Origin of the sequence: Paenibacillus azoreducens (genome assembly GCF_021654775.1) — a bacterium.
Classification (GTDB): domain Bacteria; phylum Bacillota; class Bacilli; order Paenibacillales; family Paenibacillaceae; genus Paenibacillus_AQ; species Paenibacillus_AQ azoreducens.
Map to the genome: position 1 here is coordinate 1,803,271 of NZ_AP025343.1, position 57,671 is coordinate 1,860,941.

Below are 57,671 nucleotides of genomic sequence, written 5' to 3' on the forward strand. Positions count from 1 at the left end.
TTGGCCTTGGCCCAATCCTTGCTCTCCATGGCCGCCAGACTTTCCTTGGCAAATGGAATCAGCTTTCCGGCCGATTCTGTGCCGCCGCCAGACTTGGCGCCGCCGTTTTGCTGCGCCGCAGCTGCATCCACGTAGGCGTTGACTGCTTTCGCAAGTTCAGAGAGTGCTTGCTTCGCGTTAGCATCTTCTGCCTTCAGTTTCGCCTCCGCGTCAGCCAGGGCGGCATCGACTTTGGCTTCCGGGTCGGTCAGGTTACTGTCCCCGGATTTCTTAACGGATGACCACAACTCCTTAAACTGCTGAAGATCGCCCGCAGCTTCCTGCCACTGCTGCTGACCTGCTTCCACAAGGGCGCTGCCTACGGCCGGCAGGAGTTGATCTAGGGAAGAGGCAGGATTTGCTTTCACTATTGCCGGAGAAACAGTCAGCTGGAGAACAACCAGAAAGGCGAGGATCAGGAAAACGAGTGCGCCAGTTTTTTTGCTGCTGTCGGTTCTGGTCTGTAAATGATGTCGGATTATCAGCATAGGTTGTAATCTCCTTATCACACAAATAATGAAGGAATCGGGAAGCAGGATCAGAACAATACTTCTCCGATGTATCCGTTTTTGGATGTCCCTGGAAAGCAGGCGAAAACGGCGCTGCCTACATGCAGAATATATTCATTCAAGCGGTCATTTTTAGCCAGCTTCTGCTGCAAAGGCACGAATTGTTTGAACAAATCGCGTTGGAAGCTGATAAACAGCAGTCCTGCATCAAGCTGGCCCGTCTTGAGGTCCATGCCACCGGAGTACGAATAGGATCGGCGCAGGATTTGAACCGAGCCGTCGCCACGTGCCAATGCAACATGGGAATCGGCGGGGATCATCAGATTTCCGCTTTTATCTTTGGCAGTCAGATCTACGGGATCAAATTCGTTTACTGCACCAAGAGGAGCTCCGCTGCCGCGGTAACGTCCAAAGGTGTCTTCCTGGTCTTTCAGGGTAGAACGGTCCCAAATCTCTATACGCATCCGGATACGGCGGACGGCCATATAGCTTCCTCCCGCCATCCAGGAGGGGCCGTCGCTGCTTTGGGCCCATACCACCTTGTTCATTTCCTGGTCATTTGTAACCGCTGGATTGGCTGTTCCATCCTTGAAACCAAGCAGGTTGCGGGGAGTGCCGCTTTTCGGATCGGCTGCGGCCGTACGCTGGAAGCCTTCCTGTACCCAGCGCAGAACTGCCGTTCCACGCGCCAAACGGGCGAGGTTGCGCACGGCATGGAAGGCAACCTGCATATCGTCAGCGCATACCTGCACGCCGATGTCGCCTCCGCACCACTGCGGCTCCAACTGATCGCCGTTAAAGGCCGGCAGGTCTGTAAAGGAAGGGGGCCGCTTCGCTCCCAGGCCGAAACGGTCGTCAAATAGCGAAGGACCGGCGCCAAAAGTAATCGTGAGCCGGGATGGGCTCAGGCCCGCCGATTCGCCCGTATCGACCGGAGGCAGGTTATAATTGCCGCTCTCATCGCCGACAGGTTGGCCTTCCGACATGGCTGCCGCAGCCGCAGTCCAGGCGCGAAACAGTTTCTGCAGCGCCTTGCTGCCGGTCGCGGTCATATCGAAGGCTGCAAAGTAAATAAAATTTTGCGCAGGCGTAATAATGCCCGCCTGGTGCGTTCCGTAAAAAGGAATGCGTTCTTCGGCATTGGATGCGGAAACGCGGGCGCCTTCCTTCCGTTTATTTTCGGCTGTGAGCAAACCGCCAATGGCGCCACCGCCCAAAATAAGACCAAGACCGCCGGTACCCGCCAAACGAAGAACGTCACGACGGGTCAATGATTTGTTTAATATGGAGTCGTTGCTAGGTTGCTGTTTATGATCTGACATGAATTACACTCCCAAGATTTTGCCCATATTGGACAAAGGTTCGGCTAATGCGTCGAGGTTTTGACTGAGCTTGCGGATTTGATCTTGGTTCAGTTCGGTATAATCCACATACCCGTCGCCTTTTTTGAATGCGCCCAGCTCTTGCTTGAGGGCGGCGAATCGCTCGCCGATTTCCTTTTCTAGTCCGGCATCCTTTTTCGCCAGTTCCGGTCTCAAAATCTCGAAAATTTTCTCTGCTCCCTCAACATTGGCGGCAAAATCATAAAGATCCGTATGTGAATAAAGCTCTTCTTCGCCGGTGACTTTGGAGGAAGATACCTCATTCAAAAGCTCTACAGCTCCGGTAACCATCAGGCTCGCATCCAGATCAATCGTTTCGATTTTGGCCCGGAGCAGCTGGGCGTCCTTCAAAAGCTGGTCGGCATAACCTTCCTGCCCGGCCGTCGTTTTGTCTTCCCAAAGCGCTTTCTCAATGCGGTGGAATCCGCGCCATTCGGCAGCGTCCACGTCATTTATCCGCGCATCGATATTGGGATCGAGATCGCCAAGTGATTCGGCAACCGGTTCGATCCGTTCGTAATAAGCACGTGCAGGGGCATAAAGCTGCTTCGCTTCTTCGAGTTTTCCGGCTTTAACCGCATTTGTGAATTTTTCCGTTTCCTTGACGAAAAGGTCGCATTGTTCAATCGCAAAGGAACGGTACTGCTTGGTTGCTGCGGAAAAGTCGGGTGCAGATGCCGGAGCCGTCCCGGCATTATCGGCTGCGGCAGGTGGGGTAGGCTTGGCATCGGCAGCCGTGTCTTCTTTTTGCCCGCATCCGCTGAATAACAGGGAAGCAACAAGCAGGCCAGTAGGCAGAACAACTTTATATCTCAAGAAAAGCAGCTCCTTTGATTAAAAAATATGTATTTCAACTTTTTATGATAATGATTATCAGTATCACGCCAAAGCTAATAATAATGAGATGGATGATTGCTGTCAATCTATTTTTTTAAGTCTTAACCAAAGGGAAGCCTGTCTGATAACGCAAGGGGAACTACTGCTAAACGGGGGCTGTCTTCTATGGAAATAAGGTTTACATAAACACGAACAAAGCGAGAAGCTGGTTTGTCGGTCGACACCGTACACAGCACGATTGAGAATTAAAAGGAATGATTTCATAAGGAAAAGAGGGGGACATCGCCATCGCTGAGATGCCTTTTTTTTCGTTCCATGACTCAACAAGACAGCATGAAATGAAAGAGAGACTAATATAAATGGCGAGAGGGCCGAGAATTAGGCTTTATATTTGCGGTTTCTTCCGGAGCAAGACGTAAGCCTAATGCTGTATAAATTGAAAGTGTTTAACGGATGCATTTCCAGTCTGGCCGTTACCCTAGAAGAATGTGACGGATTGGTTGGTACAGTGGTTTCCTTTTCGTATAATAGAATTGCAAGTCCAAGTCCGGCATGCAGCCACGCCCGAAGAAAACATCGGTACTGAGGATAGAATCGGGGATTATTGTTGGAATTTTTGGGCAGCAAGCGTGCTTGCGCGATAGAAGAGTTTTTGTTTGCTATCAAAATAACAACATTATATCTCTAATTTCCTACAAAGCAAAAAACCTTCTCGCCATGCCCTCCTTAATAACTAAGGAAGAGCACAGTTCAGAAGGCCAATGACGTTTGAGGGCTCGATCAGATCTTTAATTCCCCGAGCTTGATCAGCTCGACGACGGCCTGTGAGCGGCCTTTCACATTGAGTTTCTGCATCACGTTTGAGATATGGTTCCGCACCGTCTTCTCACTGATAAACAACTGTCCGGCGATATCACGAGTCGTTTTATCCTGAACAAGCAGTTCGAACACTTCACGTTCACGGTGAGTCAATAAAAATTTGCTCTTATGATCGTTCCCCTTCAATGGTGTCACCCCTCCTTGCTCGGGTTTTGTATGGTATAACAAGGTAAAGGGATACAGTCAACTCATATTATGTAAGGTCCGGGGCAATGGTGTCGCCAAGTGTAAAAAATGGGCTTGAGCCTTGGGAAAAAAGGGCCTCTAAAAATCTGCACGAGAACTTTTTGCGAACCCCGGTTTAAACAAGCATACGGATGCTCACAATGAACAGTGGGAGGTGCCCGCATTGCTTTATTTGCTCATCGGCGGTTTTATCTTTGTCCCGTTTGTGATGACTGTCCTCGCGGTCTGGAGCCGCATTGCCAGATATACGCTGCACTGGCTTGCGCTGCTTTCTTTTTATATGGCGGGATCGATTATCACCGCAGCGGTTTACAGAAACATCATGCTTGACACCGTACTTACCACAAATATTCACAATATACTTATGAATCCTTGGTTCCTAGCAGCCGGCTCCTATATCGGATTGTACATTCCTTTCCGACTGCTAACCGGATTCTGGAACAGCCGTCACCCATAATCAAAATCGGCAACACCCTGCTGCACAGATGAAGTGTGCCCCTTAGAATAGACATTGGAAAAGCCCCCTGGTTAATCCGATGAAATGGGACTGCCCAATACCTAGTAAGGGATCAAATCAATCACGCAAATCCGGTGGCTGAGACGGTCGATAACGCGCGAAAGCAGCAAGAACTGACCAAAAGCGTCTGATACGGCAGTTCTCACCGGCGGGGTATCAGCGGCGACATAGAGGGAAAGAGGATGATGCGCTGGATAATGAACGATTTTGTTGGTATGATTCTAAGGGGATCGCTTGGAGAGGAGGAACAGGAGTTGGCAACAATTAAGGATGTGGCGGAGAGGGCCGGCGTTACAGTGACAACGGTATCCCGGGTACTGAATAACCGCGGCTACATTAGCGAAGAAACCAGGGAAAAGGTACATCGGGTCATGCGGGAGATGCAGTACCAGCCGAATGAGATTGCACGCTCCCTGTCTCGTAAAAAAACGATGATATTGGGCGTGATTATCCCGACGATTGCGCATCCGTTCTTTGCGGAGCTGACGAACTATATCGAGAAGTATGCGTCGCAACGGGGTTACAAGATCCTGTTGTGCAATTCCCGGATGAATCAGGGCAAGGAAAAGGAGTATATTGACATGCTCACAAGCAATCGGGTGGATGGCATGTTCATGAGCAGCCATACGCTTGAAGTGGATGAGTATAAAAAATTGAAGCAGCCGATCATCACGTTTGACAGGAGAATCGCGGATATCCCTTACGTATCGTCGGATAATGAACAGGGGGGCATCTATGCCGCGGAACTGTTGCTAAAAAAAGAATGCAGGAAAATCGCGCATATCACCGGTAATCTGGGGCTGGATCTCTTAAGCAATCAACGCACGGACGGGTTTGTAAGAACGCTTCGGGCTCAGGGGGTTGAGCCGATCGTTATCGAGCTGGGACCGGACGTGTTTGAGAGCGAAGGCTATGAGCAAGTGATTACAAGCCTTCTGGAACAGAACCCTGACATTGACGGAATCTTTACCAGCAGCGATATTTTGGCGATGAATGTGATCAAGGTATGCATGGGCAAAGGAATCGATATTCCCGGGCGCATCAAATTGATCGGCTACGATGATATTGAAATGGCGTCTCTGGTCACCCCTGCCCTGACAACCATTAAACAACCGATTGAGGAGATGGCGGAAAGAGCGGTTCATCTGTTGGACGGGCTCATCCGCGGGGAAGAGATTAAAAATGAAAATGTATTGCCGGTAACTTTAGTTGAGAGAGGCTCGACGTAAAATAAGGCAGGAAATTTTTATGAACTATATGTTAAGCGGTTGACATGTCAAACGCTTAACATATATACTTCAAGTGAGTTTTAAAGTTTCCTACAAAAGAGAGGGAGAATGAATATGAGAGTGTCTCGTTTTGGCAGCGCTTTATTTTTGCTTCTTGCCTTTGCATTGCCTCTATCGGCATGCGGCGGAAACAATGCGGACAAAACCATAAGTGGGTCAAACGGGGATGCGTCCCCCAAAGCAGTCAAAGTCACTTTCCTTAATTCGAAATCCGAAATTCAACAGCAGATGACAGAGGCGGCAAAAGAATTTACAAAGGCGAATCCGGGGATTGAAGTCGATGTGATTTCAGCGAGTGAGGGCCAGTCTCCCGTCGAGAGGGCTTCTTCCCTTTACGCAGCGGGTACGCCGGCAACGATGGCTATGCTGGATGCCGGAGATATCGCCAAGTTTGCCGACAAGGCACTGGACCTTTCAGGCGAGAAATGGGTCGGTGAGCTGGCGCAGCCGAATGAACTTAACGGCAAAACCATTGCTTTCCCGTTCGCCGTCGAAGGCTACGGCCTAATTTACAACCAGAAGGTTCTTGATCAGGCGGTCGGCGGAACCTTCGATCCGGCCACGATTCGCACCACGGACGCGTTGGATGACTTGTTCAAGAAGATCGAAGCATCCGGTTTAGCGCCGATCACCGTCGGAAGCATGGATTGGTCCCTGGGCAACCACTACCTCGCCCTTGCCTATGCCAATCAGCCTGCCGGGGTGGAAAAATATTTGGAGACGTTGAAGTCCGGAGAAGCGAAGCTTTCGGATAACCCCGTGTTTAACGGATTGATGGATACGTTCGATGTGATGAAAAAATATAATAAGGGCAAAAAGGATCCCTTGGCGGTTGTGCTGGAGCAAACGGCTGCAGACGTTGCAAAAGGCGAAGCAGCGATGACGTTTAACGGCAACTGGTTGATTACCGAAATGCAGAAGACCAGCCCGGACGGCGATTTTGCCTTCCTTCCGGTGCCCGTCAGCAACAACGCCGGAGATCATGCGAATGAATCGCTCGCGATCGGGGCGACGAAACAAGTGTTTATCGACAAGACGCAATCCACGCCCGAACAGCAAGACGCAGCGAAGAAATTTCTCGACTGGCTCGTGTTCGATCCGACAGGCCAGGATATCATGGTGAATAAATTCAATATCATCCCGGCCTTTAAGAATAACACGAAAGAGCTTTCGAATCCTTTGGCCAAATCCCTCAAAGCCTACAACAACGCGGGCAAATCGATTCCGTTCGCAGGCAACTACGTGCCTGGCGATCACTGGAAAGTGCTTGGCGCCTCCATGCAGAAATATTTGGTGGATAAGGTGGATCGTACGGCGCTGGCAAAGGAAGTGGAAAGCTATTGGACTAGCGTGAAGTAAAAGGCGGAACACGATGCAGAATGTCGGTGGAGAAGGAAAATCAATTTCCATCGGCATTCCTAATTTAAAGCAGCTTAAACCTGCAAGTGGGAAGAAAGGAGGGCCTCCTGTGATAGCAGAAAAAAATCATATGAGACGCTTGGGAAATCAAGTTTTTTTCACGGGACCAACGGTGTTGGTGTTCACAGCTGTCATTGTCATCCCGTTTCTTTACGGCATCTATTTGACCTTTTTCGCCTGGGACGGGGTTTCTTCAACCATGCCCTTCGTGGGCGGCAGCAATTACGTTGAAGTAATGCAGGACAGCAAATTTTGGTCATCCGTTTGGCTTACAGTCAAATATGTGTTAGCTACTGTTATTCTTATTAACGGGGTTGCGTTCTTACTGGCCTACCTGGTGACCAATGGAATCAAGGGAGAAAATTTTTTTCGCGCAGCTTACTTTACGCCTAATTTGATCGGAGGACTGGTGCTCGGCTTCATCTGGCAGTTTATGTTCAATAATCTCTTCACTGCGATCGGCGAACATACCGGCCTGGGACTCTTTAGCAAAACCTGGCTGGGAGATGAGAAGCTGGCTTTCTGGGCTTTAGTCATTGTGACGGTATGGCAGTATGCCGGTTACATGATGGTCATTTTTATTGCGGGTTTAATGAGCCTGCCGAGGGATGTGATGGAGGCGGCCAAGATTGACGGCGCTAACGGCTGGAAACGTCTTTCCCGCATGGTGCTGCCGCTGATGGTTCCCTCTTTCATCGTAACCATATTCCTTTCGCTTCAAAGAGGCTTCATGGTTTATGACGTGAACTACGGTTTGACGGGCGGAGGTCCGTTCGGGAGCACCGTGATGGCTTCTATGTTCGTTTATGACAAGGCATTCATTCGTTTTGATTACGGGGCCGGCCAGGCGCAAGCTTTCGTATTGTTCCTGTTGGCCGCGATGATTACAATCACTCAGGTATATATAGGAAAAAGAATGGAGGTTGAAGCCTAGTGAAGAGCGCAAGGTTCCTGGTAAACACTCTCGTCTATACGATCCTTGTTGTTTCGCTCGTTGCCTTTATTACTCCATTTCTGCTGATCATCATTAACTCGTTTAAAACGAACGCGGAGATTATTGAGTCCCCGTTAGCCTGGCCTACCACGTTTAACTTCAGCAATTTCGCGGCTTCGATGAAAGAGATGAATTATTTTCAAAGTTTTCTCAATTCCTTGGGAATTACCCTCGGCAGCGTGGTCCTGATTGGCGTATTTGCAGCTATGACGGCTCATTACTTCGTACGGAACAAGACCAAAACCAACGGCGCATTGTTCTTCGCGATGGTGGCCTCGATGATCATCCCGTTTCAGGCGATCATGATCCCCCTGGTCTCTTTGTACGGAGCGAAACTGGGCTGGATACAGACCATGCCGAAATCGACATTGATCTTCATGTATCTCGGCTTCGGGAGCCCGCTTGCGGTCTTTATCTATCATGGCTTCGTCAAGAGCATCCCGCTGGAGCTGGAGGAAGCCGCCTTTATGGATGGCTGCGACCGCCGCGGGACATTTTTCCGAATTATTTTGCCGATTCTTATGCCGACGACGGTTACAATCGGGATTCTGAATATTTTATGGATTTGGAACGACTTTTTGCTCCCGCTGCTTGTTCTGCAGAACGCGGGACGGGGGAGCTATACCTTGCCCCTGGCGATTCAGGTATTTAAAGGAACGTATACGACCGATAATGAAAAGTTTCTTCCAGCGGTATTGCTGGTCATTCTGCCGATTCTGATCGTTTATCTGTTTGCGCAAAGGTTTATCATCCAAGGCGTAACTCAGGGTTCCGTGAAATAGAACAAAATATAGAGAGATTGAGGTGGAGAACATGGCCCACAATCAGCTTTGCCATCGCAAGGCGATAGAAACAGCAGCCCATGCCGTAGAACAATCGCTGGAATTGTCACCGGCCGACCCGCATCGTCCAGCCTATCACGTAAGCCCGCCCGTGAATTGGATGAACGATCCGAACGGCCTGATTTACTATCAAGGCGAATACCATCTTTTTTATCAATACAATCCGTTCTCCGAGCAGTGGGGACATATTCATTGGGCCCATTGCACAAGCAAGGACTTGATTCATTGGGAACAGCTTCCCATTGCCCTTGCACCCAGCGAGGATTACGACAAGGATGGATGCTTTTCGGGAAGTGCGGTGGAACATGAGGGCAGGCTGTATGTGTTTTATACCGGAAACGTCTTTACAACCCCGGCAGGGCTCCCGGACGATCTGCTTCAGCAGCAGTGTCTGGCGGTATCCGAGAATGGGGTCGACTTCCACAAGTATGGCCGGAATCCCGTGATTGCCGCCCCGCCGGCCCATGTCGGACAGACCAATCATTTCAGGGATCCGAAGGTATGGAGCCATGGCGGGAAATGGTATATGGTCCTGGGAGCGAGGAATCATCATCTTGGCAAGGTATTGCTATATCAATCCGATAATTTGCTCGAATGGGGGTTTAAGAGTGTCATTACGGAGAGCGACGGAAAGGCAGGCTACATGTACGAATGTCCGGATTTATTTTCGCTTGATGGGAAGGACTTTCTCCTGCTCTGTCCGGAGGGCATGGAAGGAGAGGGGCAAATTGCGGGATATTATTCAGGCGTTCTGGATTATTCGACGGGAGCCTATGAGCATGGCGATTTCTACAAGCTGGATGACGGATTCGATTTCTATGCCCCGCAAACGATGCTGGATGCCGGCGGCAGAAGGCTCATGTTCGGCTGGATGCCCATGGACGGCAAATCCTTAGAAAAAACGTGGGCAGGATGCATGACGATCCCGAGAGAACTGGTGCATGAAGGAAACGGCCGCTTACGGATTCGACCTCTGCAGGAGCTTAAGCAGCTGCGCAAACGGCATCATTCATTCAGGGATTACCTGGTAACCGAGGGGGAATTTCATACATTTCCGAAGGTTGAGGGCGACTGCCTGGAGATGCTTGTTCAATTCGACCTTCAAAGATCGAGCGCCAGCGAAATCGGCATTCAGGTTCGCTCCTCTTCTGATGGCCAAGAAAATACCGTTCTGAAGGTGAACACAACTGACGGAAAGATTATCTTTGATCGAACCTGCTCCGGTCGCGGGCCCGGGGGAATCAAAGAATGCAGTCTCAGGGCGGAGATTGAAAACATGCTTCGGCTTCATATTTTTCTAGACCGGTCCACCGTGGAGCTCTTTGTGAATGATGGCGACCATGTCATGTCAGGACTGGTATTTCCTGATCCGGAAAGTGTCGGAATCCGGTTTTTCTCCAAAGACGGCACGGCCTATATTCACGATCTTCAATTTTGGACGCTGTAATAGAGTTGTCGATGATATTAAAAAAGACACAGAAGTGTCTTATTTTTTTCAAATTAAGCATACCGATAAATTGAAATTTAATGACTTAACATTATGCTTATCTTGGTAGCGAGGTATTTTATCGGTGAGTGTATACAAACCATGTAATGCTTGCTGTTAATAAGGCTGACGAAATCAAAGCTGTAAGAACACTATATGTTCGCCAAATAAGTATCGTTGACCAATCGAGAGCACAGCACAGTATACCCAGGGCAATCGTAACGATCAGGAAAATAACTGTTACGATTATTCTCTTTTTTGTCATTGGCTGCCGCTCATTCGTTTTCCTTCTGCGTAATCCTAAGAGAAATAGCAAAACGGCCAATAGGCAAAGAATAATTGTGATAGACGACAAAATGATATCCAAAAGCTGTGTGCCGCTTATTCCATATAACTGCGTCAGATTGCCGTCTAATATATCTTTAACTTTTAGTACCATGCTTCTATTGATATTTGCTCCGTTGGTCAGCAAGCAGATGGCTGTTCGTTCATTTAGCAGTATGACCACTTCGGTTCCGAAATTGGGATTGCCCCCTGGGTGCTCTATAATCGTTTGGTCGGCGTTTACCGACCAGCCTGCCGCATAATACATATCGTTGACAGCCGAAACAGACATATCACCCCTATGTGATTTTTCGATAACCGTGTGAAATATTTCGGGTATGTCCTGCACGATACCCATCTGTATGCCCATCCAACGCGCCATATCTTTTGTATTAGAAATGATGTAGGCTGCGGGTTTATTCCCAGCATAATCCGGAGCATTAAATGGAGTTGTCATAAAAAAGGAAGAACGGTAGCCCTGTGCCAACTGTCCGGTGGCTTGAGCATCTTCTTTATAAACATACGTCTGGTGAAGACCTAACGGCTGAAATACCTGTTCCCTCATAAAGTCTTCATAGCTTTGTCCCGACACAATCTCAATAACCAGACCCAATACGTCATAATTAACGGTTCCATAGTTATACTGTTCACCGGGAGGGAACGCCAATTCAGCATCCACGAGCATTTCCACAGTCTTTTGCAACATATCCGGTGTATTGCCTTGTGGAATATTTTGAGTATGCCTAATATTTGTTAGACCACTGGTATGGTGAAGAAAGTTATTTAGTGTAAGGCTTTGCATATCAACAGGTTTCCCTTGATACTTTAACGTAAACCAAGGTAAATATTTTTGGACAGGGTCAGTCATTGAGAGCAGCCCTTGCTCTTCCAACAGCATAATACCCATACCGGTAAAAGCTTTACTGACCGAGGCTAACTCATAGAGTGTATTTTCACTTGCAGGCAACCCCTTTTCACGATCTGCGTACCCGGAAGAAAAGTAGAGCACTTCATTATTCGCAAGTATTGAGATTGACATTCCCGGCACACCTGATATACGGCTTGCATCATCTAACAACGCTTGTATTGCCGCAGATTTCGAATCTGACAACGCATAACTTTGTGTTGCGAATCCTGAGAATAATATAAATATCGTTAATACAAAAACAATAATCTTTTTCATAAACTCTCCTTTTTGAAAAAAATAATACCAGGAAAAGCAATTGTTGCAATTATATATATTTTATCTTTCTTGCTATACAGATGGGGAAGGTGTGCCCCCCGTATCACGACTGCCAATAAGTGTTACATCGGGTACGACTGGCCAGGCACCGGCACGATCATAAAAGCCGGCCAAATGCGGTTTACACGTAATTGTCCCGCTTGACATTAGACTATCGTCCGGCCAAATCCGATTGAGCAAAACAGCAATTTCACGGCGTAATGCGTCAGGCGCTTGATTATAATAAATCGCTTGAACGGTACAAGCTTTCATTGTTTTCTCCTTTTATCTCATAGAGATGCAGTGTCATAAAAACACTTTTAAAGCCCCAAGCAAGATGAATACCGCTCCAAGAACAGTGGCGAAAATTCCGCCAATTTCGGCCATAATTAAATAAGCATCGCTGGGTTCGGAATCTCCATTCACCTTCCAGCCTTCATTATATTTCCATCCGAATGAGGGGTTTTTGATTTGAATGATTCCTAACACAAGTATAGCAATTCCAAAGATTATAAGCAGCCACATGGCAAACACCTCCACAAGTTAATTTAAGCATCGACGGACCAATGTTGCGCTTGATTATTCTCAAAATCATAAAACAGAAGCTTATGCTGCCACAGCTTATTTCTTTGGTAAACATGCTTTCCGGCAGCTACTCGAGTTAGGGTCACATTGAGCTATAAGAAATTAATTACATATTCAATGCTTATGTTACCATATTTTGGGGCGCTTATTATGTGTAATGTGGAAAATACTTTTTGAAAAAATATCGATCGACGTGAACGAATCACGAACCTTATACGTAATATGGGTGATTGCTGAAGTTGCGTACGGGCTTTTGCGATCTTTAAACGACATTGGAGCGGGATAAAAACCGGGTAGTGGAAAGGATGCGGGTGAATGCATGGTGGATGAACAAAAACAAATCGAACGCGCCCGGCGCGGGGACGAACATGCGATGGCAAAGCTGCTGCAGACCCATTACTCCTTTCTCATGAAATATCTTGTCAAAATGACGATGAACCCGGTGCTCGCGGAGGATTTAGCTCAGGAAACGATGCTGAGATGCATCGAGAAAATTCATTTATATAATGAAAAATCCAAATTTTCCTCTTGGTTGATCACATTGGCGACTCGAATTTATATTGACCAGATGCGCAGGAACCGGACGGAAAAGAACTGGAGGGATCAGGAGCGCGCTTTTCGTTTAACCGAATGGCAGCTGAAGCATCAGAAGGAAGCGTGGACCGATGCGGTACAAGCGCTGTCGCGGCTGGATTATGAGTGGCGCCTCCCGATCCTGCTCAAGCATTATTATGGCTACACTTACGACGAAATCGCCGATATGATGGACATTCCGCCGGGTACGGTGAAATCCAGAATACACAACGGACTGCAGCAGTTAAGGAAGGAGTTGACGACAGATGAAACGAAATAAGCGGGAACGACAAGGTGATAATCCCAAAAAAGCATGCCCGCCGCAGGCAATAAACGAGGCCGGGGAGATGGAGGCTGAGGACGAGGCTCTGGTGAAACAACTTCTTCGCGGATTTGATCAAATGGACTTGACGATCATGCATCCGGAACCGCCGCCCCTTTATGAACTGGAGCAGTTCGTGGCCGGCCACAAGCAGAAACTGCGCAAACAGGCCGCTCTGGAATGGATTTTGTTTCTCGTTATTGCAGTTGTGGTCATTGGGGGCAATATGCTGCTTGCGGTAAGCAGTTTTGCTGCTTTCATTGCTATTCAAGGAGCTCTATTTGTCAGCGTCATCGTTTTTGTTTTGCGTTTCTGGCGGAAAGCCCGAAAGAAGGTGAAGTCGGGCCATGCATAACACAAATGAGGGGCCATTACCGGTTTGGGCGTGGATTTTGCTCGCGGCATGCATTTTGCTGACCCAAAGCCTGTGGCTGTTTCGAAATGCCCGCCGCCATACAAAGTATTACTGGATTTGGGGATTGATCGGGCTGATTCAATGTCCTTCCCCGTTAGTTGCCTACTGGTTGGTATACGTCTACTGGCCGCGGCGGAAAAAACGGGATAAGAATCGTCCCCACTAAAATGAAGCGGGATTTCCCAATCGCATATCAAACTTAAATTATACGAGAGGAGAAACAGCGCATGCATACGGAAATACCATGGAACCTGATTGCGCCGCTGCTGGTCATTCATTTGATTTTGGCTGTGGTCGGGCTCATATCTTTATATAAAGCGGAATCGACGCGCGGCCCGAAATGGATGTGGGTCATTGTGATCTTGCTCGGTAATCTGATCGGCACCGTTGCTTATTTTGTCGTAGGGAGGAAGGAAACATCATGACGCAGCCGCTGCTTCAGATCGAAGGATTAACCAAACGCTTCAAAGACCGGACGGTCGTAGACGGGATTTCGTTTCAAATTCAGGAAGGCAGCTGCGCAGCCCTGCTCGGTCCCAACGGTGCTGGCAAGACGACTACGATCAGCATGCTTGCGGGACTGCTGCAGCCGACAGCAGGTTCGATCCGTCTGAACCATCGCGGCGTCCCGGTTTCGGACCGCAGGCCGTATATTGGCTATTTACCGCAAATGCCCGTTTTTTATCCGTGGATGACCGGAAAGGAATTTCTGCGTTATGCCGGAGAGATTGCCGGACTTACAGGAAGGGAGGCTGCGCTGAAGACGGAAGAGTGGCTTGAAGCCGTAGGGCTTAAGGATGCAGGCAGACGGAAAATCGGCGGTTATTCGGGAGGAATGAAGCAGCGCCTTGGGCTGGCCCAGGCATTGATTCACAGTCCGAAGCTGCTTATCCTGGATGAGCCGGTTTCGGCGCTCGATCCCGTGGGGCGCAAAGACGTCCTGAATCTGCTGCAGCGGATCCGCAGCAAAACGACGGTGCTGTTCTCTACCCATGTGCTGCATGATGCCGAAGAGGTTTGTGATGAAATTCTCATGATTCAAAACGGACGCATCGTATTACAGGGGAACCTTGATAGGATCCGCCTTGAATACAGCGAACCGGTAATCCGGATTGAGGTCGGATCGGATGCGGGTTCCCGGGATTGGCTCGTTTCGGCCTCCAAGAACGCTTTTGTTAGCCGGGTGGAGATGGGGAAAACATGGGCTAAATTGACGGTAAAGGACGTTGAGGAAGCCTCCATTCTTTTGATGGCGGATGCGGCTGCGCGGCGGGTTTTGATCCGTAAATTCGAAGCGGGGCAGAGCACTCTCGAGGATTTGTTCCTTAAGGTGGTGAATGTATGAGACAATTTGCGTTATTTTTCAGGAAAGAAATGCTGGAGATGTGGCGGAGCTATAAATGGTTGTGGGTGCCGATCGTCTTTTTGATGCTTGGCGTGATGCAGCCGGTGGTAACCCGCTTTATGCCGGAGATTTTGAAGTCTTCGGGCAGTTTGCCCCAAGGTATGATGATTAAGTTCGAAACCCCGTCAGGAGCTGAGGTTCTAGCCCAGACGCTTGGCCAATACAATTCCGTCGGGCTGTTGATTCTTGTGTTGTCTTTGATGACATTGATCTCTGCTGAACGCCGGAGCGGCGTCGCGGCCATCATTTTTTCCAAGCCGGTCTCATTTATTTCTTATGCCGCCGCCAAATGGGTTAGCATGCTGTCGCTGGTCACGGTATCTTTCGGGCTGGGATATGCCGGGGCCTGGTATTATACCGTGCAGATGATCGGCACAGTGGATGCCGCGGCTGCCGTTAAAGCCGGTCTTCTTTATCTTGTATGGATGTGGTTTGCGGGGGCTGTTACCTTATTTGTCGGCTCGTTTTTAAACCCTGCGGCAGGGATCGCTTTTGTAAGCCTGGGGGTACTGCTTCTGCTGCCGATGGTTACAGGCATGTTTCCGCATGATATGGCTTGGAGTCCCGGCACGCTGCCGCAAGTTTCCGCAGCATGGCTGCAGCAGGGAAATGCGGATATAGGGTCACCGCTGTTGATCAGTATGCTGTGCATGATCTGTTTTTTCATCGGAACTGTCTATCAGGCAAGACGCAGACCCTCCTGAGAAGGACCCTTGATTTGCCAGCAGGCGAATATTGTAATAATATGGAACCAAGCAAATAAGCATCTCTGACGGGTATTCCTCCTTACGATATGTGACTTCAATTCAATTTTACGCTACCTGGCGATGAGGAGTATATATCCGGTTTTGACTCGGAATTGATGGGAAATCTATTTTGGAGGAATGAACGGTTTGGAAAAAAAGAACAGTGTTTTATTGCTTGCGCTAAATGGTATCATGTTGGTCGTTATTATTTGTTTGGTCATCCTAATGGTAAAACCGATGTCGGAAAAGGAAACCCGCATTTCGGGGAGCCTGACTACAGTGGTACCGGGAATCGATGCGCTAAACAGCCAAAACCAGCCAGTCGTTCGCAATAAATCCGGGGAGCAGGTCGTTTCGCTTGGAGGCAACCGTTTCGCGGTCATTGACAATAACCCTGACTCGGATACGCATGGCAATGTGCTTGTCTACGAATACGATGAGAAGTCCGGCAAGCTGAATTTCCTGACTTCCGACAATTTTATCATGCGCATGCATCAAAGAACGGAGTAAAATGGTGAAGTCGGGAGGCCGACGATCCGCGCAGCAGCTTTACGGCTATAATGACAACAAGGGAGGTAATCACGATGTATAAAGTAGTGTTGGTAAGGCATGGGGAAAGCTTATGGAATCAGGAAAACCGGTTTACGGGCTGGACGGACGTCGATTTGACGGAAAAAGGCGTTCAAGAAGCCATCAAGGCGGGTGAACTGCTGAAGCAGGTCCCGTACGAAATCGATGTTGCGTTTACATCTGTCCTGAAAAGAGCGATCAAAACGCTTCACCACATACTCGACGTCAATGATCTTCTCTGGATCCCGATCTATAAACATTGGAAGCTGAACGAACGCCACTACGGCGCGCTGCAAGGACTAAACAAGCAGGAAACCGCAGACAAGTACGGGGCGGAGCAGGTTAAAATCTGGCGCAGAAGTTATGACGTGCCGCCGCTGCAAATTACGGCCGATGATGAACGGTATCCGCAAAAGGATAAACGGTACGGACAGCTGACCGAGCAGGAAATTCCGCTTGGGGAAAGCCTTAAGGATACGATTGCCCGCGTTGTTCCGTATTGGGAAGCGGAGATCGTGCCGCAGATCAAGGCAGGCAAAAAGGTGCTTGTCGTGGCCCATGGCAATAGTCTGCGCGCGCTCATGAAGGTGCTCGAAAACATCAGCGATGAAGATATCATTGACTTGAATATTCCTACGGCCGTGCCGATTATGTACGAGCTGGATGAAAATATGACACCGCTGCGGCGCGAATTTCTCGGCGATCGAAAGGGTGTGCAGGAGAAAATCGACGTTGTGGCCAATCCATCAAAAATTATGGAATAATGAAGAAACTTTAATAGAGGGGTCCCTTTCACGGAAAGGTGACTCCTTTGTTTTTTTTGTGGTGCGTTATACGGGGTCACCTGAAACAGAAGTTAAAAAATATTTGCACAAGTCCGCAATTAAATATACATAAAAATACATTACATGATCTATATGGTGTTTATTATTATTAATTACAGATCTAGATCTATTTTCTTTAATATCGAAAAAAGAAAGGAGGATGGAATATGTCGGGAAACGCTAACAATTTCTTTGATCTGGATGTTCAAGTAATCAATAAATCTGATGTTACCCCTATGGTAGACAGTAAATCCTTGTGCACTCCAGGCTGTACTCCAACAGCTACATTATGTACAAGTTGTCTTTTCAACTGTACTTATAAGTCGCCTTGTAAGTAAGATTCTCTGTCGAAAAAAAGGAAGAAGAGAGAACACTCTCTTCTTCCTTTTACTTAATGAAGAAAGGTGGAATAGAACATGCAAAAAAATATCGAACCACAAGTAACAGAAAATAAAACATCAACATTGTATAAGCCGCTTCCTTTCTTTATGATGCGTTCTCCTCTTTTGCCATTGGAGTTTTTTGACGAACTTGTTTCGTCTGGAGATTTCCACAGTTATCTAGAAAAAGTTCTGGATAACGAAAAAATATTAGAATCTATTCTAGTATCAAGCACGCGTTTGTATGAAGCACTTCCGTATTTAACCCAATCTAATAAAAAGAAAAGAAATCAGGTTTCCTCAAGTGTTCTTAAATATCTTTCCCGGATGTCTACACGCCCTACCCCCTTTGGTTTGTATGCTGCCGTTGCTAGTGGCAAGTTAACCAATCACACAAAAATTAATATGGCTTCCAAACTGTTATTTAAACGAAGTCGTCCTGACATGGAATGGCTCCTCGGTATTGTAGGTGAACTTGAAAAGAGAATTGATGTTGTGAAACAGCTTCGCGTCGTAAAAAACTCCGTTGTCCAAAATACCGGGGGACGAATTGTATTATTATATCCTTCTTCGGGAGGCCAATTTTCGAATGAAAATACGGAAAAAGCAAGTAAAGTCACCATAAAGGCTACACCTCCCGTGAATTTAGCATTATCTCTGGCTGAGAATCCCATAAGCTTTGAAGAATTGCTTCAACAATTGATCAAGGAATTCGGGGGGATGGAAAATGCGGGAGAAGAAGTGATTACGAATTTCCTTTGGGAATTATTCTCGAAAGAATTTCTAATCAGCGAATTACGCCCGCCTTTAACCCTTTCATCACCGCTAGAGTATATATTGCACTGTCTTGATCGGCTTGAGGGAGTAGAGAAGGAGAGGGAATGTTTACGAAATGTCAAAATATTGATGCAAACATATGATTCCTGTGATTTGGGAGAGGGAATCGATACATTTCTTGAACTAACCAGTTATATGAGCCGTTTTTGCGACACCAAATCAGTGGTTCAAGTGGATTTGGGGCTTGCTGCCGAGACCATTCATTTGAACTCATCCGTAGGGGATGAGATCGCCAAAGCTGCCGAGATTTTATGGATGATGTCAAGTTCCAAACGCGGATTTTCCCATTTAAAGGAGTATCATTCCAAGTTTCTGGATGCTTATGGCATAGCTTGTGATGTTCCGATATTGGAACTTTTGAACGAAGAGACAGGTCTCGGTGTACCCTCAGCATATTTAAATCCAAATGTTGTAGAACCGGATAAGCAGGAAATGACAGACAAGGAAATTGGACGGGAACTGAAATTAATGGAGCTTGTAGAACAATCCTTATTAAATCGCGATGAGGAGATCGAAATAACGGATTCATTTATAGATGCATATGTAGAAAGTGATAGGAATACAGATGAGGCCTCGCACTCCATAGAAATATATGCCGAAGTGATAGCATCTTCTCCCCAGGCTGTTGATCGCGGGGAATTTACATTGGCAATAGCGCCGAATCCCGGTTCTTTTGATGCCGGGGCAACATTCGGAAGATTTCTAGATATGTTTTCTGATGAAACTAAGGAATGGATAGGAAATATTCGCAAGCGGCGCGAGGAGATACAACCTAATACTATTTTTGCCGAAGCGACATATATTCCGGCGTACGGGAGGGTTGCCAATGTCATGTTGACTCCAGGATTGAGCGAATACGAGATTGGAATCGGGACAAACACCGCACCCGGTAAAAAACAGATCGCTCTTGATGATCTTGTCGTTTGCGCAACCCACGATAAACTTATTTTGAAATCCAAAAGTTTAGGAAAGCAAGTGAATGTAACGGCGGGACATATGCTGAATTTTCGAAATTCCCCTCACATCTATCGTTTTTTACGAGAGCTCTCATTTGAATCTGTCCGACCATGGCAACCCTTTGAATGGGGGAAGCTAGAGCAACTTCCGTTTCTGCCCAGAGTGCGTTATCGCAAGACGATCCTGTCCCCGGCAAAATGGAATTTGTTTATAACCAATTGCCCGGCGAAGGAAGAAATACAAGATGATGATGAATGGTATGCCTGGGTACAAAACTGGAAATCTGAGTGGAGGGTCCCGAGATTCGTATATATGGTTGACTCCGACAATCGGATACTGCTTGATTTGGAACATATGGAATTTGTAAAGGAAATGAGAAAAGAGTTGTTGTCTCATAAGGTGGTTACTCTTCATGAAAGATTAGGCTCCTTAGAAGACCGGTGGGTGAAAAATCATGAGGGGCATTTTGTGGCGGAATGTGTCTTTCAATTGGAGAAGAGGGATCAGCAAAAAATCCCCGATGAAGTTTCTCCTCTAATCAGAATGGCCCCTAAGGAAGAAAAAATGAAACTCCCTGGAAGCGAATGGCTTTTCGTAAAGCTATATGGCGGAGAAGACAGGCAGGATGAGTTTCTTTCCAATGCCATTATTCAGTTCGCTGAAAAAGCAATCCAGGACAAGGATGCTGAAAAATGGTTCTTTATGCGATATGGTGACCCGGATCTTCATATACGGTTACGATTTAATGGAAATCCCGAAATCCTGATGAGTCGATTGATGCCGAAACTCCATCAATGGGGCCAGGAATGCGTTAATGAAGGGTTGATCCGCAAAATGGTCATTGACACCTATGAACGTGAAGTTGAGCGGTACGGAGGACCTAGGCTCATATCTGCGGCAGAACATGTATTTCACTTGGATAGCAAAGCGGCATGTGCTTTAATCCATCTTCTTAGGTATAAACAAATAGATTGGCCCAATTATATCGTTGCAGCCGTAAGCGCTATCGACATGATGAAAAATTTCAATTTGGGCTATGAGCAGCAGCTCGAACTTCTGGATTCAACTGTAGACAAAAAACAATATCAGAAAGAATTTCGTGAATGGCGTTCCGACCTGCTGGAAGTATTCTCTGCTGAGGATTGTTATGAGATTTTAAACACCAAACCGGGTGGAAGCGTTCTTCGGCATGCCTTTGAAATAAGAGCATCAGCTATTCAAAATTACATGGAGCAAATGAGCCAGGAGCATGAAAAGAAACAAATAATTAACGATGTCCCCAATATCATTATGAGTGTCATGCACATGCATTTTAATCGTTTGTTTGGAATTAATCGGGAATTAGAGGAGAAAGCAATGGTATTTGCCAGACATGCCCTGGACAGCGTTATTCAATACCATAAACATGTGAAGAGATAGGTGATGATGATGTCACATGACGAGCAAGAGAGCATTGAATCATTAAGTCTTTTGAATGTGGTAAGATCCTTCAGGTATTGGCCCCGTATTTTTCAATTGCTCTGGAAGGTTTCGGCCAAAGACCTTATATGCTTCTCGATTCTAAATCTGATTCAAGGCTTTTTACCTGCCTTATCCATTATGGCCACCCAGCAATTAATCAACAATATTACTTCAACTCAGGAAAAAATCCTCGGCGCTTTCCTGTTCTTTATAGCCGTTTCTATTTTTTTCGGTGCTGTGTCTATATATCAGAGTTATTTTGAGTCCCTTTATCAAGCCAAACTTTCGAATTATACAAACGTCATTATCATGGAAAAAGCCTCACGGTTAACGCTCGCTGATTTTGAAAATTCACAAGTTCAGGATCAACTGAAAAGAGTGCAGACGGATTCCGGCTACCGTCCATTTCAAATTACGAAGCAGATATTCGGTATTGCAAGCAATTTGATTTCCCTGGTATCCATGATATCGATCGTAATGATTTGGAATTGGTGGGCAGCGCTGCTTCTTATCTTGATCCCCGTAATTTCGTTTTTCTCTTTCTTGAGGATCGGAAGACAGGAATTTGTTATCCAATGGAAAAGAGCTCCAAAATCCAGATCGGCTTGGTACCTGAGTTACCTATTAACCAGGGATAATTCATTTAAAGAAGTAAAGCTGTACACTTTGGGCAGTTATTTTGTTAAGCAGTACAGGAAAATATGCGAGGATTTTTTTGCTGAGGATAAATTGTTGGCCGGTAAAAGGCTAAAGTATAGTGTCGTATACAAGTTAATTGATAACTTATCGTCATATTCTATTATTTTTCTGGCGGTTATTTCTGCTTATAGAGGGCAGTTGCCGATTGGTAACGTAGTGGGCATATTCCAATCTATTTCTCAAGTACAGGGAAGATCGGACAGCATTGTTCAACAGGTATTGGGACTATGCCAAAACAATCTTTTCCTGGAACAGCTGTTTAGTTTTCTGGATATTGATTCTACTGAAAGAGAGCGCCTTCAAGAACGAAGTGAAATTAAAGAGATTAACAAAATCGAGTTCCGGGATGTATCTTTCCGGTATCAGGGAAAGCAACAATATGCCTTGAAAAATATTAATTTTACTTTAGAACAAGGACAAACGGTTGCAATCGTCGGCCATAATGGGTCGGGAAAATCAACCCTTATCAAGATTTTACTGCAGTTGTATGCCCAGACGAAAGGCCAGATATTAATTAATGACTTACCGATCCAGGAAATAAATGATGTTAGTTATCAAAAGAGGGTCGGTGCCGTATTTCAGGATTTCGTACAATATGAAATGCCCGTGAGACAAAATATCGGATACGGGAATATCGGAGAGGTCGATAACGATCAAAGAATAGCGGAAGCTGCTTCAAATGCGGGAATAGACACTTTGATTGAAAACCTGCCCAATAAGCTTGACACGCAACTCGGACGCTGGTTTGAACATGGTCATCAGCTCTCTGGCGGACAATGGCAGCGTATAGCGATTGCGAGGGCTTTTATGAGGGACGCCGACGTGTATATTTTGGATGAGCCTAGTTCATTTCTCGATCCGGAAGCTGAAAGGGACGTGTTTGAGCGGTTTCATGATTTGATTAAAAACCGAATTGGAATTTTTATTTCGCATAGGCTTTCTTCTGTTAACTTCGCTGATCAGATATGGGTGATGGAAGAAGGGGAGATTGTGGAGATGGGAACACACGCAGAACTTATGGCAAGAAATCAAACCTATGCAAGACTATATAGACTGCAGGCGGATGCCTATTCCACAAATGTCTCTGCTGTTTAATAACCGATCGTCAATTTATTCTATGTTAGTGAGGTGTTCATATGACGGCTCATACATTTCAAAATGATTTGGCCGAGAAATTTAGTACAGCTAGAGCTATTGGGGTGGAAATCGCTAACCGTATGAAGGATCCAAAAGAGGTTAGGCAAATCATCACGGCTCATGGAAATATATCTATTTTTGGGGAGCATCCTTGGAGAGATACTGCATTTTCCGCCGGATATCCCGGAATTATACTGTTATTTGCCGAGTTGGATCGTCAGTCACCTGAGGAAGGGTGGGACTTGATCGCCCATCAATATTTATTAGCGCTGCAAGAGGGATTGCAGGAAGAGGGCTATCCCAATTCCTCGATGTTTGGCGGATTAGCGGGCATCGCTTTTGCCGCTTATACGGTATCAAGAAATGGTACACGATATACCCGGTTTATCCGCAATATAACCGATCTGATCATTGAAGAAGTATCAGCGTCATTAAAAGCCTTTGTCAGCGGCGAGCTATGGCCCGGTCCAGGAATCTCCCCGGCATTTTACGATGTTATCATGGGTTTGAGCGGAAGCGGTCGTTACTTGCTCGAAATAGCAAATGATGATGATAGGGCATATAAGCTGGTCATAGACATACTGAAATTTATGGTTAAATTAACAGATCCTATTACGGTAGATGGGTATTGCGTGCCAGGATGGTATGTTCCTCAGCGTTATCAGTTTACCGAGGAAGATAAAGAGCATTTTCCTAAAGGTAATTTCAATTGCGGGTTGGCCCATGGAATCCCGGGTCCTCTTGTGCTTATGAGTAAAGCATTGCAGAAAGGAATTAAAATCGATGGGCAAGTTGAAGCAATACAAAGAATATGCGAATGGTTAATTAACCATGCAAAAGAAGATGAATCGGGGTTGTATTGGCCAAGTTTTGTCTCTTTCGAAGAGGAGACTGCGAATGATAAAAATTCTGAAAGGTCGAGAGATGCTTGGTGCTATGGAACTGCTGGAGTTGCACGTGCTCTCTTTTTAGCGGGAAGCATACTTAAAGACGAGGAAATTAGCCGATGGGGTATACGGGGGTATGATGCCATCTATTCAAGGCCAGAAAAAGTCTGGAATTTGACAGGACCGACTTTTTGTCATGGCTATGCGGGCTTATTGTATTTAACTTTATTAATGGCGAAAGATACGCAAGAAGAAAGGTATGAAGGTTATATTGAAAGGATTTTAGACCCTTTAATGGATTGTTATGATACTCAGGCTCCATTAGGCTACAAGGATATCGAAATCAAAGATGGAATAGACAAAGCGGGAATATTGGACGGCGCTGCGGGGATTGCATTGGTCCTTATATCATTAAATACAGCGGGAGAATCGGAGTGGAACTATCCTTTTCTGATTTCGTAAAAGTAAGAGTTTTGTAAGGTTTTTTTAAACAGGGGGTAAGATGTCATCCTTAGACTAATGAGTGTGAACTCATTTTGAATGGGGAGGATGGAATATGAATTATGTTGTGGAAACAATAAATCTTACGAAAGCATACAAAAAACAGGCAGCTGTTGATGGTGTTCATTTACAGATCAGCAGAGGAAAGGTATTTGGCTTGCTCGGTCCCAACGGGGCCGGAAAGACGACGCTCCTTAAATTGCTTGTCGGGCTGCTGCGCCCTACCTCGGGTGAGATTAAATTGTTTGGCGAGCCTTGGAGGCGGGAGTCTTTGGCTAGGATAGGCGCATTGATCGAGACGCCGGCGATTTATGGGCATCTGACAGGGCGCGAGAACCTGCAGGTTCATCAACGGCTGCTCGGTATACCTGTAAGCCGGATTGATCGTGTTCTTGAAATCGTCGGACTTCATAAGGTTGACCGCAAAAAGAAAGCGGCTGCTTATTCTTTGGGAATGAAGCAGCGCCTGGGAATTGCTATCGCATTGTTAAACGAACCCGAATTGCTTATTCTTGATGAACCGACCAACGGTCTTGATCCGCTGGGAATCCGGGAGATGAGAACTCTCATCGAATCTTTTACTGATCAAGGAATAACTGTTATTCTTTCAAGCCATATTCTCAGCGAGGTGGCTCAAATTGTTCAAGAAGTCGGTATTGTCAGTCACGGGAAATTGCGTTTTCAGGGCACGCTTGATAACTTGATGACGCAAGGCAGCGGCCAGGAAAATCTGGAGGAGCTTTTTATGCACTACGTGGACGAAGGCAAGGAGGCACTTTACCGATGAGATCATTTGTAGGTTCCGAATGGCTGAAGTACCGCAGAACGCTAACGCCTTGGCTGGTCGTCGCAGGCCCTTTTATTTTTGCTTTGATGCAGATGGTATTTGGTCTACTTATCCCGGGCGGTGTAGATTGGTCTCTTGCGCTAATGAATATCTATAATTGGTGGTCTGGTTTTGGTCTCCCTTTTGGAATTATTCTATTGACTGCATTATCCGTATCATATGAAAGAAAAGCGGGAGCCTGGAGGTTGCTTCGCGCTTACCCGGTCAAAGGAGGAAACCTGTATTTTTCGAAATTTATCGTTATAGCGCTACAAACTTTAATCGCCTGCATTTTCCTCGGGCTTTTCATCATATTGCTTTGCAGCTGGAGTGTTACCGGTACGATACCTTGGGGGCCGATTGCTCTCGGTATAACAATTTCTTGGCTTACAGCCCTTGCACAAATCGCTTTCATGCTTTGGGCTGCCCATATGTTTGGTTTTGGTCTGACTATCTTAATCGGTTTGGCAGGAATGATTTGCGGGATCCTGCAAAACAACCGGATTGAAGGATGGATGCTGCTTCCGTGGCAATGGCCGCTTCGAGCATTGGGAGCTCTTTTTGGTTTTCAAACAAACGGCATGCCACTCGATCCATCCAGTCCACTATTAGACAATAAATTAATTATAACGGCAATAATAGCCAGTCTATCCGTTTGCGTGGCGTTATCTGTCGCAGGAGCCGCTTGGTTTAAACGGAGGGAGGTTCAGTAACAGATGCTCAGTGGAATATATTCTGAATGGGGGAAATATCGGCGTACGGCAATTCCCTGGATACTGTTTCTGGTTCCGCTTGCTATCGCGCTTATCCTTTTGAAATATGGGTACCCATATCGATTAGGTAACAGCACATGGACTATAACCCATATTTTTGATAAGATTGGAGATATATGGTACGGGGTGTTTCTGCCTTTTTTCTGGGGGCTGATTCCGGGAATGGCTGCAAATCTCGAGGCAAGCGCAGGTCGCTGGATATCGTTGCGTATCACTAAGGTTTCGCCAGCTAGGCTGTATCTTAGCAAGTTGGCCGTAATCGTCATTTATACAGGGTTAAGTATGTTATGGTTAATTGCTTTGGTAATGATCAGTGCAGGGATACTGAACACGACAGGTTCAATGATGAATTGGATGGCTCTCCTTTTGGCTATTGTCGTGGGTTGGATTTCCTCCCTGCCGCTCATCATCATTGGCTTATGGCTCGCTGAGGCATTTGGATGGCCGGTATCCGTCGGCTTTGGATCGGTTGGAGTGCTCGTTGCGGCCATAATCGGCACAACGAGTTTGGGTAACGGAATATGGATGGCGTTGCCATGGACTTGGCCGGTACGTTTTTCATACAGCACCTACATGTTATTGATAGATTCCTCCGCAAACGAATATTCCATTATTAAATCTTGCGCGTTATTCATCATTGTTCTCGGCATTATGGTTGTGCTTGCCGCAGCTTCATCCTACTGGTTCAAGAGGCGGGAGGTTTGATTCATGTTTCTAAACCTTATTCGATCGGAATGCATCAAATACCGCCATACACTTCTTGTTGTGACCATTGGACTCGCTCCCCTCTTGGCAGCTGCGCTTTCCATATACAGTGAATTTGATAACGACTTCCATTGGAATCATATTTTACGAACGGCCGGCTTGTTATGGTTTGGAGGATGGATACCCATGATTTGCGGCCTTCTTGCAGGTTTTGCTTGTCAGCTTGAAAAGGGAGCGGGGAACTGGAAGGTTTTGCTGGTTAGACCTGTTTCGCCGAAATTGGTTTATTTCTCAAAACTGTTCGTATTGGTTATTCAAATGACTCTTAGTACAGCTCTGCTTTTCATTATACTGAATATAGCCTCATTATTTTTCCCGGACCAGGAACCGGTACCCTGGCTAAAATGGGGGGGGATGTGGACAGTTCAAACGCTCTTATCCATGAGTATTCTTTTTCTTTCATTTTGGATTGCGGCTGCAGCGGGACGTATAATAGCAGCGGGATTTGGATTTTTTTGCGTTATATTTTCTGGATTGTTGAGGATGATCAGCGGTTGGGGGAAGGTCGAAATTCCATTCTCCTTAATGGGAATTCAAATTCTTTTTGCAATAGTAGGTTGTGCTGCCATTTTATATTTCAGTTTAGTTTGGTTTGATAGAAGGTGGAGGACATGCAAGGAGGGGCACCGATCGTTTGGACTGTTTCATTAGCCAAATCATATCGCAATCATGACATCATAAAAAATGTGAATCTCAATCTAAAACAAGGTGAAATATATACTGTTTTGGGCACTAAGGGATCAGGCAAAACGACGCTGCTAAAATTATTGGCCGGAATCATAACCCCCACGGCAGGAAGTATCGAAATGTTTGGCATGAATCTATCAAAGAAGGTAAGTCGGAAGAAGCTTAGAAGGGTCGGCTATATGAACGGCGGGACTGGATTTTTGAGCCATTTGACTGTTGCCGAAAATCTCGACATCCATCGGAAATTAATGGGGGTGCCAGGAAAGCAATGTATCGACGATACGCTTCACAGATTTTATCTGGCTGAATTCAAAAATATCTGTGTGAAAGAGCTGCCTAACGAGATTAGGAGGAGGCTTAACGTCGCCCGGGCTCTTTTACATCGGCCGGAGCTGCTGCTGCTAGACGAGCCTGTTCAAGGCATGGACTCCTACACTCAAAGCGAGATTTTTCGTCTTATTCATGAACATGCCGCATCTCAACAAATGACCATCGTATTTACCGCCCGTCGCATGGAAGATGTTCCGTCTTATTCAAGTCAGGTTGGTATCATTCATCAGGGGGAAGTAATCAAGCAAATAAAGGCATCCGACCTTTCATCCCAATCCATGAACCATATCATCATTAAAGTAAACGATGTTGCGAAAGCGAGCGTTCTTCTTGAGCAGGAGATGGGAATCTATAATTATAGGGTGGTCGACCATGAATACCTCTGGGTTTTTGAAAAACTGAATCATTCGGCAGACATAAACCGCATTTTGATTCGTGGAAATGTGGATGTTTATGAACTCAGATTTGGCGGCAAAGACGATGATTTGATGAAGTTTTTAGAGGAGGATGAATGTTAACCCTGATATCTGTCGAATTTTTAAAGCTTAGGCGCTGCAAAATATGGTGGCTAATCTTATCTATATTTGCTGCTCACGCCTATTCGGACATTTTGAAAGTCAGCAGTTACCATTGGGATGTTTTTTTAAACGCAACATATATGAATCTTTGGCTCCGTCCCATACTCTTTACTTTCTTATCTGGATACCTTTTTACAAGGGATGATGAGCAGCGCATGCAAGTCATCTTCTTTTCATATCCGTTTAACCGCAGCCTCTGGTTTTTATCAAAATGTCTGACGGCCTTTTTATGGGTGGGAATGATTTTGTTCGTATCAGGTATCATCGACGTAAGTCTAGGAATGCTCTTTCTTCAAGATCCTTACACGTTTTCCGTGTTGAAATATCAATGCATGTCATTTTTGGGGTCTTGGATTCTATTTTCTGGATTGATTCCTCTAGGCATTATTCTGGCGTTAGGAGTTCGTAGCACGGTGCGCTTAGGCATATTATCTGTTCTCATTCCCCTGCTGGAGCTTCCGTTAACGGCATTGTTTCCGAAATATGCATTAATTAACCCATGGCTCCTACCCTATTTGTACTTCAGTTTTCCTTACAATTATCCGACACATTTTTTATGGGAGCGGGGATTATGGATTTCGGTGACGTTGATCGCCGCAAGTTTATTTTTTAGTTGGTATTTATATGTGGCCAGGGATCCAAAAACGGATTCGTACAGGTACTCTCTAGAAGAGTGATCAAAATGTAATTTGAAGGTGATTTTAATGGAAAATGCCGCCCGTATTTTAATTGTTGAAGATGACTCGGATATATGCCAGCTAATTACTGACGCTCTTCTTAAAGAGGGGTATAAGGTGAACGCGGTCCATAATGGTCTTGCAGCTGTTGATGAATTTGCTGCTAATCGTTATGATCTAATGATCTTGGATATCATGCTTCCTGGAATCGACGGTTTCGAAGTTCTTAGAAGAATAAGGGAGAAGGAGAAGATCCCCATCCTATTATTATCGGCAAAAGACGAAGAAGTAGACAAGATTTTAGGGCTTGGAGGAGGCGCGGACGATTATTTGACAAAGCCCTTTTTGCTTGGAGAACTTTTGGCCCGTGTGAGAGCCCAATTGCGCAGGTGCTTTTATTATCATCCCGAGGTTGTAAGAACATCCGATCCGGTTATTTCTTATAAAAAATTGAAGATGAATTTGAATACGTACCAAGTCGAAGTGGATGGAGAAACCAAAGTTTTGACCTCAAAAGAATTTGATATCTTAAGATTACTTATTTCCAGTCCTAGGCGTGTATTTACCAAATCCCAGATTTTCGAAAATATATGGAACGAGCCGTTTTCCTCCGAGGTGGACGAAAATACGATCATGGTTCATATCCGGCGCTTGCGAATAAAAATTGAAGCAGATCCTTCGCATCCCGAATATATTCAGACCGTTTGGGGGATCGGGTACCGTTTAGGCGGAGAGGAGTAGCGAATTTACATGCTGGGAATCTTTATCATCATATCATTGGGAACTGCTTTGATTGTTCAGTCTATTCATCAGATGATATTTATCCGCCAGGTTAAATCTATTAGTCAGGGACTGGCGGAATTACGGTCTAATGAAAGGTTTTTTTTGCATGTCAGCACAAGGAGCACGGTTCTGAATGAGCTGGCTGAACAGGTGAATTTAATAGGGGATCATATTCAATCGCTGAATCAACGAACCAAACGGCTCGAGAAAGTTCAAAGACAGGTGATGACCCATATTGCACACGATTTGCGGACACCCCTAACCTCGTTATCCGGTTACGCCGAATTATTAAAAAATAAAGTGGATTTAAGCCATGAAGAAATGACAAAGTATGCGGATATTATATTTTTAAAGTCGCAGAATATGACCCGGATTATCCGAGATTTTTTTGAATGGGCCAGGCTTGAGGCTGATGACGTCAAAATGAATTTTCAAAAGGTGAACATGGTGAAGAAAGTTGAAGAGGTACTGCTATCATTTCTGCAGGATTTCAATCATTTAGGGGTCGAACCCATTCTTGATTTGCCAAAATCACCGCTATGGGCGTGGGCTGACCCCGCCAGCATTGAAAGGATATTAAGCAACCTGATTACGAATTCTTTGCGTTATGGTGCAGATGGAGGCAAGCACGGTATTCGAATGTGGTCCAAAGAAGGACGCGTATGGATTGAAATATGGGACTCAGGGCAAGGAATTCTTCCCGAGAACATCCCGTTTGTTTTTGAACGCCTTTACAAGGGAAAGAGACACTACGGCTCTTCATCAGGGAGCGGCCTTGGGCTTAGCATTACAAAGAAATTAATCGAAAAACATCATGGTGAAATATTTGTTCACAGCGTTCCGTTTGAAAAAACATCTTTTACCTTTTACATATAGCTGTTTAAAATTTTCAGATCGATTGACAGGGACCCGCTAATGAATCATTTGCTGGATGATATCATGTTTTACATACCCTTTAAGGATCCCCTTTAATACAGCTTGGGCTCTATTGCTTGCGTCAAGTTTATAAAAGATATTGCTTATGTAATAGGAGACTGTTCTATTGCAGATATGCAGGGATTTAGCTATCTCCTTGTTTGAAAGGCCAAGCGTTATGCACTCCAGCACCTTTTGTTCTTGACTTGATAAGCTGTTTTCCGAACTCCTGAGATTGGAAATTTTGAATTGACTGTAAACCATTGTAATTGTTTTATATATGTCGGATATTTCAACTTCTTTCGTAAGGAATGCATCGATTCCGCCAATGTTTTTATTGTATAAGTGGTAGTTCTTATCAATGGCTAGCAAAATGATTTTTAAATTTGGGAATGTGCTTTTTAGATTCATAAAGGAGACTTTGAGACAGATTTCTAAATCAAATTCGAAGATAAGTACATGCGGGTTGTAAACTCGAATGGCCTCTATAGTACTTTGCTCGGATTTGTATTTACAGGAAGTCACTTTCAAATTGTCTTTTTCCTTCAAATAATTTTGTAATGCCCACAGAAAAATTCCCCCTACGCCTATTGTCATAACTGAGATACTATTCAATTCTTTACTCCTCCTCTTTAATTTTTTCTATAGTATCTGTTAAAAATAGTGGGTTATTTTTTTTGGTTTAAATATTAGCAGTTAGTAGATTTAGAGGGTTTTCTTATTATATTAATATTATATTTTAAATCGCTTACAATTTCTAGGACAATTATAATTATTTAATTTTTTTGTTATAATATGTATTTTTTGAATTGCAAGGAAATATACGAAGGTAACATATACGATTGCCCGCGTAAGCAAGCATAGCATCACGCTAACCTATTAAAGTATGCAAATCTGCATCCTATTTCAGCAAAATCACCGCTTTACATGGAAAAACCTGCAAATGGAATCAACTTTATAATGAACATTTACGGGTGTTTGCACAGTGGCATTATAAAATGATTTTTGAAGTCGTTTTTTTGGATTTTAGTAAAATCCTACATACAAAAATGACTGGCTGTTCCATTTGGAAAGTTGCAAAAGTGCATCTATTTTAGCGCTCCAGGTAACTATGGCTAGAAAGCTTGCAATAGTGCATCTTTTCCCCAGCTTTTAGACATAAATAGACGATTCATAGTCAAATGGATGCACTTTCGCAACAATTTTCCATTTCACGCTATAAAAGGCCTGAAATGGATGCACTTTCGCAACATTTTTCCTTTTCACATGATCGGCTGTCGTCTGAAAAAGCTTGCGCCCTGAATCGATTTAACAATGATTGATATCGAGTATTTAAACCTGCGTAGTGGCCAACCCGTAAAAACTATGGAATAATGAAAAACTTCAAAAGAGGGGTCCCTTTTACGGAAGGTGACTCCTTTAGTGATTTTGTGGTACGTTATATGAGGCTAGGTCACCTAAAACAGAAGTTCAAGGAAAGAAGGGAAATGTTTTGCCTTTTGTCAGATTTACGGGATTCGAAAAAAACGTGGTGGAACATGTCGCACCCGCAATCATTGAGGATTTTGCAGCTATCGCCAACATTCCGCAGGAAATCGTAAAAATAGAGCTTTTACCAGTGGAAAAAATCATAAATAGTCCGCAGTCCGTTGAAATTTACATGTTTCCGAGAGAACAGGAGAAGCATGACGCCATCGCCAAAATGATCAACGAACATCTGAAAAATGAAGGATTTCACCGCGCTCATATTTTTTATGTCCTGCTGCAGCCATCGCTTTATTATAAAGAAGGATTGCCTTTAAACGAGATTCCTAGGAAAACGGTTCACGAGACTTGAGCCAAGCATCCGTACTTGTTAAAAAGGGGCCCGCAAGGTAATCGGAATAAGCTTCGAAAGCCCCACGCCACTCAGTACTTTGCTTCGCAAAAGCGCCTCTCTGCGAGATGCGTCGGACTTCTTTCCGATACCCTCAGTACTTTTGCTTCGCAAAAGCGCCTCTCTGCGAGATGCGTCGGACTTCTTTCCGATACCCTCAGTACTTTTGCTTCGCAAAAGCGCCTCTCTGCGAGATGCGTCGGACTTCTTTCCGATACCCTTTGTGGGGTTATTCTGCAAATAAATCTGTGTATAGGGAATCAATTTCATAATGGATATATCGGCGTTGTGAAATTGATTTTAGGAATTGGAATATGAGTAAATTGTCGCTATAATCGTAAGTAGATGCGATCAAGAAAATAGTAGCAGCCATTTTCTTAATCGCGTCTAGACCAATACATTTCAGGAATGTCTTTACTTTAACAATGGATAAGGAGTATGAAAAACTCATGGCTAAAACATTGATTTTCGGGCATAAAAATCCGGATACGGATACGATCACATCAGCTATTGTGTACTCATATTTGAAAAAACAGCTGGGATTCGATACGGAACCTGTGCGCCTCGGCAGCGTGAACGGCGAAACGCAATATGCGCTGGACACTTTCAAGGTTGAAGCTCCGCGTTTGGTGGAGAAGGTGTCGGATCATGCCAGCGAAGTAATCCTGGTTGACCACAATGAACGCCAGCAAAGCGCTGACGACATCGATCAAGTTCAGGTTATGGAGGTCATCGACCATCACCGGATCGCGAATTTCGAGACAAGCCATCCGCTTTACTACCGCGCTGAGCCTGTCGGCTGTACAGCAACGATCTTGAACAAGATTTTCAAGGAAAAAAATGTAGCGATTCCGAAGGAAATTGCCGGCCTCATGGTTTCGGCGATCGTATCGGACACGCTTCTGCTGAAATCCCCGACTTGCACGGACGAAGACGTGGCGGCAGCACGCGAATTGGCGGAAATCGCCGGCGTGAACCTGGAAGCATACGGTCTTGAAATGCTGAAAGCCGGAGCCGACATGAGCAGCAAAACGATTGCCGAGCTGATTTCGCTGGATGCCAAGGAATTCCAAATGGGCGACCAAAAGGTTGAAATTGCCCAAGTTAACGCTGTCGACATCAACGATGTTTTGAATCGTCAGGCTGAGTTGGAAGAAGCTTTGAACAACGTTATCAGTCAAAAAGGCCTGGATCTGTTCGTATTTGTCGTTACCGACATCCTGAACAGTGATTCCGTAGCTCTGACGCTGGGTAAAGCGGCTTCGGCTGTGGAAACGGCGTATAACGTGAAGCTGGAGAACAACAAAGCCGTATTAAAAGGCGTTGTATCCCGCAAAAAACAAATCGTACCCGTTCTGACCGAAACATTGAGCAAATAAGACTCTGGATAAATATAAACAGGCGCCCTTCCCTGAGTGGGGATGGACGCCTGTTTTTTTGGTTTGCAGCTTATTTTATATGTGCTTTCGCTTCTTAAAAGTGAAAAACCTGTTCATGTCTGAACAGGTTGGGATAAAAGGATTAATTCTGTCAGTTTCCAGGAGAAGGGATTGGCTTCGATTACTGTTCGGGTTCCTCGTCTTCCTCAGAATCTTCTTCGGAATCTTCTTCAGAATCTTCTTCCTCGTCCGATTCGAATTCCTCTTCTTCCGCGTCTTCCTCTTCCTCTTCCTCGTCTTCGGCTTCTTCAATGTCGTCGATTTGAGATTCTACTTCTTCTTCGGACAGCAGCAGTTCGTTTTCAAAATTTTCCATGTCTTAATCCCTCCTTATAATACACTTATTCATAAGTGCAGTTTCAATATATCACTAGTACATCAAAACGTCTGTCACATGCTGGAAGTTGAATCCCATAATTTTCAGTCATATTACTACAAAAAACGGGCTTGCCGGAAGATACGTCGAAACTTTTCCTGTTCTCTTGACCGGGTAAAATTCACACGTTATAATGCAATAAAACCAACCGGTTTAATTTAAAAACTCATTGGTTTTTAAGGGGGATGATTTCAATGAAGAAAGGAATAGAGACATAGTGTCCAACGACCGCAAACAGGAAATTATGGAGGCAGCCATTCGTATTTTTTCGCGCAAAGGATTTAACGGTTCCACCATGCAGGACGTCGCCGACGCTTGCGGCATGTCCAAAGCGACGTTGTATCAGCATTACAAATCCAAGGATCAGCTTTTATTATCCATTTTTTATATGGTGAACGACCGGATTTACTATAAGCTGCAGTCCGTGATGCACCAAGGAGATTTTCCTGCGGAGGAATGTTTAAGACAACAAATCGAACTTCTGATCCGGGATTGTCTGTCGCACTGCGAGCTGATCCGAATGCTGCACGCGGAACATCCGAATGCTTTTAACGATGAAATTATGAAGGCATCAGGGGAAATACAAGCAAGAATGATCAGTCATTTTGAGCGGATGCTCCGGCTGGTTTACGGTCCGCGGGTCGAACCGTATGGAGTGGAACTGGTCTTTGTCTTGATGTCGCTGCTCGACAAGTTCAATGAGCTGATGATTCTGCAAAATGTGGTGGTGAATGTAAAGGAACTGTCCGATTATATTATGAAGCTGCTTGGTTTTATGGCGGAAGGTCTGATGGAAAATGGCGTCAAGCCGATTATGAGCGAACATAACCGTCCTGAATGTTTGCGTTCCGGCTCGCCGGAGCCGGAATCGGACAGTGTGGAAGGCCTGATATGCCGGATGTACCGCAATGCGGATTTGCTGCGGGATGCCGGGAAAGCGGAGCAGGACATCCGCAATTCGATCCTGATGTTGGATCACGAACTTAAAAGCCCTTCGCCGCGCAGATTTATCGTGCAGGGGATGCTTCACAATCTGCTTGGAACCGAAGAGCTGCGCGAGTCAGCCGAATGCCTAACCCGGCTACCGGAAATGAAACATTATATAGATTAAAGAGAAGATTGACAAAAATACCGGATAACAAAGGAGAAACCATAACGAATGTCCTCTGACAACAAAATGAACAAGTCACTGATTGTACTTATGATTAATATGTTTATCGCGATGCTGGGCATCGGACTTGTCATTCCGATTTTGCCGAAGCTGCTCGAGGATTTCCATGCCGGAGGAACGGCCGCCGGTTATTTGATCGCCGCCTCCGGATTGACCCAGTTTCTGTTTTCGCCGATTGCGGGGGAGTGGGCCGATAAATACGGACGGAAACGGATGATCGTATTGGGGCTTTTATTATTTACGTTGTCCCAATTTATATTTGCGAGCGCAAGTGTGATGTGGATGCTGTATCTATCCCGTTTCTTGGGAGGGATCGGCGCCGCGATGATGGTTCCGGCCATGATGGCTTACGTGGCGGACAGCACGACGGAGGATACGCGTGGCAAAGGCCTCGGTTTGCTTGGCGCCGCGATGTCGCTCGGATTTGTAATCGGGCCCGGAATCGGCGGATTTCTGGCGGATTTGGGCCTGCGCGCACCGTTTTATATTGCCGCTTTGATCGCGGCGATTGCCACGGTATTATCGGTTGTTATGCTTAAGGAAACCTTGTCCTTAGAACGTCGGCAGGCGGCCAAAAATTCGAATGTGAAACGGGAGGGCATCGTAAAACAGCTGATTTCTTCCGTAAAAGCACCTTATTTTATCTATTTGATCCTGGTGTTCACCCTTACCTTCGGCCTCGTTAATTTTGAAGCGATTTTCAGCCTGTATGTTGACAACAAATATGCATACACAACCAAAGAAATTTCGATTATGATTACCGTCGGATCGCTGGTTGGCGTTATCATCCAAGGTGCGTTTATCAATAAATTGCTGCATCGCTTTGGGGAAAACAAGCTGATCAACGTTTCCTTCCTGATTTCGGCCATCACGATGGTGCTGATGCTGCTCTCAGGCAACTTCTGGTACAATATGCTTATGATTCTTGTTTTCTTCACCTTTACTTCGATTATGAGACCGGCAATCAATACGATGTTATCCAAAATGGCAGGACCCGAAGAGCAGGGGTTTGTCATGGGAATGAACAATGCTTATATGAGTCTCGGGAATATTTTTGGGCCTGCGCTTGCCGGCATTTTGTTTGACGTTCATATGAATCTGCCATATTCGTTTGGGGCGATCATATTGGTGCTGAGTCTGCTTTTGTCCGTTTCATGGGGGAGAAGAGGAACGGGAAGCGGCAAACAGAAGCTTGGAACGGCAAACAGCAAGGGATAAGCATGTGGATCTGGCTGTATGAAGCAAGTCTTTCCAATCTGTATCCTGTGATGAGTTGCTAAGTGTCGCATTGTTTGCAGCTCCCAGCGCATGTTGCAGGTCTGCATGAGGACGGTTCACCAGAAAAGGACCTTCATCATGCAACGCATGCAACGCCACACTGTGCGAAGCTGCCTGCAGTGAGAAGGCGCATCCCAACGACGCAGGAACATTCAGAGGGAAAAGATGCGTAATTGCAGTTTTTTACAAAAAAATAATGTCTGGGTGAAAAAGCTTGTGAAAATGCAGGCTTTTTTGCTTTTTTTTACAACTATTGTGATTAAATGATGGAAAAAGATGCAGTTTCTGCTGGAATGAATCATCTTGATTTTTTGACATTCGTCTTGGCAGAAACAGGAATATGGATTAATCTGAAAGGAAACTCATATACAGTACAAAGGGGGGAAACGGAATGTTGATAGAGACAGAGAGACTTGTGATCCGCGAATATCGCGAAGAGGATTGGGAAAGCGTACATATTTACGCATCAAATCCGGAAGTGACGAAATATACGCTGTGGGGTCCGAATTCGGTTCAAGAGACGAAAGAGCATGTACAAACCATGCTGAAGTCACAGCAGCAGAAGCCAAGGTTGACGCATGAATTTGCCGTAACCTTAAAAGCGGGCGGGATAATGATCGGCGGAGTTGGACTACATGTTGAGAAGACCAACGGAGAAATCGGATATTGCTTTAACCCGGATTACTGGGGGCAGGGGTATGCCGTTGAAAGTTCCAAGGCTATGTTGGAATTGGGCTTCACCCAATTGGGGTTGCACCGGATTTATGCTACCTGCCGTCCGCAAAATGCGGCTTCGGAGCGTGTCATGTTAAAGCTTGGCATGCGGAAGGAAGGCCATCTGCGCGAGCATACTCTTGGCAATAAAGGGTACGCGGATTCATATCTTTATTCTATTTTGGAACAGGATTATAATCAGAATTAAGGTGATAAGAAGCGTCATAATTATGAACGGATAAAGCTGTATGAAACAGCGAGCAAATGAAAAGAGGTTTAACCAACGTGAAAATGCCTGAAATAACGGAGCATCAGGACGGAATCATTCAAATAAAAATATCGATGTCTTTTCCCCTGCGCTGGGTGAACAGTTATGTGCTGCAGGAAAGCGATGGGATAACGATTATCGATCCCGGACCGCATACCGCGGACAATGAAGAAGAATGGAGGCAGGCATTTGCTGAGCTGGGGATGACTTTTAGCGATGTCCGGCAAATCGTGCTAACCCATCATCATCCGGATCATTTGGGCTGTTCCGGCTGGATTCAGCAGCTGTCCGGCTGCAAAGTATGGATGTCGGAGCGTTCCTTTCAGGAAACCCTGCTCATGTGGGGACCTGAATCAACGATGCACGCGGATTTGCCGAAGCTGTTTTCCAGCCAGGGAATGCCCGAAGAATGGACGAATCAGCTTGAGGCGCATATGAACGGTTTTGTGGCGCAAATTACGCCGAAACCCGAGGTATCCTTTATTCCGTCTGATCAGAAGTTTGCCATGGGCGGACGCGAATGGCTGCCGATTGAAACGGCAGGCCATGCTCCAGGCCACTTGTCCTTTCTTCATGAAGAGAGCGGCATCATCATATGTGGGGATGCGGTGCTGCCGCAAATCTCGCCGAATGTGAGCCTGATGCCTGGCAGCGATCCCGAACCGCTGCAATCGTTTCTGCTCGGGCTGCAGAAGCTGCAGAAGTTCGAGGTCGAAACGGCCTATCCGGGCCACCGCAATCCGTTTCAGCATTTTGGTGATCGGCTGGAGGCGCTGCTGCGTCATCATGAGGAGCGGCTGGCGAAACTGGAGCAGCTGATCGCTTCCGCTCCGGCTCCGGGTTATGAGTTATGCGTCTCGCTGTTTGGCAGCAAGCTGGGCATTCACCAGATGCGTTTTGCCATGTGCGAGACGCTTGCCCATACGCGGGAGCTTGAGCGCCGGGGCAGGATCGCATCGCAGAGCGAAGCGGACGGTGTGACCAGGTACCATATTTGCTAAGCGGCGCCTATAACAAGGAGACATCCGCTTGCGGAATGTCTCCCTTACCGAATATCAAATTTGTCTGCAATCTGAAAAGGAATTCCCTAGAGGAATTCCTTTAGATTTACAGTGTTCGACTTGCATCCTTTTATTTAGTAGTTGGGGATGGAGCGGGACCAGCGCCTTCTGTTGGAGGCGTATTTTTCATTTTTTCTTTTGCTTTCTCGATTTCTTCCTTCTTCAGGGGTGCACCCACCTTGAAGCTCTCAATAATTTTGCCCAGTGTCGCCGCATCAAAATCGTCTTGCGCATACAGCTCTACGGTAAAGCCATTATTCTCCCAAATCACAATTCCATTTGCGAAGTAAACCGTGGTTCCTTTGATCACTTCTTTTTTCACTTCGCCTGTAGTACCGATGCCGTTTTCTCCCCCCTTGGAAATTAGGAAGTTCACGGTTTTCTCGCCTTTTTCGAACTGTACTTCTGCCATAGTTTTGCCATGAATGACTGTATTGACGTACTTGTAATCTGCCAGCCAGGATGGGGCAGGGAAGTTTAGCCCCAATACGGCGCGAGCCTCTTCCAAAGTCAGGTTAGGGCGTACCTGCAATTGAACCTCGCGGGAGGTATCGCCTGCCGCTTGGCCAGAAGCGTTGTTATCTGCGGATCTAGCCGGTTCTTTGTCGTATTGGACGATTTGCATGTTTCCCACCTGAAAACGTGCCAAAATGGTTTCCATCATATTTTGTGCAAAAGAGGTAGTCGAAAAGGCAACTGTCAAGATAGCAACAGCCATAGCACTTACGGTTGTAGTTTTCCATTTATTTTTTTTCATCACGATCTCATCCTTTTTCGTAAAATTTGGTTGAATGGTCCCTGCTCCCATTTTAAATGCGAGACGATGGTAGATTCGGTCTTTAGAGGCTTTGTCATTAAGCTCCAGATTGGCAAGCAAGTTGGTCAAATCGCGGAATTCATCAACATCCTGCCTATTTTTCATTTTAAAAAACCTCCCTTTTCCAGTTCTTGTTGAAGCTTTTTCAGACATCTGTAGAGGACTACACCGATATTTGAACTGCTGACTCCGAGAAGGTCAGCAATTTCCGCATTTTTCAAACCAGCTGCATACTTCATGCCGATGATATTACGTTCCTTATCACTTAGCTTTGCCAGAGCCTTGTACAAGATTTCGTTGCTGTCTTCGAGGATGACAATTTCTTCCGGAGATGGCCTTGGTAAAATCATGTCCAGAATTGAATCCAGCGAAAAGGTGATCCTTTTTTTTTGTGAACGGAAGTAATCAGTCACAGCGTTTCTAGCAATCGCAAACAACCAAACTTCAAAATTGGATTTCTGTGGCGAGTAGCTGTTGTATTTTGAAATCACTGCTTCAAATACATGACTGCAAATCTCTTCCGCATCATAGTGGTTGTTAATTCGGTAGCAAATATATTTGTAAACACGGCTATAATATGCATCGTAAATCTCTGCAAATTTTTCTTCTGACATGATCCCTTTTTTAAGATCACGAATGCCGCTGTGGCTAATTCCTGTATTCGCCTGAGCAACCTCCAACTACTTCCCCTCCCTCCTCAATTATGAGATGCATCCATTAAAGGGATAACAAATTGCGCAATTTGTTGTGGTTGTATGAGTCTCACATTAGTTAATACGGAAAACGAATCATTTTATTAACAAATTAGTTCAATTTTTATTAGAGAAATGCTTTGCATATGGAAAAATGTATTGCTAACTTCTAACGAAACACATCGAACGCGAGGACACCTAAAGGACGCAATGCTGTTCAATATTAGCCTTTTTGGAAGCGGTATGCACCTGGCCGGGCTGGATCGGGCGGAGCTGCAGAAGGATTTCTGTATGAAAACCCGAATTTTTTTAGATTCAGAAGAAGATCTGCTAGTCGGTTTTAAGAGGGGAGGATTTGTTAAGGTTTCTGTAAGGTTGCCATAAAGTACGTGTAAGGTACGGTCATTACAATTGGATACAATGACAACTATCCAAGGAGACCTAAATATGCAACCTTCTGTTTCATCCAAAGAGAGGATTGTATCACTTGATATTATTCGCGGAATGGCGTTATTTGGCATATTGCTAATCAATATCAAAGGGTATCGCGTTGTGGTAGAAGGGATGGCGTTGCCGGACATTGCCGGCTTTAATGAAGTCATTCAGACTTTCACAACCGTTTTTATCGAAAAGAAATTCTATTCTATTTTCTCGTTTCTGTTTGGGGCTGGTTTTTACCTGTTTGCTTCGCGCGCCGAAAGCCGGGGGGACAAGCCGCTGCGCCTTTTCTCCAGAAGGCTGCTGGCACTGTTGTTGATCGGTGTTGCGCATTTGCCCATTTTCTGGGGGAGCATTTTGTTTTTTTATGCGCTGATCGGCTTCCTGCTGCTCCCCTTTTATCGGGCTAGCGTTAAGACTACGCTTTGGATCGGAGGAGGGCTGTTGGTACTGCACCTTGCAGCGACTGGACTGCAATTTGCCATTTCTTATTCGGAGCTGGAGATAGCGCAAGCTCTGAACTTTCTCACCAATGACTGCATTACCATCTTCCTCATGTTCTTGTCTGGCTGCGTTGCGGCGAAGGCGGGATGGATCGGAAAGACGGGCGAGCATATTCGATCTATTCGAAAGCTATTTCTGCTGCTGCTTCCGATTGCTGCGGGACTGTCGGTTTGGATGTGGGTAGCCGAAGGCAACGCCGATCCGCTGTTGTCTTCGATTGTTGCGCTGAGCGCAATTCCTATGGCTTATTGTTATCTTTCCGGTTTGTTTTTGCTGCTAGAGCATCGAAGTATCGCCCGTTTGTTCAGCCCGGTAGGGAAGTTAGGGCGTATGGCGCTCACCAATTATGTCGCGCAAAGCCTGATCGGCGTCGCCCTGTTGGATATGTTCGGTATTAATTTTCCGACACCGGTAGAGATTGTGCTAGTGGCAATAGTTATATTTGTGATTCAAGTGGTGATAAGCGTCGTCTGGCTGCGGTTTTTCCGCATGGGTCCACTGGAGAAGCTTTGGCGTATCATGACTTATGGCAGAAGGGCTATCGGGCGAACCGGGCGAACGCATGTCTCCGCTAGGGATTAATATGCGACGCCATATTGCTAAAAATCATGCGATTGATATGTAGTGACGAGCATGAAGCTGTCCTGGACGAGCGCGACGGATCACGCCGGTGTGACCGGCTACCGGATCTACGTCGATGGCAAGGAGTTCACGACGGTAAGCGGGAACGTGTATGGAACAACCGTCAACGGTCTGACGGCTGATACCAAGTATGCGTTCAAGGTCACTGCTTATGACGCGGTAGGGAATGAAAGCGAGCCGATAAGCAAGCAACGACAGCCCAATCTTCGAGTGGAGGCGGAGGTTCCTCAGGCAGCGGTTCTGGAGACAGTGGTTCCGAAGCAGGCCGCGTGTTACCCGGCAACGCCAATCTGAAAGACTTGCAGGTATGGGCCCCAAGCCATCCGAACCGGCCAAAAGAGTTCAATCTTCCGAATCCCAAAGAACGCTGCCATCAAGTTACTCGCGTTCGGCTTGTTTCCGGTGTGCGATGCGGCTGCTTGCGGCTGCGGCGATCGCTCCGACGATATCGTCCAGGAAGGTATGGGTTTCACCGGTGCTTTTATCGTTCAAGCGTTCGAGGACGCCGGGTTTCAACTTGTCCACGTAACCATAATTGGTAAAACCGATGCTGCCGTAAACGTTCACGATGGAAAAAGCCAATATTTCGTCCACGCCGTACAGGCTTTCATCATTCACCAACATCTCCTGCAATGGCGAAATCAACTTGCCTTCCTCGGCAAGCACATCCAGCTGAATGCCGGTTAACACCGCATTTTGCACTTCGCGCTTGCTCAGCACCCTTTTAACATTTTCCATGCATTCTTCCATCGTCAGATTCGGGTAATATTTTCTCTGAAGAGTCATCACGAGCTCGGCGATTTCCTCCAGCTTCACGCCTCTTTTGGCGAGCCATTCCAGCGTAGCGTCGGCTACTTCTCGGCTGTTAAGGCTGTATGGCGCTTTTTCATTGTTATGTTCACTCATATGATCCCTCCGTTAACAAAGTTGGTATTTCAAATTGTACTTTTCTTCCATCATATTGTCCAGTTTCCCGCCAACAGACAGGGGGGACAGGCGCCGCTTTTCGTTTTTTTGGGACCGGCTGTTATTTTTTAAAGCGGGGGCTCGTATACATGGTAGTACAATCTGTACAAAATGATTAGGAGGAACCATGCATATGACCAAAGTTAATAAAATTCGCGGCATTACTGCCGCCGGATTGTTGGCCGTTCCGGTTTTGCTCTCAGGCTGCAATTTGTTTGGCTCCCAATCTTCCATGGATATCGACAAGCCCCCGACCGAAATCGAACAGCAAATGCTGAACATGACGGAAGGACCGGTCTCAACCAATAAAGGCAATAAAGGAGATCAAACGCAAAGCGGGCCCAAAACGACTGTTTATCTTATGAATGACAAAGGTTTATTGGCCCCCGTTTCACTTGGAATCCCCGAATCCAAAGACGAAGACGCCTTGAAGCAGGCACTGCAGGCTCTGGTATCCGGCGGGGAATACGCCAAATATTTACCGAAAGGGTTTGCCGGTATTTTGCCTGCTGGAACCGAGGTGCAACATGTGACGGTGGATCAGGATCAGAAGATGGCGGTCGTGGAATTCAACAGCGCATTCACCAAATATGACGCGCCGGATGAGCGCAAAATATTGGAAGCCGTCATATGGACGTTAACCGGGTTCCCCGGGGTGCAAAGCGTGCAGTTATGGGTCGATGGACAAAGACTGACGGAAATGCCGCAAAACGATACGCCGCTGAATCACCCGCTCAGCCGCAGCTTCGGCATCAACCTAGAACAAGCGGATGGTGTCTCCTTGACGCATTCGACGCCGGTTACGGTTTATTTTGCAACAGTCACGCCGGACGGAGCCTATTCGTATTATGTGCCCGTGACAAGGCTGGTACAGCCGGGGCAAAACAAATTAAAAGCAGCGCTTGACCAGTTGATCCGCGGGCCCCAGTCGAATGACGGCCTTGAGCAGGTGATGACGGATGGCACCGAGGTCCAATCGGTCAAACCGGAAAAAGACGGAACGGTTACCGTTGCGCTTAAAGACGACATGTTTGAACAAAATGACCCGATCCCGGACGAACTGCTGCAATCCGTCGTGCTGACCGTTGCCGAAAATAGCAATAATGCCAAGGTCAAAATCGATATGAACGGCCGGTCCAGCATTATGGGCATCAATGACCACCAGGATTACAGCAAGCCGGTATCCAAGCCCGATTATATTAATGAAATTCCATTGTAATCCGCGTTTTAATGCGTGTTCAAAAAGGTCGGTTTTCAGCACCGAGAAGGATTGAATAAAGCTAGGGACGAAAGGAGCGGAGCTACACGTTTTCGTAGAAAACGACTTCGAAAGCATCTGCTTGTAGTGGGTACGTGAGCACCTGAAATGTTTCCGAAGGAAACATACTTCGTAAGCATCTGCTTAGGCCCGGCTGAATTCACCCGATTCGATGCCGAGCCTGCTTTCTGATTCACTTCGTGTTAGATATAGAATATATTCGTTATCAGAGAAGCTGATAAAATTCTATATCGCAAGAAAACCCACAGCTAAAGGTGGTCTGTCTGCTGTGACAGTACGCCAATAGACGTTTTTCTTAAGATATCAGAAAGTACACTTCAAAGGAATCTGCATCCTGATATCGCAAGAAAAACTACAGCTAAAGGTGGTCTGTCTGCTGTGACAGTACGCCAATAGACGTTTTTCTTATCAAAAGCGGACTTTTTGAACTACCTCTTACAGGTGCTTTTGTGCCGACACTTTGTTAAAATAAAAGTTGCTTAAATATGGAATGGGCCGAAAAAGACGAAGCGGATTTCGTCCATTCGTATTCAGAGGATGCGTATAAGTAGGAGGCAGAAAAGATGAGATCTAACGGACGTAGCAGCGATCAGCTCAGGCCGATGAATTTATCAGTGAATGTAAACAAATATGCGGAAGGTTCCGTGTTCATTGAAATGGGAGATACGAAGGTATTATGCATGGCGACGGTGGAAGAAAAGGTTCCCCCATTTTTGAAAGGACAGGGAAAAGGCTGGGTAACGGCTGAATATTCCATGCTTCCAAGGGCGACGCAATCACGTAATCAGCGGGAAAGCGCGCGGGGCAAGCTCAGCGGCCGAACGATGGAAATTCAGCGGTTGATCGGCAGAGCGCTGCGCTCCGTCGTTGATCTTCGGGCACTTGGCGAACGTACGATTACGCTCGACTGCGATGTGATTCAGGCGGATGGAGGAACGCGGACAACTTCGATTACAGGCTCTTTTGTTGCCCTCGCCATCGCTGTAAACAAAATCGCAGAACAGCATAAGCTGCCGGTCTTTCCGATTACGGACTACCTGGCTTCGGTCAGCGTAGGCGTCGTAAACGGCGAACCGGTGCTGGATCTGAATTATGAAGAGGATTCAAGCGCGAAGGTCGATATGAATCTGGTGATGACAGGCAGCGGCACCTTTGTCGAACTGCAAGGAACCGGCGAAGAAAGCCCATTCTCCCGCCAGGAGCTGAATCAGCTCTTGGAGCTTGGGGAGAAAGGAATTTTGCAGCTGATCGAGAAACAAAAAGAAGTGCTTGGACCGATTGCCCTGATGATTGGCTCCGGCCAGACGGGAAGAGAGGTCTAGGCATGATTCTGGATAGCGATTTGATCATTGTAGCGACCCGGAATCCGGGGAAAGTGAAGGAATTCGAGCATGCTTTTGCTGAGCTTGGCAAACAAGTGAAAAGCATGTTTGATTATCCCGGGCTGCCGGATGTCGTGGAAGACGGGGATACCTTTGCCGCCAATGCGCTGAAAAAAGCCAAAACGGTCGGAGATGCCCTGGGCCTGCCGGTACTGGCGGATGATTCCGGTTTATGCGTGGATGAGCTGGATGGCCGTCCGGGAGTCTATTCGGCGCGTTTTGCCGGGGAGCATGCAGCGGACCAGGATAATAACGAGAAGCTGCTGCGCATGCTGGAGGATAAAAAAATGGGTGAGGATACGCAGCAGCCGCTGCTCAGCACGGCGCGTTTTGTATGCACATTGGTGCTGTACAACCCGGCTGCCGGCTCATCTCTCGAAGCAACCGGCGAGGTGGAGGGTTGGATTACGAGCGAGCCGGCAGGCTGCGGCGGATTTGGTTATGACCCGCTTTTTTATCTGCCTGATTACGAAAAAACGATGGCGGAACTTTCGCTGGAAGAGAAGCAGGCCATCAGCCACCGGGGCAAGGCCCTGCGCAACCTGATTGGTTTGCTTAAACAGGAAGCTGTGATGTAGAACGGTTAACGTTTTTAAAGCTTTTTGACTGTCCGCGGCGGCTTGGGTTCCAGGCTGCCGTGTTTTTGGAGGACGTCGGGAAACGGTGAATTCGGACATATCGACTGCGTTGGGATCGCATGAATAGATCGCACACTAAACTCTAACGGACATAGCGGCCGCTATGAAGGGCAATTTTGACTATTATGATTTCTAACGGACACAGATGCAGCTATTTGGTGGAAAAGCATACTTTTGCCCGTGTTTCGGAGCAGTTAAGCGCTGTGGTGTCCGTTAGAATTCCAAAAGGGCTGTTTTTAGCGGATTAGCGTCCGTAGTGTCCGTTAGAATAACGTTGAGGCTTGCGAATATTCGCACATTGCTTAGCAGGACCAGCACGATGGAAATCAGCATAACGTTATGCATCAATCTGAATTCTCGTACATATTGAAGCATTTTTGAAGAATCGGGGGAGCTAAGTTATGAATGAAGCGGCACAAACATATTGGAATGAATTTTGGGAGCGGCAGGGACGGGACAAGCCTGAATCGGTAAGCGCTTGGCCATTCGGAGCAGCACCGGATCATTTGGCGCAATTGGTCATCGACGGCATCAAAACGGCAACTTGTTCGTCTTTGATCAGTTATGAAATCGAAAATGAACCTATTCCTTCAGCCGGCGATTACAGCATTATATTAAACAGCCAGGATATGCCCGTAGCTATTATCCAAACTACCGAAGTCAATATTATGCCTATGAACGAAGTTTCCGAGGATTTCGCCAGCGCCGAAGGGGAAGGGGACAGAAGCTACCGGTATTGGAGAGAAGTTCACGAAGCATATTTTAAAAATGAGTTAAGCAGGTTCGGGCTTGAATTTTCGGATGATATTTCTTTAATATGTGAACGATTTCGATTGGTAGATGTCAAAAAATGATTTGCCCTCTGGGCAAGCGGTTGAAAAAGCAGCTTTTTGCTGCTTTTTTTGAAGATATCAGAATGTATAACTTCGGGGGGAACGCATCCTGATATCGCAAGAAAAACTTCTGCTAAAAGCGGTCTGTCTTCTTAGAAAGTACGTCGATAGACGTTTTTCTTATCAAGTTTTTCGGGGTCCCCGCAAAGTATCTGGAATAAGCATCGAAGCGAAGGCTCCACTTTGTGGGGTTATTTTGTTGGGGTCCCCGCAAAGTAATTGGAATAAGCATCGAAGCATGGGCTCCACTTTGTGGGGGAAGTTTGTGGGGGAAGTTTGTTGCTATAGCCCACTGCTTGCTCCCGTTTTTTGGTATGATGGGGGAGACTTAAGTTTCAACATTTACCGATTGGAGTGAAAGGAATGTCAGCAGAGAAGCCGGAAATGGACTTACGGTGCATGTCCTATAACATCAAAAATGCATATGATATGGATGGTGAGAACGGCTGGATCGGCCGCAAGGAGCTGGTGGCGGGGGTTATCCGTTTTCATCGGCCGGACCTTGTCGGCATGCAGGAAGTGCTTTATAACCAACTCGAGGATCTGCAGCAGCAGCTGCCTGAATACGGCTGGATTGGTGTCGGAAGAGAAGACGGAGACAAGGATGGGGAATTTTCCTGTATATTTTACCGCAAAAGCCGGCTGAAACCGCTGCGCCAAAATACCTTCTGGCTCTCGGAAAGTCCGGAAGAACCGGGGTCGCTTGGCTGGGACGCCGCCTGCAGACGCGTAGTGACATGGGCGGAGTTTGAAGATACATATACGGGCCAAAATTTCCTGCATTTTAACACCCATTTCGATCATGTGGGGCAAATTGCAGTCGAGCAAAGCGCCCATCTGATCCTGGAGCGGATCGGGGAGCTTGCGGCAGGCATCCCGGCTCTGCTGACAGGCGATTTCAACGTGACCGAGGATTCCGTCCCATACCGTGTCATCACCCGGCAGAATGGATCGGGTCCGGCTTTGCTGCGCGATGCAAGCAAGGTTGCGGATTATAAACATTTCGGTCCGCCGTTTTCTTTCCAGGGTTTTGATTCGCGCGAGATTGCGGCACGGATGTTTCCGGCATTTTTGGAGCGGCAGGAAAAACATGAAATCGAGTTTGAGAAACCGATTGATTTTATTTTCGTTACGAAGCAGGTACATGTGCTGAACCACGGATTTATTGCGGATCACCGCGAGGGCAAAATGCCTTCCGACCATTATCCGGTGGTGGCGGATCTGGTCATCTAAAGCCAGCGGGCAAAAGACGTGCTGTTAGGCGCGATCAAGAAAATGGCTGTCATTATTTTCTTGGTCGCGCCCACAGCACGTCTTTTTATTATGGACTTTTCTGGAGTAAAACGCTTTCTAGACGGTGGAAGGCTGAATATCCTATAATTAGGGACATGTCTTTGGAAGGAGGAGAACTCATGGGGGAATTATGCAAAGTTCTTGTCGTTGACGATGAGCTTCTGGTCCGGCAGGGCATCAAACATTTATTAGACTGGGAGCGCGACGGCTTTCAGATTATAGGAGAGGCCGGAAACGGCAAGGAGGCCATGGAATTGATCCGCGAACTTCAGCCTCATATCGTGCTTACGGATATCGTGATGCCATTGATGGACGGGGAGGAACTGACAAAACTGATTAAACATAACTGGCCGGAGATTGAGATCATTGTGCTCAGCAGCTTCAGCGAATTCGATTATGTGCGTTCCACGTTTCAAAGCGGCGTTTCGGATTATATATTAAAGCCCCATCTGGACACCGATATGCTGCTCCAAGTGCTCCGTAAGACAGCGGAAAAAATACCGTCGCTGAGAAATGCCGGCAGAGACGCGGATTATCATATGACTATCAATCAAGTATTGGAGAAACTGCTGTCCCGCTACGAAACAGAGGTTGAACCGTCTTTGATCCGGGATTGGTTTCCGAATTCTTGCTTCTGTTTGCTTGGCATGGAAGAAGATGATGAAGCTGCCGCAGGAAAACAAGACTACCCGCTGATGGAGTCCTTGAACGCGCTGCTGCCTGGAATGAAAGCCGTTCATATCAACGGGCATGCCATTCCCGGGCGGCCAGGGATGAATCTGTACCTGCTAAACATAAGCAGGGAAGATTGCGATCATCTGCGGGATAGGCTAAAAATACTTTCTCCCGTTTCGCAAACCGGGCATGACAGAATCGTTTGGATGCTGGGCAGCCCTTTTCAATCCTTGAATCAGATGAGAGAGAACTATGAAAAAACTTTTCTCAAGCTGCTGGAGTACCGCTTTTTCCTGCCTAAGGATATCTCTTTAACGAGAGCCGAGCTGCCGGAACCGACGGCTCAGACTTCAGCCTTTCCGCTGCAGGATTTTATGGAGCGGATTCGCAGGCTGGAATTGGAAGAAGCCTTCCGTGAACTGCAGGAGTACGTCGATTTGCAAAAACGTTCCTATACCTCCGATGTGTTTGAGTTCAAATCTTTCATCGGCAACATGATCTTTAATGTCATCCACCTGCTTGGCAGTATGAACTATAATATGAAGCCACTGGATGAAGCCAAATACGCATTTTTTAAAACCATCGACGAAGCGCGGCATGTTACGGACATAGAGCTGGTAATTAAGCATTTCCAGATGCAGGTGTCAGAGCAGGTATTTTCGAGCTCCGCCCCCTCTTCATCTAATCCAAGCATGAAGCTGCTGCTGGACTATATCGAACAGCACTACATGGAGCCGATTAGCTTAACCGGCATGGCGGAACATTTTCACTTTAATCCCTCTTATTTGTCCAGCTACTTTGCGGCCCATTACCATGAAGGTTTCAAGGAGCATTTGAACCGCGTCCGCATCAACAAAGCCGCTGATTTGCTGCGCTTCAGCGACACGCCGATTTCGGAAATCGGCAGCAGGGTCGGGTATGGGGATCATAGTTATTTTTGCAAGGTATTCAAAAAAAGCATGGGATTGTCGCCGACCCAGTATAGAAGACATCACCAGGCATAGGGGAGCGTTGAGAGCGATGAAGGCATTATACGAGCGCCTCAAATTTCACGGTCTGTTCATCAAGATGTTCGCGGTTATGTTCGTCAGCATTATTGCGATTGCGGTTTCCGTCGCTTGGACGAATCTGCGGATGACGGAGAAATTGTTTTTGGAAACCTTCAGCATTACCAATTCCAAGGTCATGAACCAGGTCAAAAGCAACTTCGAATCATTTCATTATTCCAACGTGCTTGCAGCTATGACCGCCCAACAGAGCGGAACGCTCAAGACTTTTTTAACGGAAAAGAGCTCGGGTCAATCCACGAAGGAAATGAACGCCTATTACGGAATGACACAGCAAATGCGCAAGATCCAGACCACCGTCGATGCTTATTCGGCAGGCATTGCGATTGTCGGAAAAAACGGCCGCAATTATTCGGGCAATTCCTATCTGACCAAACCGAATGCCAGAGAGTTGTATGGGAGCGCTTTAACTCCAAAGGCGGAGGCCGCTCCGGGAAAAATGATGTATCACCTGTATGAGGGACAGGCTGAAGAAGGCGGCAAGCCTTTTATTGTCGCCACCAAGGTGCTGCAGGAACCAACGACGGGCCAGAAGTACGGCATGCTGTATATTACGATTGATGAAAAAGATTTTAAGCCGTTTTATAGCAGTTTTACGAGCGAAGGCAATGATGTCGTCATCATCGACAGTTCCGGGACCGTGATGTCCAGCAACCACGCTTCGCTAGTCGGGCAAAAAAATGTCCAATTGCTATCCTACGCGCGGGAAATCCAAGAGCAAGGGCTGCATGTTAAAAAGGTGAAGATGATGAGCAAGGATGAACTGATGCTGGCCCAGTATTTGCCATCGTACAATTTTTATCTCGTGAACATGATCGACCAGAAGCAGGTGCTCGGTCAAATGGTCAACACCAAGTCGATCATCCTGCTCGTACTCGTGATTGTGCTGGTTGCGCTTATTATCGTGTTCCTCATTTCACGAAAAATGACTCGCTCGCTCACGCTGCTCTCCCGCCAGATGTCGAAGGTGACGAGCCGGAATTTTCACAACTATGTGAATGTCAGCGGCGGGTACGAGATCCGGCAGCTTGGCGAGGCATATAACTATATGCTGGATGAAGTGAATGATTATGTTGCGCGTCTGGTTCATACTCAGCAGGAGCAGCGGAAGGCGGAACTTGCCGCCCTACAGCAGCAGATCAATCCGCATTTTCTGTATAATACGCTCGCTTCGGTCAAATTTCTTGTTCAGCAGGGCAGCAAGGAAAAAGCGGTGGACACGATCCATGCGCTCATTTCGCTTCTGCAGAATACGATCAGCAGCGTCAGCGAGACCATTACGGTAGAAGAGGAACTGGTAAGTCTGAAACATTACGTATTCATCAATCATATCCGTTACGGGGAGCGCATCCGGGTAAGTTATTTCGTGGCTCCGGACTGCAATGGGTATCATGTGCCGAAACTGATGATTCAACCTTTTATCGAAAACGCGTTTTTTCATGCTTTTAATGAAAAGGAAAGCGGATTTATCCATGTACTAATTTCCAGCGACGGCAGACAGCTGATTTGCGAAGTCGTAGATAATGGGGATGGCATGGACATGCAGCAGTTGGAACAGGCGAGGGATAAACGGAATCAAAAGGGATCCAGACAGCTGTTTTCCGGAATCGGCGTGGCGAATGTTCACGAGCGCATCCGTCTGCTGTACGGAGAAGATTATGGAGTGACGATCGCTAGCGGGCGGGGCGAAGGCACAAAGGTTCGAATTACGATGCCGATTATTGAACATCCGCCGGAATCCGGCGAAGAAATCCAAAAAAAATACCAAAATCCAAAGAAATGACATTCGCTTTCGGTAAGCGCATTCACGAAACTGATAAAAGAACAAATCTATGCAAAGGAAGTTCTAACGATGCGGCTTTACCCGGTGCTACACTGATTTCAGACCAATTGGTAAGCGCTTGCATAAAAAGCGTGAGCCATGGCGGAAGTTACTGAACACATAAAGGGGCTGAAACAATGAAGAAGGTCATGGTTTTATTGCTGGCCTGCATGGTGCTGCTGACCGCATGTTCCTCCGGTAGCAATAACAAGGAACAGACGGCATCCGGCGGGGAAGGGGATTCCAAAACCAAGGAAATTACCATTTGGGCATGGGATCCGAAATTTAACATTGCCGCGCTGAATATTGCCAAGGAAGCGTACAATGCGAAACATCCGGACGTAAAAGTCAACATTGTGGAATTTGCGCAGGCCGATATCATCCAGAAAATGAACACCGGACTGAACTCCGGAACCACCAAAGGTTTGCCGAATATCGTTTTGATCGAGGATTACCGGGCACAGGGGTTCCTGCAAGCCTACCCTGATTCCTTTTCTGATCTGACAGGGAAAATCAAACCGGCAGATTTTGCCGAATATAAAATCGGACCGACTAGTTATAACGGCAAGCAATACGGCGTTCCGTTCGACTCCGGGGTTGCAGGCCTCTACGTCCGCAAGGATTACATCGAACAGGCGGGGTATAAGTTGGATGACCTGAAGGATATGGACTGGAAGCAGTATATTGAAATGGGCAAAAAAGTGAAGGAGAAAACAGGCAAAGATATCATCACGCTCGATCCGAATGATCTGGGGATTTTGCGCATGATGATCCAATCCGCAGGTTCGTGGTATTTGAAAGAAGACGGTAAAACGCCTGATCTTGCAGGCAATGCGGCGCTGAAGGAGGCCTTTTCGCTGTACAAGGAGATGATGGAAGCCAATATCGTTAAGGCGAATGCGGACTGGAGCCAGTTTATTGCTTCCATCAACAATGGCGACGTTGCGACGGTTCCGACAGGCAACTGGATTACTCCTTCGGTGAAGGCCGAATCGTCCCAATCCGGCAAATGGGCAATCATGCCAATGCCGAAGCTGCCGACCACGCCGAATTCCGTTCATGCAACGAATCTCGGCGGCAGTTCCTGGTATGTCATGAATATTCCGGGTTCCGACACGGCCGCTGATTTCCTGGCAGAAACTTTTGGTTCGGATGCGGACCTGTACCAAAAGCTGCTGACTGATGTCGGGGCAATCGGGACGCTGAAGTCCGCCTCCCAGGGCGAGGCCTATTCCAAACCAGACGAGTTCTTCGGCGGAGAGAAAACGGTCAGCAATTTTGCCAAATGGACGGCTGAAATTCCAAAGGTCAACTACGGCATCTCCACCTACGCCATTGAGGATATCCTGGTTGTCGAAATGCAAAATTTCCTGAACGGCAAAAGCTTGGATCAAGCGTTAAACGATGCTCAAGCCCAGGCTGAAGCGCAAATCAAATAAGCGGTTTTCAGCTTTCATAGCAATAGGTGTAACTCTATGGGCGCTTTTAACAATCGCGGGCAGCGAAGGCGCCCGGGGGTTATATTTTTGACGGAAAGGGGCTTTGACAATGATGAAAGCAGACCGGCAGGGAATGAGCATCCGCGTAAAAAATGCTTTTACGGGGTGGAGCTTCATCCTGATCGCTGTACTTATGATTGCGGCTTTTTATTTTTATCCGATGATCCAGGCTCTGATCCTGTCCTTCAAAACCGGCAGGGGAGCCAATCTTTCGTTTACGGGCTGGTCCAATTACGAGCGGCTGCTCACGGACAAAACCTTTTTCACGGCATTGAAGAACACGTTCATTTATCTGATCATCCAGGTGCCGATCATGATCATTCTGGCGCTTTTCATTTCGGTGCTGCTGAACGACAGCAAGCTGAAATTCCGGGGTTTTTTCCGAACGGCGATTTTTCTGCCATGCGTTACCTCGCTGGTGGCCTATTCGGTTGTCTTCAAGTATCTTTTTGGCACAAACGGTCTCATCAATACCATGTTGATGAAGCTATCTATCATCGGAACGCCCATTGAATGGATTACCGATCCGTTCTGGGCCAAAATTACGATCATTATCGCCATCACCTGGCGCTGGACCGGCTATAACATGATCTTTTACCTGTCGGCGCTCCAGAATATCGATAACTCGATTTATGAAGCGGCGCGGATCGACGGTGCGTCTTCCTTCAAGCAATTTTTCAAAATAACGATTCCGATGCTGAAGCCTATCATATTGTTCACGTCCATTACTTCAACGATCGGTACGCTTCAGCTCTTTGACGAGGTACTGAATATTACGAAAGGCGGTCCCGGCAACGCGACGCTTTCGATTTCGCAGTATATTTATAATCTGTCCTTTAAGTACACCGCCGATTTTGGATATGCGGCAACCGTCTCTTATTCGATCGTGCTCATTATCGTGGCGCTGTCGTTGATTCAATTCAGAGTGGCAGGTGATCGGAAATGAAGAAAGCAAAACGGATTTTTACTTATGGATTTCTTGGCGTGGCGTCGTTTATTTCGATCTTTCCGTTTCTTTGGATGGTCGTCAGCGCGACCAACAAGTCCGTGGAGGTGACCAAAGGGAGACTTCTGCCCGGTACCTACCTGATTCAAAACTTCAAACATCTGCTGGAATCCACCGATCTGGGTACGGCGCTTTCGAATTCCGCCAAAATCTCGGTTATCACCACGGTGCTTGCGATCCTGATTGCCTCTTTGGCCGGATACGGTTTTGAAATCTTTCGCTCCAAAGCGAAGGATGTGGTGTTTAACATTTTGCTGCTGTCGATGATGATTCCTTTTGCGGCCTTGATGGTCCCACTGTACAGGATGTTTGCCAATGTGTCCGACGCTGCGCCGTTTTTTGGCATCGACTCCAAGGTAGCGGTGATGCTGCCGACGATTACGACCGCTTTTCTTATTTTCTTTTTCCGCCAAAGTTCGAAGATGTTTCCGAAGGATATGGTGGAAGCGGGGCGGATTGATGGACTAAGCGAATTCGGGATATTCGTCAAAATCTTTATGCCGACGATGAAAACGACGTATGCTGCGGCAGCCATCATTACGTTTATGTCGAGCTGGAACAATTATCTCTGGCCGCTGATCGTGCTGCAGTCGCCGGAACAAAAAACCATTCCGCTGCTGATTTCGAACTTGGGTTCCGGATACGCGCCGGATTACGGGCTGATCATGCTGGCGATCGTAATTGCCACGCTGCCGACGGCGCTTGTGTTTTTCCTGATGCAAAAGCATTTTGTGGCAGGCATGATGGGTTCGGTGAAATAAAACGTTTATATTACGGGAGCGATGTTACATGAAACGGAAACAACCCAGTCTGGAATGGCTGAGCGATGTCAGCGTCTTTGCGGTCAACCGCATTCCGGCGCACTCGGATCACCGGTATTACCGAACGGAGAAAGAGGCGCTTCTGCTTGCTGACATGAACATGAGATATCCGCTGAACGGAATCTGGAAATTTGCGTATTCGGCGCATCCGGACAGCAGGCCTGCCGATTTCTATCAGATACACCATCGATGCGACGGCTGGGACAGCATTCAAGTGCCGGGACATATTCAGCTGCAGGGCTTCGGTCAGCCGCAGTACGTCAATACGATGTATCCCTGGGATGGGATCGAGGAACTGCGCCCTCCGCAAATTCCGCAAATAAATAACGCGGTGGGAAGCTACGTCAAGGAATTCGAACTTCCTGATAGTTTTCATGAACATCCGGTTTATATCTCTTTTCAGGGCGTTGAGTCGGCTTTTTATGTATGGCTGAACGGAGAATTCGTCGGATACAGTGAAGACAGCTTTACGCCATCGGAATTCGATCTGACTCCATTTGTGCGGGATGGCATGAATAAGCTTGCCGTTGAGGTATATCAACGCAGCACGGGGAGCTGGCTCGAAGATCAGGACTTCTGGAGGTTTTCCGGTATTTTCCGTGATGTGTATTTGTACACTGTGCCGGAGCTGCATGTCCGGGATCTGTTTGTCCGGACCGATCTGGACGGTGAGTATAAGGATGGCGTGCTGAACGCGGATCTGCTTCTGCAGGGAGAGGACTTCGGCTATGCCGATGCTATGCTGCTGAACCCGGACGGGAGTGAAGCCGGACATGCGCGGCTGGGGCGGACCGCCGACATGGAAGGGGAGTTCAGGGAAGATAAGGCGGAAGGAGTGAATGTTTCACTTCAGCTGAGCGTCCCGGGCGTTCAGCTGTGGAGTGCGGAGCTGCCCCGGCTATATACGCTGCTGATTTCTCTTTATGATTCAGATGGCCGGCTGCTGGAGGTAGTACCGCAGCAGGTGGGGTTCCGAAAATTCGAGATGCGTGACCGCATCATGCACCTCAACGGGCGGCGAATCGTGTTCAAAGGCGTTAACCGGCATGAATTCAACTGCCGCCTTGGACGTGCCATAACGAAGGAAGATATGCTCTATGATATCCGCACATTAAAACAAAATAACATCAATGCGGTGCGGACATCCCATTACCCGAATCAAAGTTTGTGGTACGAGCTTTGCGATCGGTACGGCATTTACGTTATTGACGAGATGAATCTGGAAAGCCATGGATCATGGCAGAAAATGGGCGCGGTCGAGCCTTCCTGGGTGGTTCCGGGAGATCGCCCCGAATGGAAAGCTATTGTCATGGACCGCGCGGTGTCGATGTTCGAGCGGGATAAAAATCATCCTTCCATCCTGATCTGGTCCTGCGGCAATGAATCTTTTGGCGGCGAAGTGATTTATCAAGTATCTCAGTACTTCCGCAAAGCCGATCCGGGCCGTCTCGTTCATTATGAAGGCGTGTTTCATGACCGCAGATTCAATGACACCAGCGATATGGAAAGCCGGATGTATGCCAAGCCGGCGGATATTGAAGCTTATCTGAACAGTAATCCGGATAAACCCTATATTACCTGCGAGTATATGCATGCAATGGGCAATTCGCTTGGCGGCATGCACAAATATACGGAATTGGAACAGAGATATCCGATGTACCAGGGCGGCTTTATCTGGGACTACATTGATCAGTCCCTCCTGCGTGAGGATCGATATGGAAGGCCTTATCTTGCTTACGGAGGCGATTTTGGAGATCGGCCGACGGATTACAACTTTTGCGGCAACGGCATCGTGTACGCTGACCGCAAATGGTCGCCGAAGATGCAGGAGGTCAAGTTTCTCTACCAAAACATAAAGCTGGTGCCGGACCGCGGCAGCGTAACGCTTATCAACGAAAATTTGTTTGCGGATACGGAGGCTTATGATTTGGAATGCGTGCTGTACAGGAATGGGGAGGAAGTAAGGCGCAGTCTGATTCATGCCTGCGTCGAACCCCAAAGCCGCCGCGCGCTGCCGCTTGATCTGGCGGATGGAACGCTGCCTGTGGGCGAGTACTGCATCCATGCATCGCTTAGGTTAAAAGAAAATACCCTTTGGGCAGAAGCAGGACATGAGGTTGCTTTCGGACAACATGTATTTGATGTCAAAAGCAGCGAGAAGGCGGAGATGGTCGCCGGCGGCTCCGGGCTAAAAGTCGTCCGCGGTGACGTCAATATCGGCGTCCACGGGCCGGACTTTTCGGTCTTGTTCTCCAAACAGGTAGGCAGCTTGGTTTCGTTAAACTATGCTGGAAGGGAAATGATATCCTTCCCGCCGCTGCCGCTGTTCTGGCGCGCCACAACGGATAATGACCGTGGAACGGCCATGGATTTTCATGCGGCTGGCTGGTATGCCGCGAGTCTGGGGCCAAAATGCGCGGATGTCTCGCTTCATGAAGGCGGTTCAGGCGTGAGCATCCGGTTTGCGTACCGGCTTAGTATCAGTGCCGAGGCTGG

The 57,671-nt window shown here is 46.8% G+C and carries 56 protein-coding genes (2 of these 56 only partly in view); 45 read left to right on the plus strand and 11 right to left on the minus strand.

The window, feature by feature from the left end; all coding sequences use genetic code 11:
• The 4 genes from L6442_RS07685 to L6442_RS07700 all read right to left on the minus strand — a co-directional run.
• Nucleotides 1-527, minus strand: partial view of an FTR1 family protein gene (locus tag L6442_RS07685; protein WP_212977616.1) — the beginning only. It extends 1,312 nt beyond the left edge of the window; the window shows 527 of its 1,839 coding nt (coding positions 1-527); its start codon is at nucleotides 525-527; its stop codon lies beyond the left edge, outside the window.
• Nucleotides 528-577: 50 nt separating this feature from the next.
• Entirely contained in the window at nucleotides 578-1,870 is a 1,293-nt protein-coding gene (efeB, locus tag L6442_RS07690; protein ID WP_212977617.1) for an iron uptake transporter deferrochelatase/peroxidase subunit, read from the minus strand.
• A gap of 3 nt (nucleotides 1,871-1,873) precedes the next feature.
• Nucleotides 1,874-2,746: an iron uptake system protein EfeO gene (gene efeO, locus L6442_RS07695; RefSeq protein ID WP_212977618.1), complete on the minus strand. Its 873-nt coding sequence runs from the start codon at nucleotides 2,744-2,746 to the stop codon at nucleotides 1,874-1,876.
• Nucleotides 2,747-3,547: 801 nt separating this feature from the next.
• Nucleotides 3,548-3,772 (minus strand): helix-turn-helix domain-containing protein, encoded by a 225-nt coding sequence (locus L6442_RS07700; RefSeq protein ID WP_036649309.1) that lies wholly within the window; start codon nucleotides 3,770-3,772, stop codon nucleotides 3,548-3,550.
• A gap of 223 nt (nucleotides 3,773-3,995) precedes the next feature.
• Here L6442_RS07700 and L6442_RS07705 point away from each other — a divergent pair, with 223 nt between their 5' ends.
• From L6442_RS07705 to L6442_RS07730, 6 genes are all read left to right on the plus strand, one after another.
• Complete coding sequence (locus L6442_RS07705) at nucleotides 3,996-4,289, plus strand: hypothetical protein (RefSeq protein WP_212977619.1); 294 nt, start codon at nucleotides 3,996-3,998, stop codon at nucleotides 4,287-4,289.
• Between the two features lie 314 nt (nucleotides 4,290-4,603).
• Nucleotides 4,604-5,578 (plus strand): LacI family DNA-binding transcriptional regulator, encoded by a 975-nt coding sequence (locus tag L6442_RS07710; RefSeq protein ID WP_212977620.1) that lies wholly within the window; start codon nucleotides 4,604-4,606, stop codon nucleotides 5,576-5,578.
• A gap of 114 nt (nucleotides 5,579-5,692) precedes the next feature.
• Nucleotides 5,693-6,997: an ABC transporter substrate-binding protein gene (locus tag L6442_RS07715; RefSeq protein ID WP_212977621.1), complete on the plus strand. Its 1,305-nt coding sequence runs from the start codon at nucleotides 5,693-5,695 to the stop codon at nucleotides 6,995-6,997.
• 109 nt (nucleotides 6,998-7,106) lie between these two features.
• Nucleotides 7,107-7,991 carry a carbohydrate ABC transporter permease gene (locus tag L6442_RS07720; RefSeq protein ID WP_212977622.1) on the plus strand — a complete coding sequence of 295 codons (885 nt, stop codon included), beginning with the start codon at nucleotides 7,107-7,109 and terminating at the stop codon, nucleotides 7,989-7,991.
• On the plus strand, nucleotides 7,991-8,833 hold the full coding sequence (locus tag L6442_RS07725) for a carbohydrate ABC transporter permease (protein ID WP_212977623.1): 843 nt from the start codon (nucleotides 7,991-7,993) through the stop codon (nucleotides 8,831-8,833). The genes L6442_RS07720 and L6442_RS07725 overlap by 1 nt, the downstream gene beginning before the upstream one ends.
• A 31-nt stretch (nucleotides 8,834-8,864) precedes the next feature.
• Nucleotides 8,865-10,340, plus strand: a complete 1,476-nt coding sequence (locus L6442_RS07730) for a glycoside hydrolase family 32 protein (protein WP_212977624.1) — start codon at nucleotides 8,865-8,867, stop codon at nucleotides 10,338-10,340.
• Between the two features lie 118 nt (nucleotides 10,341-10,458).
• Here L6442_RS07730 and L6442_RS07735 read toward each other — a convergent pair whose 3' ends face one another.
• Complete coding sequence (locus L6442_RS07735) at nucleotides 10,459-11,886, minus strand: serine hydrolase domain-containing protein (RefSeq protein WP_212977625.1); 1,428 nt, start codon at nucleotides 11,884-11,886, stop codon at nucleotides 10,459-10,461.
• Between the two features lie 345 nt (nucleotides 11,887-12,231).
• The gene (locus L6442_RS07745; RefSeq protein WP_212977626.1) at nucleotides 12,232-12,450 is read right to left on the minus strand and encodes a DUF6199 family natural product biosynthesis protein; all 219 of its coding nucleotides are present in this window, start codon (nucleotides 12,448-12,450) and stop codon (nucleotides 12,232-12,234) included.
• 379 nt (nucleotides 12,451-12,829) lie between these two features.
• Here L6442_RS07745 and sigY point away from each other — a divergent pair, with 379 nt between their 5' ends.
• The 20 genes from sigY (at nucleotide 12,830) to L6442_RS07840 (ending at nucleotide 30,519) form a co-directional block, all read left to right on the plus strand.
• Complete coding sequence (gene sigY / locus L6442_RS07750) at nucleotides 12,830-13,363, plus strand: RNA polymerase sigma factor SigY (RefSeq protein ID WP_306436673.1); 534 nt, start codon at nucleotides 12,830-12,832, stop codon at nucleotides 13,361-13,363.
• Nucleotides 13,350-13,760, plus strand: a complete 411-nt coding sequence (locus tag L6442_RS07755) for a YxlC family protein (RefSeq protein WP_194233296.1) — start codon at nucleotides 13,350-13,352, stop codon at nucleotides 13,758-13,760. The genes sigY and L6442_RS07755 overlap by 14 nt, the downstream gene beginning before the upstream one ends.
• The gene (locus L6442_RS07760) at nucleotides 13,753-13,986 is read left to right on the plus strand and encodes a hypothetical protein (RefSeq protein ID WP_194233297.1); all 234 of its coding nucleotides are present in this window, start codon (nucleotides 13,753-13,755) and stop codon (nucleotides 13,984-13,986) included. Before L6442_RS07755 ends, L6442_RS07760 begins: the two co-directional genes overlap by 8 nt.
• A 61-nt stretch (nucleotides 13,987-14,047) precedes the next feature.
• On the plus strand, nucleotides 14,048-14,245 hold the full coding sequence (locus tag L6442_RS07765) for a PLD nuclease N-terminal domain-containing protein (RefSeq protein WP_194233298.1): 198 nt from the start codon (nucleotides 14,048-14,050) through the stop codon (nucleotides 14,243-14,245).
• Nucleotides 14,242-15,165 (plus strand): ABC transporter ATP-binding protein, encoded by a 924-nt coding sequence (locus L6442_RS07770; protein WP_212977627.1) that lies wholly within the window; start codon nucleotides 14,242-14,244, stop codon nucleotides 15,163-15,165. Before L6442_RS07765 ends, L6442_RS07770 begins: the two co-directional genes overlap by 4 nt.
• Complete coding sequence (locus tag L6442_RS07775; RefSeq protein ID WP_212977628.1) at nucleotides 15,162-15,929, plus strand: hypothetical protein; 768 nt, start codon at nucleotides 15,162-15,164, stop codon at nucleotides 15,927-15,929. Before L6442_RS07770 ends, L6442_RS07775 begins: the two co-directional genes overlap by 4 nt.
• Nucleotides 15,930-16,118: 189 nt before the next feature.
• Entirely contained in the window at nucleotides 16,119-16,481 is a 363-nt protein-coding gene (locus L6442_RS07780) for a hypothetical protein (protein WP_212977629.1), read from the plus strand.
• Nucleotides 16,482-16,555: 74 nt separating this feature from the next.
• Nucleotides 16,556-17,305: a 2,3-diphosphoglycerate-dependent phosphoglycerate mutase gene (gene gpmA, locus L6442_RS07785; RefSeq protein ID WP_194233302.1), complete on the plus strand. Its 750-nt coding sequence runs from the start codon at nucleotides 16,556-16,558 to the stop codon at nucleotides 17,303-17,305.
• A gap of 227 nt (nucleotides 17,306-17,532) precedes the next feature.
• On the plus strand, nucleotides 17,533-17,703 hold the full coding sequence (locus L6442_RS33060; protein WP_194233303.1) for a gallidermin/nisin family lantibiotic: 171 nt from the start codon (nucleotides 17,533-17,535) through the stop codon (nucleotides 17,701-17,703).
• A gap of 78 nt (nucleotides 17,704-17,781) precedes the next feature.
• Nucleotides 17,782-20,958 carry a lantibiotic dehydratase gene (locus tag L6442_RS07790; RefSeq protein WP_212977630.1) on the plus strand — a complete coding sequence of 1,059 codons (3,177 nt, stop codon included), beginning with the start codon at nucleotides 17,782-17,784 and terminating at the stop codon, nucleotides 20,956-20,958.
• A gap of 3 nt (nucleotides 20,959-20,961) precedes the next feature.
• The gene (locus tag L6442_RS07795; RefSeq protein WP_212977631.1) at nucleotides 20,962-22,794 is read left to right on the plus strand and encodes an ABC transporter ATP-binding protein; all 1,833 of its coding nucleotides are present in this window, start codon (nucleotides 20,962-20,964) and stop codon (nucleotides 22,792-22,794) included.
• Nucleotides 22,795-22,835: 41 nt separating this feature from the next.
• Entirely contained in the window at nucleotides 22,836-24,185 is a 1,350-nt protein-coding gene (locus L6442_RS07800; protein WP_212977632.1) for a lanthionine synthetase C family protein, read from the plus strand.
• A 94-nt stretch (nucleotides 24,186-24,279) separates the two neighbouring features.
• Entirely contained in the window at nucleotides 24,280-25,011 is a 732-nt protein-coding gene (locus L6442_RS07805) for a lantibiotic protection ABC transporter ATP-binding subunit (RefSeq protein WP_194233307.1), read from the plus strand.
• Nucleotides 25,008-25,763, plus strand: coding sequence for a lantibiotic immunity ABC transporter MutE/EpiE family permease subunit (locus tag L6442_RS07810; RefSeq protein WP_212977633.1), 756 nt, complete (start codon nucleotides 25,008-25,010; stop codon nucleotides 25,761-25,763). The genes L6442_RS07805 and L6442_RS07810 overlap by 4 nt, the downstream gene beginning before the upstream one ends.
• A 3-nt stretch (nucleotides 25,764-25,766) precedes the next feature.
• Complete coding sequence (locus tag L6442_RS07815) at nucleotides 25,767-26,528, plus strand: lantibiotic immunity ABC transporter MutE/EpiE family permease subunit (protein ID WP_212977634.1); 762 nt, start codon at nucleotides 25,767-25,769, stop codon at nucleotides 26,526-26,528.
• Between the two features lie 3 nt (nucleotides 26,529-26,531).
• A complete protein-coding gene (locus L6442_RS07820) occupies nucleotides 26,532-27,239 on the plus strand; it encodes an ABC transporter permease (RefSeq protein ID WP_212977635.1) in 708 nt (235 codons plus the stop codon).
• Nucleotides 27,200-28,123: an ATP-binding cassette domain-containing protein gene (locus tag L6442_RS07825; protein WP_212977636.1), complete on the plus strand. Its 924-nt coding sequence runs from the start codon at nucleotides 27,200-27,202 to the stop codon at nucleotides 28,121-28,123. The genes L6442_RS07820 and L6442_RS07825 overlap by 40 nt, the downstream gene beginning before the upstream one ends.
• Nucleotides 28,117-28,860, plus strand: a complete 744-nt coding sequence (locus L6442_RS07830) for an ABC transporter permease (RefSeq protein WP_212977637.1) — start codon at nucleotides 28,117-28,119, stop codon at nucleotides 28,858-28,860. The genes L6442_RS07825 and L6442_RS07830 overlap by 7 nt, the downstream gene beginning before the upstream one ends.
• 27 nt (nucleotides 28,861-28,887) lie before the next feature.
• The gene (locus tag L6442_RS07835) at nucleotides 28,888-29,601 is read left to right on the plus strand and encodes a response regulator transcription factor (protein ID WP_194233313.1); all 714 of its coding nucleotides are present in this window, start codon (nucleotides 28,888-28,890) and stop codon (nucleotides 29,599-29,601) included.
• A 9-nt stretch (nucleotides 29,602-29,610) separates the two neighbouring features.
• Nucleotides 29,611-30,519 (plus strand): sensor histidine kinase, encoded by a 909-nt coding sequence (locus L6442_RS07840; RefSeq protein ID WP_237100265.1) that lies wholly within the window; start codon nucleotides 29,611-29,613, stop codon nucleotides 30,517-30,519.
• A gap of 36 nt (nucleotides 30,520-30,555) precedes the next feature.
• Here the strand turns inward: L6442_RS07840 and L6442_RS07845 are convergent, their stop codons facing one another.
• Nucleotides 30,556-31,173: a helix-turn-helix transcriptional regulator gene (locus L6442_RS07845; RefSeq protein WP_194233315.1), complete on the minus strand. Its 618-nt coding sequence runs from the start codon at nucleotides 31,171-31,173 to the stop codon at nucleotides 30,556-30,558.
• An 877-nt stretch (nucleotides 31,174-32,050) separates the two neighbouring features.
• On the opposite strand from L6442_RS07845, the gene L6442_RS07850 reads away from it, so the two are divergent.
• Both L6442_RS07850 and L6442_RS07855 read left to right on the plus strand, forming a co-directional pair.
• The gene (locus tag L6442_RS07850) at nucleotides 32,051-32,395 is read left to right on the plus strand and encodes a DUF1904 family protein (protein WP_212977639.1); all 345 of its coding nucleotides are present in this window, start codon (nucleotides 32,051-32,053) and stop codon (nucleotides 32,393-32,395) included.
• A 488-nt stretch (nucleotides 32,396-32,883) separates the two neighbouring features.
• The gene (locus L6442_RS07855; protein WP_212977640.1) at nucleotides 32,884-33,813 is read left to right on the plus strand and encodes a manganese-dependent inorganic pyrophosphatase; all 930 of its coding nucleotides are present in this window, start codon (nucleotides 32,884-32,886) and stop codon (nucleotides 33,811-33,813) included.
• A 181-nt stretch (nucleotides 33,814-33,994) separates the two neighbouring features.
• Here the strand turns inward: L6442_RS07855 and L6442_RS07860 are convergent, their stop codons facing one another.
• Nucleotides 33,995-34,189 (minus strand): hypothetical protein, encoded by a 195-nt coding sequence (locus L6442_RS07860; RefSeq protein ID WP_212977641.1) that lies wholly within the window; start codon nucleotides 34,187-34,189, stop codon nucleotides 33,995-33,997.
• Nucleotides 34,190-34,466: 277 nt separating this feature from the next.
• On the opposite strand from L6442_RS07860, the gene L6442_RS07865 reads away from it, so the two are divergent.
• From L6442_RS07865 to L6442_RS07880, 4 genes are all read left to right on the plus strand, one after another.
• Complete coding sequence (locus tag L6442_RS07865) at nucleotides 34,467-35,360, plus strand: TetR/AcrR family transcriptional regulator (protein WP_212977642.1); 894 nt, start codon at nucleotides 34,467-34,469, stop codon at nucleotides 35,358-35,360.
• 48 nt (nucleotides 35,361-35,408) lie between these two features.
• On the plus strand, nucleotides 35,409-36,638 hold the full coding sequence (locus tag L6442_RS07870) for an MFS transporter (RefSeq protein ID WP_212977643.1): 1,230 nt from the start codon (nucleotides 35,409-35,411) through the stop codon (nucleotides 36,636-36,638).
• 451 nt (nucleotides 36,639-37,089) lie between these two features.
• The gene (locus L6442_RS07875; RefSeq protein ID WP_212977644.1) at nucleotides 37,090-37,620 is read left to right on the plus strand and encodes a GNAT family N-acetyltransferase; all 531 of its coding nucleotides are present in this window, start codon (nucleotides 37,090-37,092) and stop codon (nucleotides 37,618-37,620) included.
• A 77-nt stretch (nucleotides 37,621-37,697) separates the two neighbouring features.
• A complete protein-coding gene (locus L6442_RS07880) occupies nucleotides 37,698-38,681 on the plus strand; it encodes an MBL fold metallo-hydrolase (protein ID WP_212977645.1) in 984 nt (327 codons plus the stop codon).
• A gap of 130 nt (nucleotides 38,682-38,811) precedes the next feature.
• On the opposite strand, the gene L6442_RS07885 is transcribed toward L6442_RS07880, so the two are convergent.
• Both L6442_RS07885 and L6442_RS07890 read right to left on the minus strand, forming a co-directional pair.
• On the minus strand, nucleotides 38,812-39,663 hold the full coding sequence (locus L6442_RS07885) for a hypothetical protein (protein WP_212977646.1): 852 nt from the start codon (nucleotides 39,661-39,663) through the stop codon (nucleotides 38,812-38,814).
• Nucleotides 39,660-40,238, minus strand: coding sequence for a sigma-70 family RNA polymerase sigma factor (locus L6442_RS07890; RefSeq protein WP_194235278.1), 579 nt, complete (start codon nucleotides 40,236-40,238; stop codon nucleotides 39,660-39,662). The genes L6442_RS07885 and L6442_RS07890 overlap by 4 nt, the downstream gene beginning before the upstream one ends.
• Nucleotides 40,239-40,697: 459 nt before the next feature.
• On the opposite strand from L6442_RS07890, the gene L6442_RS07895 reads away from it, so the two are divergent.
• Complete coding sequence (locus L6442_RS07895; protein WP_212977647.1) at nucleotides 40,698-41,774, plus strand: DUF418 domain-containing protein; 1,077 nt, start codon at nucleotides 40,698-40,700, stop codon at nucleotides 41,772-41,774.
• A 51-nt stretch (nucleotides 41,775-41,825) separates the two neighbouring features.
• On the plus strand, nucleotides 41,826-42,128 hold the full coding sequence (locus tag L6442_RS07900; RefSeq protein WP_212977648.1) for a fibronectin type III domain-containing protein: 303 nt from the start codon (nucleotides 41,826-41,828) through the stop codon (nucleotides 42,126-42,128).
• Nucleotides 42,129-42,212: 84 nt separating this feature from the next.
• Here the strand turns inward: L6442_RS07900 and L6442_RS07905 are convergent, their stop codons facing one another.
• Nucleotides 42,213-42,740, minus strand: coding sequence for a phosphatidylglycerophosphatase A family protein (locus L6442_RS07905; protein ID WP_194235276.1), 528 nt, complete (start codon nucleotides 42,738-42,740; stop codon nucleotides 42,213-42,215).
• A 193-nt stretch (nucleotides 42,741-42,933) separates the two neighbouring features.
• On the opposite strand from L6442_RS07905, the gene L6442_RS07910 reads away from it, so the two are divergent.
• The 11 genes from L6442_RS07910 to lacZ form a co-directional block, all read left to right on the plus strand.
• Complete coding sequence (locus L6442_RS07910; protein ID WP_212977649.1) at nucleotides 42,934-44,019, plus strand: GerMN domain-containing protein; 1,086 nt, start codon at nucleotides 42,934-42,936, stop codon at nucleotides 44,017-44,019.
• Between the two features lie 623 nt (nucleotides 44,020-44,642).
• Complete coding sequence (gene rph, locus L6442_RS07915) at nucleotides 44,643-45,401, plus strand: ribonuclease PH (protein ID WP_194235274.1); 759 nt, start codon at nucleotides 44,643-44,645, stop codon at nucleotides 45,399-45,401.
• A 2-nt stretch (nucleotides 45,402-45,403) separates the two neighbouring features.
• A complete protein-coding gene (locus tag L6442_RS07920; RefSeq protein WP_212977650.1) occupies nucleotides 45,404-46,039 on the plus strand; it encodes an XTP/dITP diphosphatase in 636 nt (211 codons plus the stop codon).
• 461 nt (nucleotides 46,040-46,500) lie between these two features.
• The gene (locus tag L6442_RS07925) at nucleotides 46,501-46,953 is read left to right on the plus strand and encodes an ASCH domain-containing protein (RefSeq protein ID WP_194235272.1); all 453 of its coding nucleotides are present in this window, start codon (nucleotides 46,501-46,503) and stop codon (nucleotides 46,951-46,953) included.
• Nucleotides 46,954-47,355: 402 nt separating this feature from the next.
• Nucleotides 47,356-48,225 (plus strand): endonuclease/exonuclease/phosphatase family protein, encoded by an 870-nt coding sequence (locus L6442_RS07930; protein WP_194235271.1) that lies wholly within the window; start codon nucleotides 47,356-47,358, stop codon nucleotides 48,223-48,225.
• Nucleotides 48,226-48,404: 179 nt separating this feature from the next.
• Entirely contained in the window at nucleotides 48,405-49,964 is a 1,560-nt protein-coding gene (locus L6442_RS07935; RefSeq protein WP_212977651.1) for a response regulator transcription factor, read from the plus strand.
• Nucleotides 49,965-49,980: 16 nt separating this feature from the next.
• The gene (locus L6442_RS07940) at nucleotides 49,981-51,810 is read left to right on the plus strand and encodes a cache domain-containing sensor histidine kinase (protein ID WP_212977652.1); all 1,830 of its coding nucleotides are present in this window, start codon (nucleotides 49,981-49,983) and stop codon (nucleotides 51,808-51,810) included.
• Nucleotides 51,811-51,986: 176 nt separating this feature from the next.
• Entirely contained in the window at nucleotides 51,987-53,288 is a 1,302-nt protein-coding gene (locus L6442_RS07945) for an ABC transporter substrate-binding protein (RefSeq protein ID WP_212977653.1), read from the plus strand.
• A 112-nt stretch (nucleotides 53,289-53,400) separates the two neighbouring features.
• Nucleotides 53,401-54,294 carry a carbohydrate ABC transporter permease gene (locus L6442_RS07950; RefSeq protein ID WP_212977696.1) on the plus strand — a complete coding sequence of 298 codons (894 nt, stop codon included), beginning with the start codon at nucleotides 53,401-53,403 and terminating at the stop codon, nucleotides 54,292-54,294.
• Complete coding sequence (locus L6442_RS07955; protein WP_212977654.1) at nucleotides 54,291-55,115, plus strand: carbohydrate ABC transporter permease; 825 nt, start codon at nucleotides 54,291-54,293, stop codon at nucleotides 55,113-55,115. The genes L6442_RS07950 and L6442_RS07955 overlap by 4 nt, the downstream gene beginning before the upstream one ends.
• A 28-nt stretch (nucleotides 55,116-55,143) precedes the next feature.
• Nucleotides 55,144-57,671, plus strand: the 5' portion of a protein-coding gene (lacZ, locus tag L6442_RS07960) for a beta-galactosidase, LacZ type (protein ID WP_212977655.1). 559 nt of this gene lie beyond the right edge of the window; 2,528 of the gene's 3,087 nt are visible here — the first part of the coding sequence; it begins with the start codon at nucleotides 55,144-55,146; its stop codon lies beyond the right edge, outside the window.

What these genes read in the sequence shown, in the direction of transcription:
- L6442_RS07775 (WP_212977628.1), top strand. Translation starts at nt 15,162, where the DNA reads ATGAGACAATTTGCGTTATTTTTCAGGAAAGAAATGCTGGAGATGTGG.
- L6442_RS07925 (WP_194235272.1), top strand. Translation starts at nt 46,501, where the DNA reads ATGAATGAAGCGGCACAAACATATTGGAATGAATTTTGGGAGCGGCAG.
- L6442_RS33060 (WP_194233303.1), top strand. Translation starts at nt 17,533, where the DNA reads ATGTCGGGAAACGCTAACAATTTCTTTGATCTGGATGTTCAAGTAATC.
- L6442_RS07815 (WP_212977634.1), top strand. Translation starts at nt 25,767, where the DNA reads ATGCTCAGTGGAATATATTCTGAATGGGGGAAATATCGGCGTACGGCA.
- L6442_RS07795 (WP_212977631.1), top strand. Translation starts at nt 20,962, where the DNA reads ATGATGATGTCACATGACGAGCAAGAGAGCATTGAATCATTAAGTCTT.
- L6442_RS07730 (WP_212977624.1), top strand. Translation starts at nt 8,865, where the DNA reads ATGGCCCACAATCAGCTTTGCCATCGCAAGGCGATAGAAACAGCAGCC.
- L6442_RS07955 (WP_212977654.1), top strand. Translation starts at nt 54,291, where the DNA reads ATGAAGAAAGCAAAACGGATTTTTACTTATGGATTTCTTGGCGTGGCG.
- L6442_RS07765 (WP_194233298.1), top strand. Translation starts at nt 14,048, where the DNA reads ATGCATACGGAAATACCATGGAACCTGATTGCGCCGCTGCTGGTCATT.
- L6442_RS07870 (WP_212977643.1), top strand. Translation starts at nt 35,409, where the DNA reads ATGTCCTCTGACAACAAAATGAACAAGTCACTGATTGTACTTATGATT.
- L6442_RS07885 (WP_212977646.1), bottom strand. Translation starts at nt 39,663, where the DNA reads ATGAAAAATAGGCAGGATGTTGATGAATTCCGCGATTTGACCAACTTG.
- L6442_RS07830 (WP_212977637.1), top strand. Translation starts at nt 28,117, where the DNA reads ATGTTAACCCTGATATCTGTCGAATTTTTAAAGCTTAGGCGCTGCAAA.
- L6442_RS07900 (WP_212977648.1), top strand. Translation starts at nt 41,826, where the DNA reads ATGAAGCTGTCCTGGACGAGCGCGACGGATCACGCCGGTGTGACCGGC.
- sigY (WP_306436673.1), top strand. Translation starts at nt 12,830, where the DNA reads ATGGTGGATGAACAAAAACAAATCGAACGCGCCCGGCGCGGGGACGAA.
- L6442_RS07840 (WP_237100265.1), top strand. Translation starts at nt 29,611, where the DNA reads ATGCTGGGAATCTTTATCATCATATCATTGGGAACTGCTTTGATTGTT.
- L6442_RS07895 (WP_212977647.1), top strand. Translation starts at nt 40,698, where the DNA reads ATGCAACCTTCTGTTTCATCCAAAGAGAGGATTGTATCACTTGATATT.
- rph (WP_194235274.1), top strand. Translation starts at nt 44,643, where the DNA reads ATGAGATCTAACGGACGTAGCAGCGATCAGCTCAGGCCGATGAATTTA.
- L6442_RS07825 (WP_212977636.1), top strand. Translation starts at nt 27,200, where the DNA reads ATGCAAGGAGGGGCACCGATCGTTTGGACTGTTTCATTAGCCAAATCA.
- L6442_RS07715 (WP_212977621.1), top strand. Translation starts at nt 5,693, where the DNA reads ATGAGAGTGTCTCGTTTTGGCAGCGCTTTATTTTTGCTTCTTGCCTTT.
- L6442_RS07950 (WP_212977696.1), top strand. Translation starts at nt 53,401, where the DNA reads ATGAAAGCAGACCGGCAGGGAATGAGCATCCGCGTAAAAAATGCTTTT.
- L6442_RS07790 (WP_212977630.1), top strand. Translation starts at nt 17,782, where the DNA reads ATGCAAAAAAATATCGAACCACAAGTAACAGAAAATAAAACATCAACA.
- L6442_RS07755 (WP_194233296.1), top strand. Translation starts at nt 13,350, where the DNA reads ATGAAACGAAATAAGCGGGAACGACAAGGTGATAATCCCAAAAAAGCA.
- L6442_RS07920 (WP_212977650.1), top strand. Translation starts at nt 45,404, where the DNA reads ATGATTCTGGATAGCGATTTGATCATTGTAGCGACCCGGAATCCGGGG.
- L6442_RS07745 (WP_212977626.1), bottom strand. Translation starts at nt 12,450, where the DNA reads ATGTGGCTGCTTATAATCTTTGGAATTGCTATACTTGTGTTAGGAATC.
- L6442_RS07855 (WP_212977640.1), top strand. Translation starts at nt 32,884, where the DNA reads ATGGCTAAAACATTGATTTTCGGGCATAAAAATCCGGATACGGATACG.
- L6442_RS07810 (WP_212977633.1), top strand. Translation starts at nt 25,008, where the DNA reads ATGAGATCATTTGTAGGTTCCGAATGGCTGAAGTACCGCAGAACGCTA.
- gpmA (WP_194233302.1), top strand. Translation starts at nt 16,556, where the DNA reads ATGTATAAAGTAGTGTTGGTAAGGCATGGGGAAAGCTTATGGAATCAG.
- L6442_RS07860 (WP_212977641.1), bottom strand. Translation starts at nt 34,189, where the DNA reads ATGGAAAATTTTGAAAACGAACTGCTGCTGTCCGAAGAAGAAGTAGAA.
- L6442_RS07940 (WP_212977652.1), top strand. Translation starts at nt 49,981, where the DNA reads ATGAAGGCATTATACGAGCGCCTCAAATTTCACGGTCTGTTCATCAAG.
- L6442_RS07805 (WP_194233307.1), top strand. Translation starts at nt 24,280, where the DNA reads ATGAATTATGTTGTGGAAACAATAAATCTTACGAAAGCATACAAAAAA.
- L6442_RS07910 (WP_212977649.1), top strand. Translation starts at nt 42,934, where the DNA reads ATGACCAAAGTTAATAAAATTCGCGGCATTACTGCCGCCGGATTGTTG.
- L6442_RS07760 (WP_194233297.1), top strand. Translation starts at nt 13,753, where the DNA reads ATGCATAACACAAATGAGGGGCCATTACCGGTTTGGGCGTGGATTTTG.
- L6442_RS07835 (WP_194233313.1), top strand. Translation starts at nt 28,888, where the DNA reads ATGGAAAATGCCGCCCGTATTTTAATTGTTGAAGATGACTCGGATATA.
- efeB (WP_212977617.1), bottom strand. Translation starts at nt 1,870, where the DNA reads ATGTCAGATCATAAACAGCAACCTAGCAACGACTCCATATTAAACAAA.
- L6442_RS07800 (WP_212977632.1), top strand. Translation starts at nt 22,836, where the DNA reads ATGACGGCTCATACATTTCAAAATGATTTGGCCGAGAAATTTAGTACA.
- L6442_RS07875 (WP_212977644.1), top strand. Translation starts at nt 37,090, where the DNA reads ATGTTGATAGAGACAGAGAGACTTGTGATCCGCGAATATCGCGAAGAG.
- L6442_RS07945 (WP_212977653.1), top strand. Translation starts at nt 51,987, where the DNA reads ATGAAGAAGGTCATGGTTTTATTGCTGGCCTGCATGGTGCTGCTGACC.
- L6442_RS07735 (WP_212977625.1), bottom strand. Translation starts at nt 11,886, where the DNA reads ATGAAAAAGATTATTGTTTTTGTATTAACGATATTTATATTATTCTCA.
- L6442_RS07905 (WP_194235276.1), bottom strand. Translation starts at nt 42,740, where the DNA reads ATGAGTGAACATAACAATGAAAAAGCGCCATACAGCCTTAACAGCCGA.
- L6442_RS07770 (WP_212977627.1), top strand. Translation starts at nt 14,242, where the DNA reads ATGACGCAGCCGCTGCTTCAGATCGAAGGATTAACCAAACGCTTCAAA.
- L6442_RS07930 (WP_194235271.1), top strand. Translation starts at nt 47,356, where the DNA reads ATGTCAGCAGAGAAGCCGGAAATGGACTTACGGTGCATGTCCTATAAC.
- L6442_RS07820 (WP_212977635.1), top strand. Translation starts at nt 26,532, where the DNA reads ATGTTTCTAAACCTTATTCGATCGGAATGCATCAAATACCGCCATACA.
- L6442_RS07935 (WP_212977651.1), top strand. Translation starts at nt 48,405, where the DNA reads ATGGGGGAATTATGCAAAGTTCTTGTCGTTGACGATGAGCTTCTGGTC.